Below are 56,603 nucleotides of genomic sequence, written 5' to 3'. Positions count from 1 at the left end.
CGCGATCGCTGCTCATTTCGCTGCCGTTTGCGGCAAAGAACAGCAGTGCCGGCGGGCCGAACAAGCGATAGCGGTCGAGCAGGCTGCGTTGCTCGACATTGCTTTCGGTGATGTCGAAACGCAGCAGCTTGAAGGCGCCCAACTGCGCCTGCACCTGCGGTGCGCTGAGCACCTCATGTTCTATCACCTTGCAGCTGATGCACCAGTCGGCGTACCAGTCGAGCAGCACCGGTTGGCCGGCGGCCGAGGCGGCCGCCAGGGCTGCGTCGAGCGCCGCCGGAGTGGTGATGGTCTGCCAGGCGTCGGCGCTGACTGCGCCTGCAGCAGCGGCTGGAGCCGCGCTGGGCAGTGGCCGCAATGGGTCACCCTGGCCGCTGAGGGCGCCGTACCAGCACGCCAGGGCGTACACCAGCAAGGCTAGGCCGGCCAATTGCGCGAGGCGCTCGCGTGGCGTTTTCACCACCAGCTCAAGGGCGCCGAGGAACAGCGCTACGCCCGCCGCCAGCAGGCCGATCAAGAGCAAGGTCAGCGGCCCGGGCAAAACACGGCTGAGCAGGCCGATAGCCAGACCCAGCAACAGCACGCCGATGGCATTCTTGACGGTGTTCAGCCATGGCCCACTCTTCGGCAGCCAGGCCGCGCCGCCGGTGCCGATCAGCAGCAATGGCGCGCCCATGCCCAGGCCCAGTGCGAACAGTTTCAGCGCGCCGCCCAAAGCGTCACCACTGGCGCTGATGTACAGCAGGGCGCCGGCCAGCGGCGCCGACACACAGGGTGAAACCAGCAGGCTGGAGAGCACGCCGAGCACCGCGGCACCGAGCAGCGAGCCGCCCTGGGTGCGATTGGCCACGCGGTCCAGGCGATTACTCAGGGCTTGTGGGAGCTTCAGCTCGAACAGGCCGAACATGGCCAGGGCAAACAGCACGAAGAACAGCGCAAACGGCACCAGCACCCAGGCCGATTGCAGCCGCGCCTGCAGGTTCAGCCCCGCGCCAAACACGCCCATCAGCGCGCCGAGGGTGGCGAAGCACACCGCCATCGGCAGCACATAGGCCAGCGACAGGCTGAAACCACGCCAGCCGCCGACCTGACCGCGCAAGACCACACCCGACAGGATCGGCAGCATCGGCAGTACGCAGGGGGTGAAGGTCAGGCCGACACCGGCGAGGAAGAACAGCAGCAACGCTTGCCAGTCCCAGCCGGGCGCGCTGCTTGGCGAGCTGGCTGTACCAGCCGCATCGATGGCAATCCTTGCGGTTTCCGGCGGATAGCACAGGCCTTTGTCGGCACAGCCCTGGTAGCCCACCAGCAGGGTAAAGCCGCGGCTGTCAGCGGCAGGTCGCGGCACGACGATATCGAGCACGCCGTGATACACCTCGACATCACCAAAAAACTCGTCGTGCTTGGCCTCGCCGGGCGGAATCTGCGCCGTGCCCAGAGCTACATCGGCAGGCTCGCTGCGGAACTGGAAGCGGTGGCGATAGAGGTAGTAACCGTCGCTGGCGACGAAACGCAGGGTGATGTTCTGCGCATCACTGCTGACCAGGCTCAACTTGAACGCTTCATGCACCGGCAGGAAGTCGCTGTTGTTACTCAGGGCAGAGGCACCGAGCGTGGCACTGGGGCGGTTGTCGAGCAGGCCAGCGGCGAAAGCCGGGCTGGCCAGCAGCAGAAACAGCAGGAAAAACAGGCGGCGCATGGCGGACTCGCGAGGTCGAACGTGGGCGCATGATAGCGGACTTGGCGGGCATTGGGGGCGCCCGCCCGGCCTGCTCAGAGGCGGAATGCAGCCACTGCAGTGTTCAGCTCACCGCCCAGCTTGAGCAATTGCTCGCCTTGTTCACGGCCTTCGCCGATGCGCTGCAGGTTGTCTTCGCCAAGTTGGTGAATGCGCTCGCTGTGGTCGCGGATGTCGCTCACGGCGCCGGTTTGTTGCGCCGTCACATCGGCGATACGCCCAGCGGTGTCGGCGATGGTGCGGATTGCCGTGACGATGTCATCCAGAGCGCCATCTGCCGTCTGCGCCTGGCTGGCAGTGGCCTCGGCATGCTCGAGCTGGGTGCGCATGCCATTCACCGAGTCGCGCGCGGCCAGTTGCAGGCGGTCGATCAGTGCCTGGATTTCGCCGGTAGCGCCAGTTGTGCGTTGCGCCAGCGAGCGCACCTCATCGGCGACCACGGCAAAGCCGCGGCCCATCTCGCCGGCGCGAGCCGCTTCGATTGCGGCGTTGAGCGCCAGCAGGTTGGTCTGTTCGGCAATCGAGCGAATCACCGTGAGCACACCGCCGATGGTCGCCGACTCCTGTGCCAGTTGTTCGATCATCTGCGCATTGCCCTGGACTTCATCAACCAGCGTACGCAGCCCAGACAGGCTCTGGCCGATCACCCGCTGACCGTGCTCGACGGCACTGCCGGCCTCGCGACTGGCCTGGGCCGCAGCGCTGGCATCGCCTGCCACTTGCTGAATGGTCGCTTCCAGCTCGCCCAGGGCATCGCGGATCTGCGCCGTGTCACCGGCCTGGCGTTCGGCGCCTTGGTGCAGGCCGCTGCTCATGCCGGCCAGAGCATGACTGCTGCCGGCAACCTGCTCGGCGTTGGCGCGCAAGGTCGCCACAAGTTGCACCAGATACTGGCGCAGGTGGTTGAGCGAATCTTCGATGTCGTGCAGTTCGCGGTTGGTCTTGCCCAAGGAAATGGGCTGGGCAAAATCGCCCTCGGCCCAGCGTGACAGTGCTGGTGCAAGGCTGCCGAGGGTTCCCGCCAGGCGCCGCTGGAGGCTGTCGATGAGCAGCGCGATGAACAGAATCAAGACGATCATCACGCCCTGAATGATGCGCACCTCGGCGGCGATGCTGGCGTGTTGCGCGCGTACCTGCGGCTCCAGCCCGGCAAGCACTTGCTGCACCGCCTCGAGCCGCTCGCGGGTGCTGTTGGCCAGGGTTGCGCGCTGATCGATCTGTTCGCGCGTGCGCTGCAGTTCGGCGCGATAGCGGCTGAGCAGGCTCTGCAGATCGCGCTTGAGGGCCACGGCGACGTCTTCGCGCTGCTCGCTAGCCTGGCTTTGCAGGCCCATCAGCGCGGCGAAGTCGTCAGCGCCGGACTCGGCCGCGCGGGTCACGCCCAGTAGCGGCAATGCTGCAATCTGCTCGGCCTGAACACGTACCTGCTGCAATTCGCGTTCGACTTCTTCAGCCAGCTCGGCGCGACCACTGCTGACCAGCTTGTCGCGGGCCAGCGATAAACGGCCCAAATGCACCGCTGCGTCCAGCAGGGGCGCCAGGTAGCGCTGGGCCTGCTCGCTGGCGCTACCTTGGGCGTAGCCAGCCAGCTGTTCGAGAGTGCCGCCCAGTTCGCGCTCAGCCTGCAGCAGCAAGGCTTGCGGATCACCCGCCAGCTTGCCGGCGGCCAGTAGCTGATTGCCGGTGAATGCCTGCAACTCGGCGAGGCTGGGGCGCAGTTGCTCGGCCAGAGCTTCGGGCCAGTCAGCAAGCGCTGCCTGCAACTGCTGGTTGCCCTGCACAGCGGCGGCGTGGCGTACGGCGTCGCCGCTGGCCAGGTAGGCCTGGGTATCGCGCTCGATATGGTTCTGAAACTGCTGCGACAAGCCCAGATAGCGTTCCATCAGCAGATAGGGACGCTCCAGTGCTCGTTGTGACCACCACAGGGTTGCGCCCAGGGCAATGCACACGGCAACGAGCAACAGGGTGTTGAAATTGGTCAACCACTTCAGGCGCATGGCGCAGGCTTCCGGCAGCGTGGAGAGAGGTAGGTGCCTGAAGTTATTGCGATTTCATGACGGGGTGATGACGGAGGAGGGTGCTGCGCTGGAGAATTGTGGCCTTTTGCCTTGATCGGGCCTGGCGCCGTTTACGCGGGGTCTACCCGCACCACGCAGTTGCGCCCGGCATGCTTGGCCCGGTACAGCGCTTCGTCAGCGGCACTGGCCATGCTCAGGGCATCGTGCGCTTGATCCAACTGCACCACGCCGGCGCTGAAGGTGCAGTGCAGGTCGTGGGGTTGGGCGGGATAGATGATCTCGGCAAAGCGCCGGCGGATCTCGTCGAGCACCTTGTAGGCCGCGCTCAGCGGCGTATTGGGCAGCACAATGGCGAATTCCTCACCGCCGTAACGGCCGATGTAATCGGTCTTGCGCAGGCGTTGCTTGAGGAACAATGCCAGGCTCTTGATCACCCGGTCGCCCATGGGGTGGCCGTGGCGGTCGTTGATCTTCTTGAAGTGGTCGATGTCGAGCATGGCAAAGCTCAGCGGCTGCTGTTCGCGGCGGGCGCGCAAGCGGCAGTCTTCCAGCAATTGCAGGATATGCGTGTGGTTGTACAGACCGGTCAGGCTGTCGCGGACCATCCTCGCCTTGAGATGACGCGCGCGCACGGCGCGGTTGCGTACCGTGGTCAGCAGCTGGCGTGAACGCACCGGCTTGGTCAGAAAATCATCACCGCCTTCGCTCATGGCATCGAGCTGCTTGTTCAGGTCGTCCTCGGCCGACAGGTAGATGATCGGCACGCTGACATAGCGGTCATTGTGGCGGATCACCTTGGCCAGCTCCGGCCCGGTACAGTCGGGCATATAGAGGTCGAGGATGATCAGGTCGGGCTGGAAGTCAGCCAGCTCGGCCATGGCGCGGATCGGCTCGGTCAGGCTGCGAGTGATCATCCCGGCGCTGTTGAGCACGCGCTCGGTATGCAGTGCCTGGGTGCGCGAGTCATCGATGATCAGTACTCGAAATGGGTCGTACTGAGTGGCGTTGGTCAGCATCTCGACCTTTTCCAGCAGGCTCGATGCTTCCAGCGTACCGGTCATGAACGCCTGGCCACCGGCGCGCACGGCGGCCAGGCGCGTCGGCGTGTCGGTTTCGTGCAGGCTGAAGAACAGCAGCGGCACAGCCTGATCCAGCCCCAGCTGGGCCTGCGCCGCCAGCAGCAGGCCACAGCCCGGGCCGCTGAAGTCGACGTCCATGACTATCGCCGCCGGCAAGCGCTCGCGCATCGCCGCGCAGAACACCTCGGCAGTGGCCAGTGCGTGCACCCCCAGGCCAAAGAATTCCAGCTGCTGCGCCAGGCGTTCGGCGCGGTCATGATCCTGCAGCAGGATATACACCGGTTTGCGCAACGGCGGCAGCGGCACGTCGTCGACGTAATCGCTGCTGCGCTTGGCGCGCTCTTGGCTGGGCTGTGGTGACTGGATCATGGCTGACTACTTATTATGGGGGAATGCAGCTTCGATGATGGCTGTATGCTAGCACCACTTCTGCAAGCTGCGCGTGTACCAGGTCAACATTGCGTCTGGTCCTGTTATTCAGTTGCCGACCACCCGGTCGCTTATGCGCAAGCCGGTGTCTGCTTTATAGTGGGTCGATGTGGGCTTGCCGTGGCACCCTGGCCGTAGCCTGAGGTCCAAGCTCTGAACCGTCGTGACTGATTAAGGACAATGCCATGCTGGACTGGAAAAACCGTGAGGCCACTGCCGAGCCTCGTGAGCGGCCCGACTCCCGTCGCGCCGCCGCCCGTAGCTACCTTGGCGGCCTCTGGAGCCGCGCTCTTGGGGTTGTGATCGGGCTGTACCTGCTGGTCTGTATCGGCCTTGGCTGGTACTGGAGCCAGGAGCCTGACCTGTTCCCGGTGCAGCAGAATGCCCAGGCCAGCGCCGAGCGCAGCGGGCAGAAGATGGTCATTGGTTACACCACCGTCGAGACGCTGAAAACCGTTGCCGCCACCCTGCTCGACAAGCCGGGCGGTTATATTTCCAACGACCGCTTCCCGCCTGGGCTATGGATGGACAACATGCCGAGCTGGGAATATGGCGTGCTGGTGCAGGTGCGCGACTTGTCGCGGGCACTGCGCAAGGACTTCGCCCGTTCGCAGTCGCAGTCGACCGAAGACGCCGACCTGGCCAAGGCCGAGCCGCGCTTCAACTTCGACAACAAGAGCTGGATTCTGCCTTCGAGCGAGTCCGAGTTCTCTGAAGGCATCAAGTCGCTCGAGCGTTATCAGACGCGTCTGGCCGCAGGCGACAAGGGCGCGATCTTCTATACCCGTGCCGATAACCTGAACAACTGGCTGGGTGACGTAGCCACCCGTCTGGGTTCGCTGTCGCAGCGGCTGTCGGCCAGTGTCGGCCGGGTCAAGCTGAACAGCACCTTGAAGACTGAAACCGTGGTGGCTGGCCAGGTGCCGCAGCTTGATGAAGAGCTGGTGGAAACACCATGGATGCAGATCGACAACGTCTTCTATGAAGCACGCGGTCAGGCCTGGGCGCTGTCGCACCTGTTGCGCGCCATTGAAGTGGACTTCGCCGACGTCCTGGCCAAAAAGAACGCCACGGTTAGCGTGCGCCAGATCATTCGTGAGCTGGAAGCTTCGCAGGAAGCGCTGTGGAGCCCAATGGTGCTCAACGGTAGCGGCTTCGGCATGTGGGCCAACCACTCGCTGGTGATGGCCAACTACATCTCCCGCGCCAACGCCGCAGTGATCGACCTGCGTCAGCTGCTGTCGCAAGGCTGAGCATGACCATCACCCCAGCCGAGGCTGTCCACCGGGCGGCCTCGGACCTCGAACTGATCGCCTGGGTCGACGAGCATGATCAACTGCTCGGCGCCATGCCGCGTGCACAGCTGCGTGAGGCAGGGCTGATTGGCCGCTGCACATTCATTCTGCTGTTCAACAGCGCCGGCTTGCTCTGCATCAACCGCCGCTCCCTGAGCAAGGCGGTCTACCCGGGGTACTGGGACGTGGCCGCTGGCGGCATGGTGGCGACCGATGAGAGCTATGCCGAATCGGCGGCCCGCGAGCTGGCCGAGGAACTCGGGGTGACCGGCGTCGAGCTGCGCTTTCATGAGCGGTTCTATTTTGACCAGCCGGGCAATCGGCTCTGGTGCGGCGTGTTTTCGTCGGTCTGGGACGGGCCGCTAAGCTTGCAGCCGGAGGAGGTCAGCGAGGCGCGCTTCGTCAGCCTGGCGCAGGTCGACGATGAGCGTCAGCGCTTGCCTTATTGCCCGGATTCGCTGGTTGCGCTGCAGCGCTATCAGGCAGGCTTGAGCTAGTCAGCGGCCAGGAGTCTGCGTCAGGTCGTAAAACCTGCGCAAAATGGCGCAATCCAGTACTTAGCAAGCGGCGCAATTATCGTTACACTGCGCGCCCTTTTCGGGCTGTCGCAGCTTTTGCGTCAGTAGCGCCGCCCCTGCCAGAGTGGGGCTTCGCGGTCGGCTCCAGGCAACGGAATCGACCAGTTTTTGTCCTCAGCAAGAGGAACAAAAGTGGCCAAGAAAGCTTCTTCCTTTTCCGCCTTGAGCGGTCTCGTTTATTCCACCGATGCCGGTCGGCACTGCCCCGACTGTGGCCAGCCGGCGGACGCCTGTATCTGCAAGCAGCAAGCCATCCCCGAAGGTGACGGTATTGCCCGTGTGCGCCGCGAAAGCAAAGGCCGCGGCGGCAAGACGGTGACCACCATCAGCGGTGTGCCGTTGGCGCTCCAACCCTTGAAAGAGCTGGCTGCCAGCCTCAAGCGGCGTTGTGGCACCGGTGGCGCCTTGAAAGACGGCGTTATCGAGATCCAGGGCGACCACGTCGAGCTGTTGCTGGCAGAGCTGACCAAGCAAGGCTTCAAGGCGAAAAAGTCCGGTGGTTGAATCACCAGGCGATTTTTTCCGCCGAGCTTTCTAAACTCGATTCCGTAACCAGGGTCTACCCCTGGCATGGACGAATCGTCATTTTTCGCTTTTACACTGCCGTCGCCTTGTCGCCAAGGCAGTGTCTTCGACTTATCTACAGGGGACTTGAATGTCCGTACGACGCACACGCAAAGACGATGGTAGCCAGTGGACCGTGGCCGACAGCCGCAGTGTTTATGGCATCCGCCATTGGGGCGCTGGTTATTTCGCCATCAATGAAGCCGGGCGCGTCGAAGTGCGCCCCAACGGCCCCGACAGTGCCCCCATCGACCTCTTCGAACAGGTTGACGAGCTGCGTCAGAGTGGCCTTTCGCTGCCATTGCTGGTGCGTTTCCCGGACATCCTGCAAGACCGCGTCCGCCAGTTGACCGGCGCTTTCGACGCCAACATCGCGCGCCTGGAATACCAGAGCGAGTACACCGCTCTGTACCCGATCAAGGTCAACCAGCAGGAAGCGGTTGTCGAGAACATCATCGCCACCCAGAACGTATCGATCGGCCTTGAAGCCGGCTCCAAGCCAGAGCTGCTGGCGGTGCTGGCGCTGGCGCCGAAGGGCGGCACCATCGTCTGCAACGGCTACAAGGACCGTGAGTTCATCCGCCTCGCGCTGATGGGCCAGAAGCTTGGTCATAACGTATTCATCGTTATCGAAAAGGAGTCCGAGGTCGCGCTGGTGATCGAAGAGGCTGCCGAGCTCAAGGTCAAGCCACAGGTCGGCTTGCGCGTACGCCTGTCGTCGCTGGCATCGAGCAAGTGGGCCGACACCGGCGGTGAGAAGTCCAAGTTCGGTCTGTCGGCGGCGCAGTTGCTGTCAGTGGTCGAGCGCTTCCGCGCTGCCGGACTGGACCAGGGCATCCGCCTGCTGCACTTCCATATGGGTTCGCAGATCGCCAACCTGGCCGACTACCAGCATGGCTTCAAGGAAGCGATCCGTTATTACGGCGAGCTGCGTTCACTGGGCTTGCCGGTCGATCATATCGACGTTGGCGGTGGCCTTGGGGTCGACTACGACGGCACCCACTCGCGCAATGCCAGCTCGATCAACTATGACATCGACGACTACGCCGCCGTCGTGGTGGGAATGCTCAAGGAGTTCTGCGATGCGCAGGGCCTGCCGCATCCGCACATCTTTTCCGAAAGCGGCCGTGCCCTGACCGCGCACCACGCGATGCTGGTGGTGCAGGTGACCGACGTCGAGAAGCACAACGACGAAGTGCCGACCATCGACAACAAGGAAGCCCTGCCCGAGACCGTGCAATGGCTGGTCGACCTGCTCGGCCCAACCGATATCGAGATGGTCACCGAGACCTACTGGCGTGCCACCCACTACATGGGTGACGTGGCGGCGCAGTATGCCGACGGTAAACTCACCCTGTCGGAAAAGGCCCTCGCCGAGCAGTGCTACTTCGCCGTGTGCCGCCGCTTGCACAACTCGCTCAAGGCCCGTCAGCGCTCGCACCGCCAGGTGCTCGACGAACTCAACGACAAGCTCGCCGACAAGTACATCTGCAACTTCTCGGTGTTCCAGAGCCTGCCGGATACCTGGGCGATTGGCCAGGTACTGCCGATCCTGCCGCTGCACCGCCTGGACGAAGAGCCGCTGCGCCGCGCCGTGCTGCAGGACCTGACCTGCGACTCGGACGGCAAGATCAACCAGTACGTCGACGAGCAAAGCATCGAAACCAGCCTGCCGGTGCATGGTATCAACGAGGGTGAGGACTACCTGCTGGGGATCTTCCTGGTCGGTGCCTATCAGGAAATCCTCGGTGACATGCACAACCTGTTCGGTGACACCGACTCGGTGAACATCTACCAGAACGCCGACGGCAGCGCCTACCACGCCGGTATCGAGACCCATGACACCATCGAAGACATGCTGCGCTACGTGCACTTGTCGCCGGAGGAGTTGATGACTCACTACCGCGACAAGGTCGCCAGCGCCAAGATCACCGCCCGCGAACGCACCCAGTACCTGGATGCGCTGCGGTTGGGCTTGACCCGGTCTTCGTACCTGTCGTCGTGATGTGTAAAAGGGGCTGCTAGCAGCCTTTGCTGCACCTGAGACTTTGGGGTCGCAGAGCGGCCCCAGCTTTACTCGGCCAGCGCCCCAGTGGATATGGCCATCCTCGAACTGGCCGTTGAAAAGATCGCCCTAAATCACCCCAACCACCGCCCCTCTCGCTGCATCCGCCAGCCAACCCACCCCAGCGTCACCCCGCGCAACGCCATGAACCCAAGAAACGCCAGCCATAACCCATGATTGCCATACCCGCTGGCCATCCACGCCAACGGCGCCGCCAGCAGCAAGCTCAGCAGCATCGCATTGCGCATCTCACGCGCGCGGGTCGCGCCGATGAACAGGCCGTCGAGCAAGTAGCTCCACACGGCAATCAGCGGCAGCACTGCCAGGTACGGCAGGTACGGATAGGCCGCCTCGCGTACGCTGGCGATGTCGGTTTGCAGGTTGATGAACAAGTGCCCGCCGAGCAGAAACACCCCGGCAAAACCAATACTGACAAGCAGTGACCAGCCACCGGCGACCACCAGCGAGCGCCGCAGGGTCTGCCGGTCGCGGGCGCCGATGGCGTGACCGCACAGCGCTTCAACCGCATGGGCCAGGCCGTCGAGGGCATAGGCAGTCAGCAACAGGCCATTGAGCAGCAGGGCATTGGCCGCCACCGTCGCTTCACCGAGGCGTGCGCCTTGCACCGTAAGCAGCAGGAATACCAACTGCAACGCCAAGCTGCGCAGGAAGATATCGCGGTTGACCGAAAGCAGCGGCCGCCAGGCCTGCCAGCGGCGCAGCGCCGCCCAGGCGAGCTGCCCAGGATAGCGGCGTAACGCCGGTCGGGTCAGAGCCAGGCCGAGCAGGGCGGCGCTCCATTCGGAAATCACCGAAGCCCGCGCCGAGCCAATCACGCCCCAGTCCAGGCCCAGCACGAACCACAGATTGAGCACGATGTTGAGCAGGTTGGTGGTCAGCAGGATCGCCAACGGCGCGCGCGCGTTCTGCGTGCCGAGAAACCAGCCGACCAGGGCGTAACTGGCCAAGGCTGCCGGCAAGCCAAGCAATCGAGTGTGGAAGAAATCTTCGGTGGATTGATGCAGCGCCGCACTTGGGTTGATTACCTGCAACGCCAGTTGGCTGAAGGGCAGTGCCAACACCCCGATCAGCGCGGCAAAACCCAGCGCCAGCAGCAATCCCTGCACCAGCACTTGGCGTAGCGCCGCGCCATCGTTGCGCCCGGCGGCCTGGGCGGCGAAGCCCGTGGAGCCCATGCGCAGGAAGCCCATCAAACCCACCATGAAGGTGAACAAGGTCGCGCCCACGGCCACCGCGCCGAGCTGATGCGCATGCGGCAGGTGGCCAATCACCGTGCTGTCGACCAATGCAACCAACGGCACCGAGATGTTTGAGAGGATCATCGGTGCGGCCAGCGCCCAGACCTTGCGGTGGGTCAGGCGGTGGCGCCAGTCGGCGGACAGCGGGGGCATACGGACTCCTGTTGCGATCAAAGCTGAGATTGGCGTGGCGCCGCCGAGGCTATTCTAGCGAGCTGCCCGGCCGCCCGTGCGAACAAGCTCGCAGTTACCACTCGACAGCAGGTAAGCCGCTGGCCGTTGCGCTATAGTTGCAGCCCTCAAGAACACGCTGCCCAAGAGTCTTCTCTCCATGTTCAACAAAGGATTGTTGCTGGCCTGCGCGCTGGCATTGCTCAGTGCCTGTGATTCCTCGTCGAAGGACACCGCTGCCCCTGTCGAAAAGCCTGCAGCAACTGCCCCGGCCGAAGCCAAGGCCGCCAAACGGGAAGACCCGGCAGTGCTCGCCAAGCGCTACGCAGGCCGCGAGCTGACCGTGCTCGATGTCTCGGAAACCCAGCTCGACGGCGCCAGCGCGCTGTCGATCAGTTTCTCGGCGCCGCTCGATGCCAAGCAGGACTTCGCCAGCAAGGTGCACCTGGTCGACACCGTCAAAGGCAAGGTGGACGGCGCCTGGGAGCTTTCCGACAACCAGATGGAATTGCGCCTGCGCCACCTTGAACCGCAGCGCAAGCTGGTGCTGACCCTGGACAAGGGCCTGCTCGCGGTGAATGGCAACAGCCTCGCGGCCGAGTCGGTCAGCCGCCTGGAAACCCGCGACATGCAGGCCACCATCGGCTTTGCCAGCCGTGGCTCGTTGCTGCCGACGCGCCTGGCCGAAGGCCTGCCGGTGATTGCCTTGAACGTCGACAAGGTCGATGTCGAGTTCTTCCGCATCAAGCCGGAGATGCTCTCGACCTTTTTGGCCAATTGGGGCCGCAACAGCAGCCTGTACTATTACCAGTCCAAAGAAACTCTGGACATGGCCGAGTTGGTCTACGGCGGGCGCTTCGACCTCAACCCTGCCCGCAACACCCGCGAGACGGTGTTGCTGCCGATTGCCGGGATCAAGCCACTGCAGGAGCCAGGCGTATACCTGGCGGTGATGCGTGCATCTGGCACCTATGACTATTCCCAGCCAGCAACCCTGTTCACCCTGAGTGATATCGGCGTCTCGGCGCACCGTTACCGTGACCGCCTGGATGTGTTCGCCCAGGCACTGGAAGGCGGCAAGGCGCTCAGTGGCGTCAACCTCGAACTGCACGACGACAAGGGCAAGCTGCTGGCTCAGGCCAAGACCGACAGTGATGGCCATGCCCAGCTGCCGATCACCGACAAGGCCGATACCCTGATCGCCACCCAGGGCGTGCACACCACTCTATTGCGGCTCAACACCGCCGCCCTCGACCTGGCCGAGTTCGACATCACCGGGCCGCAGGCCAACCCGCTGCAGTTCTTCGTGTTCGGCCCGCGTGACCTCTATCGCCCGGGCGAGACCGTGCTGCTCAATGGCCTGTTGCGTGATCAGGATGGCAAGCCGGTCAAGGCGCAGCCAGTCAGCGTCGAGGTGCGCCGGCCGGATGAGCAGGTCAGCCGCAAGTTCGTCTGGGAGGCCGATGCCAATGGCCTCTATCAATATCAGCTGCAGCTGGCGAGCGAGGCACCGACCGGTCGCTGGCAGTTGCTGCTCGATCTCGGCGGTGGCCGTAAGCAGGTTTTCGAGATCCTCGTCGAAGACTTCCTGCCCGAGCGTCTGGCGCTTGAACTCAAGGGCAGCGCCACGCCGCTGAGCCCTGAGCAGACCGCGCAGATCAAAGTCAATGGCCGCTACCTGTATGGCGCCCCGGCAGCGGGCAACCGCCTCAGTGGCCAGGCCTACGTGCGGCCGCTGCGTGAAGCAGTGCCGGCGTTGCCCGGCTACCAGTTCGGGTCGATCACCGAAACCGAGCTGAGTCAGGATCTGGAGCTGGACGAAGTCACCCTCGACCAGGCCGGCAAGGCCACCATCGACATCGAAAGCCGCTGGAGCGAGGCCCGTTCGCCGCTGCAGTTGAGTGTGCAGGCCAGCCTGCAGGAGTCCGGCGGCCGACCGATTACCCGCCGCCTTGAGCAACCGATCTGGCCGGCCGAGCGCCTGCCTGGCCTGCGCGGTTTGTTCGACGGTGAAGAAACCGATGGCGATGGCCCGGTCGAATTCGAAGTGCTGGTAGCCGACCGCAACGGTGCCAAGCTGGCCGCCGACGACCTCAAGGTGCGGCTGATCCGTGAGCGCCGCGACTACTACTGGAACTACTCGCAGAGCGACGGCTGGAGCTACAACTACAACGAGAAGTACCTGACCCAGAGCGAAGAGACCGTCAGCGTCAAAGCCGGCTCCACCGCCAAGCTGAACTTCCAGGTCGAGTGGGGCCCTTACCGGGTCGAGGTTGAAGACCCGCAGACCGGGCTGGTGTCCAGTGCACGCTTCTGGGCCGGTTACCGCGCTCAGGACAACGCCGAAGGCGGCGCGGTGCGCCCGGATCAGGTCAAACTCGCCCTGGACAAACCGTCCTATGCCGACGGCGCCACGGCCAAGGTGACGGTCACGCCGCCTGCAGCCGGCAGCGGCTACCTAATGATCGAATCCAGCGATGGGCCGCTGTGGTGGCAGGAAATCGACGTGCCCGCCGAAGGCAAGACCTTCGACGTGCAGTTGGACAAGAAGTGGGCGCGGCACGACCTGTACATCAGTGCGCTGGTGATTCGCCCAGGTGAGCGCAAGGCCAACGCCACGCCAAAACGGGCGGTCGGCGTGCTCCATATGCCACTGGATCGGACCGAGCGCAAGCTGGCCCTGACCCTGCAGACGCCTGAGAAGATGCGCCCCAAGCAGCCTTTGACGGTCAAGTTCAAGGCTACCGCTGCCGACGGCAGCGTGCCTAAACAGGTGCATGTGCTGCTCAGCGCAGTGGATGTCGGCATCCTCAATATCACCGACTTCAAGACCCCTGATCCTTTCGCCAGCCTGTTCGGGCGCAAGGCCTATGGCGCTGACCAACTGGATATCTATGGCCAGTTGATCGAAGCCGGGCAGGGCCGTCTGGCCAGCCTGGCCTTTGGTGGTGACGCCGCGCTGGCCAAGGGCGGCAAGCGGCCCAATACCACGGTGACCATCGTTGCCCAGCAGAGCCTGCCGGTGACCCTCAACGACAAGGGCGAGGGCGAAGCAACGGTTGATATCCCCGACTTCAACGGTGAACTGCGGATCATGGCCCAGGCCTGGAGCGACGAGCAGTTCGGCATGGCCGAAGGCAAGACCGTGGTCGCCGCGCCGCTGATCGCCGAGCTGTCGGCACCGCGCTTCCTCGCCGGTGGTGACCGCACCAGCCTGGCGCTGGATCTGGCCAACCTGTCCGGGCGCGCCCAGCAGCTGACGGTCGAACTCAGCGGCGAAGGCCAGTTGAGCCTGGCGGCCGGCAGTCAGCAGAATGTTGCCCTGGCCGAGGGCCAGCGCAAGACTCTGATGATCCCGGTGCAGGCCTTGGGCGGTCTCGGCCAGGGCACCCTGCGCGTGCGCGTCAACGGCCTGCAACTGCCGGGTGAAGCCGCCAGCAGCTTTGAGCGTGAGTGGAAACTGGGCGTGCGTCCGGCTTATCCGGCGATGCTCAAACACTACCGCGTGGCACTCAAGGATCAGCCGTGGAGCCTGCCGGAGAGCGATCTGGCTGAGTTCGAGCCGGCCGGTCTTGAGGCCAGCCTGGCCCTGTCGAGCCGGCCGCCGCTGAACCTGGCCGAGCAGATCCGTGCGCTCGAGGCCTATCCCTATGGTTGCCTGGAACAGACCACCAGCGGCCTGTACCCGTCGCTCTATGCCGATGCCGAAAGTCTCAAGCGCCTCGGCATCAAGGGCGAGCCTGCCGATGTGCGCAAGCGCAAGATCGAGATGGGCATCGAGCATCTGTTGGGCATGCAACGCTACAACGGTGGCTTTGGCCTGTGGAGCTCCGACAGTGAAGAAGAATACTGGCTGACTGCCTACGTCACCGACTTCCTCCTGCGTGCTCGCGAGCAGGGCTATGGCGTGCCGGCCGAAGCGCTGAAAAAGGCCAACGAGCGGCTGCTGCGGTACTTGCAGGAGCGCAATCTGATCGAGGTCAACTACAGCGACAACGCCGAGCACACCCGCTTTGCCGTGCAAGCCTACGCCGCCTTGGTACTGGCGCGCAGTCAGCAGGCGCCGCTGGGTGCCCTGCGCGCAGTGTTCGAGCGCCGGAGCGATGCCCGTTCCGGTCTGCCGCTGGTGCAGTTGGCCGTGGCACTGGACAAGATGGGCGACAAGCCACGTGCTCAGCAAGCGCTGCAAGCGGGCCTGGCGATCAGCCGCGGCAAGGGCTGGATGGCCGACTACGGCAGTGCAGTGCGTGACCAGGCGTTGATCCTCGCCTTGCTCCAGGAAAACAACCTGGCCACCAATCAGGTCGATCAGCGCCTGTTTGCCTTGTCTGACGAACTGGCCGCCAACCGCTGGTTGTCGACCCAGGAGCGCAATGCGCTGTTCCTCGCGGGCCGCGGCCTGCTGGGTAAACCTGAAGGCAAGTGGCAGGCGCGGCTGGACAGCGCCGGCGAGGTGCGCGAGTTCAACAACGTCGAATCGGGGATGAAGCTCGAAGGGCCGTTACTGGCATCGCCGCTGACCTTGCAGAACCAGGGGAGCGACACCCTTTATCAGCAACTGACCCTGTCCGGTTACCCGCGCCAAGCGCCGCCGGCCAGCAGTAACGGTATGGAGATCCGCCGCGAGTACCTGGGCATGAACGGTCAGCCGCTGGATCTGCGCAATCTGCGTAGCGGTGAGCTGGTGCTGGTGCACCTGGCCTTGCGTGCCTCGACCCAAGTGCCGGACGCACTGGTGGTTGACCTGCTGCCGGCGGGGCTTGAGCTGGAAAACCAGAACCTGGCGCAGAGCGCAGCCAGCCTGGACAACGCCAGCAGTGCGGTGAAGGAATGGCGCGAGTCGATGCAGAACGCCAGCGTGGTGCATCAGGAGTACCGTGATGACCGCTATGTCGCTGCCCTGAAACTGGACAGCTACGGCACCACCCACCTGTTGTACCTGGCCCGCGCCGTGACCCCGGGTACCTACCGGGTGCCGCCGCCGCAGGTTGAGTCGATGTATCGACCTAATCTGCAGGCGGTGGGTGAGAGTCAGGGGGATATGACGGTTAAGGGGCGCTGAGGCGGGATTCTTGCCTCGTTCGAGATCGCCGGGGCCGCTGCGCGGCCCTTTCGCGACACAGACCGCGTAACGCCCGAGCGACGCGGTCATCTGTAGGAGCGGCCTTGCGTCGCGAAAGGAGGGCGCAGCCCTCCCGGCAATCTCCAGTCAATGAATGATCCAGCTCATGACCCACAAGCCGAGGATCAGCCAGATGATCCCGGCGATGATCGAGGCGCGCATGAACGCGCGGATTGCCGAGTACAACAGCAGCAAACCGACGATCAAGGCGAGGATGCTGACCAGCGAGGTATCCATGCCCAGCGTGCGCGCCAGCCCGTCGATGAAATTGCCGCCGGCATTGGCCAGCAGATTGAACAGCCCGCTCAAGCCATCGACAATGAAGCGGATCACCGCCCCCAGTGCCTGCCCCAGCCATTCAAAAAAACCTTCTACATGCATAGTCGCGTCCTGATGATCATTCCAAGGCTTTGGCCATTACCTGGCCAGGTCGGTTCCCCATGCCAAGCTTAATACGCCCGCCCCGTCGTGCGCTGCGTGTATTGCAAACCAGTATTGCCGGTGCACTGCTGCTGGTCGGCCTGCTGTGGCTGGCCGATCGCATCTGGCCGCTGCCGATGCCGGCCGACGACCTTGCCCGGGTAGTCCTGGCCGAGGACGGTACGCCGCTCTGGCGCTTTGCCGATGCCGATGGCGTATGGCGTTATCCGGTCAGCCCCGATGAAGTGTCGCCGCTGTACCTGCAAGCGCTGCTGACCTACGAGGACCGCTGGTTCTATAGCCATCCCGGGGTCAACCCGCTGGCCCTGGCGCGGGCTGCCTGGCTCAACCTTAGCGGCGGCCGCGTGGTGTCCGGCGGCAGCACCCTGTCGATGCAGGTAGCGCGCCTGCTCGATCCGCATGAGCGGACCCTGGCCGGCAAGTCGCGGCAACTGTGGCGCACCTTACAGCTGGAATGGCACCTGTCGAAGCAGCAGATCCTGCAGATCTACCTGAACCGTGCGCCCTTTGGCGGCACCCTGCAAGGCGTGGCGGCGGCCAGTTGGGCTTATCTGGGCAAGTCGCCAAAACAGCTCACCCCAGCCGAAGCGGCCTTGCTTGCGGTGCTGCCCCAGGCCCCCAGCCGGCTGCGCCCGGACCGTCATCCGCAGCGTGCGCAGCAGGCCCGCGACAAGGTCTTGCAGCGCCTTGGCGAGTACCAGGTATGGTCAGCCCAGCAAGTCGCCGAGGCCCGTGAGGAGCCGCTGCTGCTCGCCCCGCGCCAGGAGCCGGCACTGGCGCCGCTGCTGGCCCGGAGGCTGAACACGGCGAACAGCCCGCCGCTGATCCGCACCACCCTGGATGCCTCGCTGCAGCGCCGGCTCGAAGACTTGCTGCTGGGCTGGCGCGCACGCCTGCCCGAGCGCACCTCGGCGGCGATCCTGGTGGTCGAGACACAAACCATGGCCACCCGCGCCTACATCGGCTCGATCGACATCGGCGATGCCCGCCGCTTTGGTCATGTCGATATGGTGCACGCCCTGCGCTCGCCCGGCTCGACCCTGAAACCGTTCCTGTATGGCATGGCCCTGGACGACGGCCTGATCCATTCCGAATCCCTTCTGCAGGATGTGCCGCGGCGCTATGGCGACTACAGGCCGGGCAACTTCTCGATGGGTTTCAGCGGCCCGGTGTCAGCCAGCTCGGCGCTGGCGTTGTCGCTCAACCTGCCCGCCGTGCAACTGCTCGAAGCCTACGGCCCCAAACGCTTTGCCGCGCAGATGCGCATGGGCGGTATGCCGTTGATACTGCCGCCACTGGCCGAGCCCAACCTGTCGCTGATCCTCGGTGGCGCCGGCAGCCGGCTGGAAGATCTGGTCGGCGGTTATGCAGCCCTGGCCCGTGCCGGGCAGAGTGCCCAGGTGCGCCTGCAGCCACAGGATCCGCTGCTCGAACGGCGGCTGTTGTCGCCCGGTGCGGCGTGGATCATCCGGCGGATTCTCAGCGGCCAGGCACGGCCCGACCGCGATCCTCACGCCGAACTGGTGCAGCGCCCGCAACTGGCCTGGAAGACCGGCACCAGCTATGGCTTTCGGGATGCCTGGTCGGTCGGGGTCGGCCCGCGCTACCTGATCGGGGTGTGGATAGGCCGCCCGGATGGCACCCCGGTGCCTGGCCAGTTCGGCCTGGCCTCGGCGGCGCCGCTGATGCTGCAAGTGCACGACCTGCTGAGCAACCGCGACAGCCAGCGCGGTATTCGCCCACCGGTGGAGCAGGTGCCGGCGTCGGTCGGGGTAGCCGCGATTTGCTGGCCGCTCGGCCAGCCCATGCCGCGCCAGGACGACAACTGCCGGCGCCAGCGCTTCGCCTGGACCCTCGACGGCACCACGCCGCCGACCTTGCAGGCGGCAGACCAGCCGCTCGGCCTGGGCCTGCGCGACACGGTCTGGCTCAACCCGCAGGGGTTGCGCGTGGATGCCAGTTGCCCAGGTGCCGCGGCGCAACAGATCGCGCTCTGGCCAGCGCCACTGGAACCTTGGCTGGCGCGGGTCGAACGGCGTGCGGCCCGGCTGCCGACAATTGACCCGAGCTGCCCGCCGCAGGTGCCCGCCAGCGCGCCGCCGCTGTCGATCGTCGGGGTGCGCAACGGCGATAACCTGCGCCGCCCAAGGACCAGCAGCGAGCCGTTGCAATTCTATGTCTCGGCGCTGGGCGGTGGTGGCCAACGCTGGTGGTTCCGCAACGGCCAGCCGCTTGGCGAAACTTCCGGTCAGGACAGCCTGCTGGTGCGCTTTGAGCAGGTCGGGCGGGTCGAACTGAGCGTGCTCGATGAAAGCGGCGAGACGGCGCGGGTGGAGTTTCAGGTGGATGCCGGTGGCTGAGGGCTGATCAGCGTGCCGTACGGGTCATCGAAGGTATATCGGTCGCGGCGCTAGCCGACCGACTGCATGCGTGGCTTGGGGAACAGGTTATCCAGAGTTTCCAGCAGGCGGGCGTGATAGATCGGCTTGCGGAACAGGTCCAGCACATGCAGGCGCAGCAGGTCGCTGACATCGTCCATATCGGCATGCCCGGACATCACGATCACTGGCAGGTGCTGGCGGGCCGTGTGATCGCGCAGGCGTTTGATCAAGGCGATGCCGTTCTCCTCGGGCATGCGCAGGTCGGTGATCACCAGGGCCATGTCCGGGTGCTGGGTGAGCAGCACCAGCGCGGCCTTGACCGAATTGGCGGTATGGCAGGTGAACCCCTCGTTCTCGAGCAACTCGGCCAGCTCCAGCAGGGCCTCTTCCTCATCGTCGACCAGAAGAATCTGTTGACGCAAGGAAGAAGTCAGCATGGAACGCTCCTGGTCGCTTGAGAGTGCGCAGCAGAATTGAGGGTTGGGCCACTCAACGGGTAATCGCAGTCTGGATGGTCGTCATCAACGCCGTTACCTGGGTCGATATCGGCGTGACGAACGCCGCCAGCGCTACGGCCACCATCGCCGCGATCACTGCGTACTCGATACCCGAGGCGCCGTCCTTGCTTTCGATAAAGGTTTTGCAGCGGGTATAGATCTTCAACAGCAACATGGCACATCTCCTTGCGCGGTGGGCGCCGGTGGCGGCGCGGCGTGTAGTGATACCCCTTTGCCATCAGAGCATCGTCAAACTGTGCAGACCTGCAAATGTAAGAAGGCGTTAACTACAAAGTATTAGGTTTGAACAGCTGCGCTAAATCCCTGTTTTTGTTCAGCGTCAATTTGTCGGCTGCAAATTTCCCCCCGCATTCATGGCGAAATAGCTGCTCTGCGCTACCGTGCAATAGCGAAATAGTTACTTTTGGCCATCATGGTTTTCCAGGGACAGGGGAGCGTTAATGAGCAGTCGCTTGACCATGATCCTCGCCGGTCTGTTCCTGCTGGCAGCACTGCTCGCCGGCTATTGGGGGCTGATGCTGAGCCGCCCGGCCGAGCCTGTCGCCGCACCGCCAGTGGTCGAGACCAGTGCGCCGCCAGTTGCTGCTCCGGCGCCCGTAGCCGTGCCGGAGCCTACGCGTTTCCCCATCGTGATCATGGCTCGGCAGGTCCCGGCCAATACCCCACTCAGCGCTGAAGATGTGCTGATCGAGCGTTTGCAGGTAGTCCCTGCTGGCGCCTTCAGCCAGCTCGACCAAGTGCTCGGGCGCAGCAGCACGCGACCCTTGCCGCAGGGCTTGTGGCTGGATGAACAAAGCTTTCAGAGCGGTGGCCCGCTGGCGCGGATGATCCGTCGACATGAGCGCGCCGTCGCGTTGGCGGTAGACGATGTGATCGGCGCGGCAGGGCAGTTGCGCCCGGGCGATTACGTCGATGTGCTGCTGTTTCTGCGCGAAGAAAACAACAACCCACAGGCGTCGGCGCAAGTCGTGCTGCCCGCGCTGCGGGTGCTCAGCGTCGGTGACCAGACCGGCCTGGCCAATGACGGCCGACCTGCGCAAAGCGCCGATGAGCAGCAGGCGCGGCGCGATGCGCTGGGCACGGGTGGCACGCGCACCGTGGCCCTGGCCGTGCCCGAGGCGCTGGCCAGTCGGCTGATGCTCGCCGCTCAGGCCGGCACCTTGCGCCTGGCAGTGCGCAGTGCCGATGAGCAGCTGCTGGCCGGCTACTGGGCCGAGCGCCAGGCCGAGTCACAGTTGCAAAGCGCCAACCGCGAGCTGTTCCGGTTCAGTCAGTTGTCGCAGGTGCCGCCAGCCAAGGCCGCGCCCAGCGGCGCTGTGGCCGGCATGCAGATTATTCGTGGTGCCCACAACCAAGCGCCAGCAGACACCCCCTGACCCAGCAAGGATGCAGCCATGCGTAGTTCCTCGCGGTTATTCACTCCGTTGTGCCTGGCGTTGACGCTGCTCGGCGCCGCGCCTTGTGCACAAGCGGCTGACAAAGGCTGTGCCGCGGTGGCCGAGTTGCCCTCGGTGATCGAGATGGACCAAGGCCTGCAGCAGGAGCTGCGTCTGCCGCTGGCCATCAGCCGGGTGGCCGTCGGCGAACCCAAGGTGGCCGACGTGCAGGCCAGCGGCCCGCGCGCGGTATTGCTGACGGCGCTGGCGCCTGGCAGTACCAGCCTGATGCTGTGGACTGCCTGCGCGGCGGCGCCGCACCGAGCGATGTTGTTCGTCAAAGGCAGTGCCTCGGTGGACATGGCGCTGCCCTCGCAGGATGAGCAACTGCCGATCCAGGTACAGGCCGACATCCGCTTTGTCGAAGTGCATCGCAGCAAATACAAGGAAGCCGGTGCGCGGTTGTTCTTCAGTGGATCGAACAACAGCCTGATCGGCTCGCCAGGCAGTGTGCCGGGCGTCAATGTCTCGCCCGGCAACGTGCCGGTGGCGCGGCCGCTGATCCCGCTCAACGACAATGTCTTCAACATCGTCTGGGGTGGCGGCAGCAGCCGCTTTCTGGCAGCCATCAGCGCGCTGGAAAACAGCGGGTTCGCCTACACCCTGGCCCGTCCCAGCCTGACCGTGCTCAGCGGCCTGACCGCAAGTTTTCTCGCCGGTGGCGAAATCCCTATCCCGGTGCCGAGCGCCGGCAGCGACAACGTGTCGATCGAGTACAAGGAGTTCGGCGTGCGTCTGGCGCTGACGCCGACGGTGGTCAGCCGTGATCGCATCACCCTCAAAGTGGCACCCGAGGTCAGCGAGCTGGACTACAACAATGCCGTGAATATCGCTGGTACCTTGGTGCCCGGGCTGAGTGTGCGGCGTACCGACACCAGCATTTCGCTGGCCGATGGCGAGAGCTTCATCATCAGCGGGCTGGTCAGCAGTAATACCCGCTCCTCTGTAGACAAGCTGCCAGGGCTCGGCAACCTGCCTGTGCTTGGTGCGTTCTTTCGTCAGTCGGCACTGGTGCGTGAAGAGACCGAACTGCTGATGATCGTCACCCCCCATCTGGTCCAGCCCCTGGCCGCCAACGCCCGACTGCCGGAGCTGCCCGGCGAAAGTCTGCGCAGTTACGACCCCAGCTGGGGACGCTTGTTTTTCATGGAAAACGGCAACTTCGACGGCCGTAGCGGGTTATCACGATGACTGACAGCCTCAATCAGACCTACCTGGCGATCACCCGCAATGAAGAAGACCTGCACTGGTTGCAGGTCGCCTTGGCACCGCTCGGCCAGGTCATCGGCGCCAGCGGCGGCAGCCTCGATGAACTGCTGGCACTGGTCGACGTGACCTTCAGCAACCTGGTGTTCATCGGCCTGGACCGTGAGCAGTTGGTCAACCAGTGCGCGCTGATCGAAGGCGTACTCGAGGCCAAGCCGATGCTGGCCATCGTTGCCCTTGGCGACGGCATGGACAACCAGCTGGTGTTGCACGCCATGCGCGCCGGGGCGCGCGACTTCGTTGCCTACGGCTCGCGCTCGAGTGAAGTTGCCGGGCTGGTGCGGCGCCTCGGCAAACGTCTGCCGGCGGTGTCCAGCAACCCCAGCCTGGGCGGCCTCACTGTGCTCTATGGTGCTCAGCGTGGAGCGGACGGTGCCTTGCTCACCACCCATCTGGCGCGGGTAGTCCAAGACAGCGGCCAGCAGACCCTGCTGCTCGACCTGGGCCTGCCGCGTGGCGACAGCCTGGCGCTGCTCGGGCTGGAAGCCTCGTTCTTTTTTGGCGACGCCTTGCGCCACCTGCGGCGCCTCGACACCTCATTGATCGACAGCGCGTTTAGCCGTGACAACAGCGGTCTGCGCATTCTGGCCTACGCCGACACCGACGAGCCCTTGCGCAATACCAGCGCCGCCGAGCTGTACATGCTGCTCAGCGCCTTGCGCCAGCACTTTCAGCATATCGTCGTCAACCTGACCGGGCAGGCCGACAGCGAAGCCCTGCGCACCATCATCAGCCACTGCGACAAGCTGATCGTGTATACCGACCAGAACATCCTCGACTGCCGGCGCAACCTGGAAGTGCTCGATCAATGGCGCGACCGCGGCATCAAGCTGGAGCACGCCAGCCTGCTGGTCGACTGCTACCTGCGCAACCTGGCGCCGGATGCCGATGCCCTGGCCAAGCGCTATGGCTTGCCGCTGCTCAAGGTACTGCCGTACAGCCCGGAGCTGCGCCTGAATGCCAAGAATCAGGGCTTGAGCCTGTTCGAGCTGGCCCCGCGCGAGGCCCTCACGCAAGCCTTGCACAGCCTTGGCGAGCGCCTGGCGCATCGCTCCGAGAGCCTTGAGCGACCGTCCCTGACCTGGCTGCGCCGCCTGTGGTGGAGCAAATGAGCGGCGACGAACTGTTCGGCGGGCCACGCCATGCTGCAGCTGAACCGCAGGCGCTCAAGCGCGCACTGCACCGGCATGTGATCGACAGCATCGAAGACAGCGGCCGCAGCCTGCTCGAAGGCGCCCGACCGGCGCTGACCCATTTCGTCTACGAGCAGGTCGGCGACTATGTCGCGCGCCTGCGCCTGGCCCTTTCGCGTTATGAAATGGAGCGCATGGCCGAGGAACTGGTCGATGAGCTGACCGGATATGGCCCGCTGGAGGTACTGCTGCGCGACCCCAGCGTGACCGAAATTCTGGTCAACGGGCCGCACCGGGTATTTGTCGAACGCGCCGGTTTGCTGCAATTGACCGACCTGCGCTTCATCGATGCGCAGCATGTCGAGCGGGTCATGCAGCGCATTCTTGCGCCACTCGGGCGGCGCCTGGATGAATCATCGCCAATGGTTGATGCGCGCCTGCCGGATGGCAGTCGGGTCAACGCGATTATCCCGCCGGTGGCGTTGGACGGGCCGTGCCTGTCGATTCGCAAGTTTCGCAGCGACATGCTCAAGGGCGCCGACCTGCTTGCCACTCGGGCCATTGACCAGGCCATCTTCGACTTCCTCGAACGGGCGGTGGGCCGGCGCTGCAATATCCTCGTCAGCGGCGGTACCGGTACCGGCAAGACCACCCTGCTGAATATCCTCAGCCAGATGATCGCCCCGCAGGAGCGTCTGGTGACCATCGAGGATGTGGCCGAACTGCAATTGCATCACCCCCATGTGGTGCGCCTGGAGACGCGCCCGCCGAATGTCGAAGGGCATGGCGAGATCAAGTCCAGCGAGCTGATCCGCAACGCCCTGCGCATGCGCCCGGACCGCATCCTGCTTGGCGAGATCCGGGGCGGCGAAGTGCTCGACGTGCTGACCGCGATGAACACCGGGCATGACGGCTCGATGAGCACGGTGCACGCCAACACCGCCCAGGACGCCTTGCTGCGGCTGGAGACGCTGGTCGGCCTGAGTGGTCGGCAGATTGCCGAGAAGACCCTGCGCCAGATGATCTGCGCCGCGCTCGACGTGGTCATCCAGCTGACCCGCCTGGCCGATGGCCGGCGCTGTGTCAGCGAGGTGCTGGAAGTGGTCGGGGTGCGCGACGACGTCTACGTCACCAACACCCTGTTCCGCCTCGACCGGCGCGGCGGCGATGTGTTCTTGCGCGATGCGCCGAACCCCGCCGGGGCCAAGCTGCGCAACGACGGTGTGCTGTGAGCGGGGCGCTGCTGCTGGCCCTGTCGCCCCTGCTGCTGGGGGTGGCACTGCTGCTGTTGCGCCAGGGCCTGTACAAGCGCGGCGAAGAGCGCACGTTGCTGCGCCTGGGCCGCGCTTTTAGCCTTGTGCGCAGCGGCAAGGCCCGCCGCGACTGGTTTGATCCGCTGCTGCAACGCGCAGGTTTCGACACCGCGCAGTTCAACCCCAAGCCGTGGCTGCTGGGCTGGCTGGCCGGGGTGATCGTCGCGCAACTGGCAGCGGGCTGGACGGCGGCACTGATGCTTGCGCTGAGTGTGCCTGTGCTGGGTCGGCTGTACCTGAGCTGGCGTTATCGGCGCCGGGTGCGTTTGATCATCGAGCAACTGCCCGGCCTGCTCGACTACAGCGTGCGCAGCCTGAAGGCCGGCCGCACGCTCAATGACGCTGTGCTCGGCGGTATCGATGGTACGCGCGAGCCGTTGCAGTCGGCCATGCAGCGGGTACGCCGCAATGTGCGCCTGGGGGTGAGCCTGGACGTTGCCGTGAGCGAGCTGGCCGAGCTGTACGACCAGGCCGAGCTGCGCCTGTTTGCCATGGGCCTGCGCATCAATCAGCAGTACGGCGGCAATGCCAGCGAGCTGATGGAAAACCTGATCAAGTTGATTCGCGAGCGTGAGCAGGGTGCACGCCAGCTCAAGGCAATGACCGGCGAAACCCGCGTGACGGCATGCATTCTCGGCGCGCTGCCGCTGACCATGGTCGGCTATTTCTTGGTCGGTAATCCCAGTTACCTGCTGGGCATGTGGCGCGACAGTCAGGGCCAGATGCTGTTGTTGCTGGCATTTGCCCTGCAGTTGCTCGGCTGCCTGGTGTTGTGGCGCATGATGAGGAGCCTGTGAGCGCGGCCTGGCTGCTGTGCGCGCTGTGCCTGTTGGCCGGCTGCGGGCTGCTGGCTGCGCAGTTGCTGCGCCGGCTGCGCACGCGCTTGCTGATTGCCCGGCGCTTGCAGGGCCAGTTGGCACGGCAAGAGCGTTTTGGTGACTGGCTGCAATGGCTGGGTAGCACTGGCCTGGGCCGGCGCCTGCAAAAGCTCGATGGCGAAACCCAGACCTTGCTCGATCGCCTGGGCTGGCGCCGCAGCCGCCAGCGCGCACTGTTTGCGGCGGTGCAACTGGGTCTGCCGCTGCTGGCGGTGGTGTTGGCGCTGCTGCTTCAGCATGGCGTGGACGGGGTTTGGGCTGGCCACTGGCTGGTGCTGCCGCTGTGCGCGTTGGGCATGGGTTATCTGCTGCCCAAGCGATTCCTGGCGGTGGCCGCCGCGCGTCGTCAGCAGCGGATCGCCCATGAAATCAGCTTGCTGATCCCGTTGCTGCGCATCCTCTTCGAGACCGGGCTGACCGTCGAGCAGGCGCTACGGGTGTTGAGCCAGGAAGGCCGCACGCTGGTGCCGCAGATCAGCGAAGAGTTGCGCCTGATTCTGCAACGGGTCGACTCCGGCCTGACCTTGGCTGGCGAGCTGGAGAAAACCGCCAACCTGCTGGCTGTCGACGAGTTCAGCGACACCTGCGTGATTCTGCGCCAACTGCTGGTACAGGGCAGCGGTGCGTTGAAGTCACTGCTGGCACTGAAAAACCTGCTCGATGACCGGCGCCTGACACGCCTGCAAGAGCGTGTATCGAAGATGTCGGCGAAGATGTCGGCAGTGATGATGGTGTTTCTGTTCCCGGCCTTGCTGATCGTGCTGGCGGGGCCGGGTTTGACTGCGTTGGCACGGGCATTGGGCTCGTGAGGGGAGGGCTGATGAAGCGATTGATGGTACTGCTGGGCGTGCTCGCCCTGAGTGGTTGCGCCGGACAGGCGCCTGGCAGCTTGGCACAGATGCTCGGCAGCGGCGGTTGCGCCAAGCCGGACGCTGACCAGCAACTGGCGCTCAACCTTGCCGATGAAATGCTCAATGAAGGCCGCCCGCACGCGAGCCTGGCGCACCTGCAGGAGCTGCCTGACAGCTTTGCCCAGGTGCGCCTGCGCAAAGCCAAGGTGTCGCGCCTGCTTGGTCGCAGCGAAGCCGAGCCGTTGTACCACAGCCTGCTCGGCGGCTGCCTGGCGGCCGAGGGCGAACATGGTCTGGGCCAGTTGGCCTCGGCCCGCGGCGATGATGTGCAGGCGCTGCAGAACCTGCAGCGTGCCGTGCGCCTGGCACCGACCGATGAAAAGGTGCGCAATGACCTGGGCGTGGTGCTGATGAGTCTGGGCCGGCATGAACAGGCCCGCTTCGAGTTTCTCACGGCGCTGGAGCTCAAGGACGACAACCAGCTGCCGGCAGTCAACCTGGTGACCTTGTCGCTGCTGCAGGACAACTGGCAGCAGGCGGCTGATCTGGTCGCCCGGTTGCGCCTCAAGCCGCAGCAGTTCGCCGAGGCCCAGGCGCGGGCCAAGCAATTGCAGGCCATTGCGCGGGCGCCAGTCAGCTGATCGCTAACGCCAGCGGCGCTGGCAACCGGCCTATATGGAGACAGTCGTCATGCTCAAATCGTTGATCCTGCTTGCCTGCATCGCCTTCCCAATTGACGCGTTGGCGGCTGAAACCACCTATCCGCCGCCAGCCGAGACTGCCACCGAAGCACTGCTGCGGGTGCAGTCGAGCAATCAGCAGGCCTCGAGCAGGCCCCAGCAGCAGACTGCTCGCGAACGCGACCAGTCCATGCAGCGCTGGCTGGACAGCTACAAGTATCAGATCCCGGACTTCTTCCGCTGGGAGAAGGTCAGCTCCGAGAAAAACTAGTGGGTGGTGAAGCGCTGATGCAGCGGTGATGCCCGCGGCGTCAGCGCCAGGGCCAGTTGGGTACGGTTATGCATGTGGGTCAGGCGCAGCGCCTGCGACACGTACAGTTTTACCGTGTTTTCGGTGATGCCCAGCTCGCAGGCAATCTGGTAATTGGTCTTGCCCTTGCTCACCAGCTTGGCCACTTCAAGCTGGCGCGGCGAGAGCTTGTCGAACACGGCTGGCAGCTCGCTTTCGCCTTCTGGTGCATCGCCGGCGCGGCGGTGAACGCCTTGGCCGCGGGCTTTTTCCAGGTCCTGATAAAGGTCATCGATCGAGTCGGCCAGGTACTGCAGACGCTCATTCAAGGTGCCCAGCTCGCGGAAGTTGCGCCGCCGCTCAAGCAGGGCCTGTTCCTGCCGGCGCACGCCGGCCAGCAGCTCGTTGAGGTCCATGGGTTTTTGGTAGTAGTCGGCAAAGCCTTCGCGCAGGGCGCGGATGACGTCCTGCTTGTCGGCGCGGCCGGTCAGCATGATTGCCTCGAACATACGCTGGCGTCCGGCCAGCTCCTTCAGGGCGCGCATCAGCTCGATACCATCGCGCTCCGGCATGTGCAGGTCGCTGAGGACCAGGCCAATGCCATCGTCGGCCTGAAAGTGCTCCAGCGCCTCCGCCGTCGAGTGGGCGGCAAAACAGGTGTAGCCTTGATTCTCGAGAAACTCACACAGCTCTTCGACGATTACCGGCTGGTCGTCGACTACCAGCACCTTCACCTCGCTTACCGATTTGCTCACGCTCAACTCCCTGTTCAACATTTGCCGCTCCCATGCCAGACATGCTCACGCTATGGACAGTAGTCCGACCTCGTGATTATGTACAAAGCCTGTACAACTTATGCGACAGCAGGTCGCGCTATTGGATCCATACAGATGCCAAGAGGAAGCCGACCAGCACGTAAGGGGCAAATGGCTGCTTGTCGCCAACCTGTTCGGCGAGGGTCTGCAGGCGTTTTTTCACTTTGGGGTTGAGCAGGCTCCACAACCGCCGACGCGTCAGCAGCCAGAACAACACAGCCACGCCGGCGCCGATGAAGGTGCCGAGTACGTAGTAATGACTGGTGGCCAGAGCCAGGGCGCCCATCAGCTTGACGTCGCCCGCGCCGAAGCGCCCGAGCATATAGCCGGGCAAGGTCAACAGCATGACGATGGCCAGGGCCCAGCCGGCTTCACTGGCATCGGCGCCGATCCAGCTCTGGCCGGTGGCGAACAGCCAGGCCAGGGCGCAGGCAGCCACGCCCAGGGTGAGCGTGTTGGAGATCTGCCGTTCACGGACATCCTGTTCAGTACACAAGGCCAGCCACATCAAGACAACTATGCTGTGCATTGGCAAATCGCCATCCCTATTCGTTGAACACTTCTATGCTCAGAGGCAGGTTTCATAGTCAGGGTAGACGCGAACATGCAAGCAGGCCCGGCGGGACGGCAAAAAGGCGCAGCAGCCATCGAATTTGTCGCTGTATTCATGGTGTTTTTTGCAGTGTTCTATGGGCTGGTCAGCTATGCGCTACCGATGCTCATGCTGCAATCGTTCAATCAGGCCAGCAGCGAGGCGGTACGCCGCTGTGTGGCCCTGGACCCCACCAGTGCCTCGTATGCCAGTGATGTGCAAAACGTTGCCCGTCAGGCCATCGACCAGCAACTGGCGTGGATGCCGGCGGCGCTGGGTTTTCGCTCGGCCACCGATGCCCAGGTCAGCCTGGCGGCGAACAAGCTGCTGACGGTGACCATCGACTATCCCCGTGAGCGCCTGACCGCGTTGGTGCCGGTGCTGCGCTTGCCCTTGATCGGCGAGGTGCCGCGCCTGCCGGCGCGGCTCAAGGCCGAAGCGAGCCTGCAATTATGAGCGGCCTGTTCGATCGTTGGCGCACGGCGGCCGAGCCGGCCGCAGACTATCACCCAGCGATGCCGATCGGCTTGCAGGTCTGGCTGGACGATCAAGCGCGGGTATTGCGCCTGGCCGGCCCGCTGCGCAGCGTGCTCGCTTTGCCCGCGCCGGGCGCTGGGCGACTGCACGATTACCTGCAGCGGCGCAGCTGGCTGGCGATCGAAGGGGCGCCGGCCGATTGGCAAGGGCAGCCACTGGACCTGGATTTTCATGGCGTGCTTGGCCAGCCATTGCACACCCGCGGCTGGCTGCTGCGCCAGAGCGAGGGCTGGATGCTGCAGCTGTTCGATATCGGTGACCTGCTGCACGAACACGCCAGCACGCAGCAGCAACAGGTCGAGCAGCAGCTTGCAGCCGACATCAGCCGTGCCCTGCGCGACTGCAGTGAAGCGCATCTGCAGCAAACCGTCAGCGAACAACTGCAGCGCCTGGCCGAGTACTGGCAAGCGGCCTCGCTGCAGTTGTTACTCTGCGACGATCAACAGTGGCGCAGCTACGCCCGCAGTGACGCAACCTGGCCCTGGCCTGACCCCAGCCGTTTGCAGCCGTGGTTGGCGCAGTTGCCCGCGCAGGGCTTGCTCGATGGCCCTGCGTCTGCCGAGTTGCAGGCGCTGTGTGCCGACCCCGGCCTATGCCTGCTGCCTTATCGGCAAGGGCCGCAGGTGCAAGCCTGGCTGCTGTGCGCAGGCGTCGCCACGCCGCTGCACGGCGAGCCAGCACAGGCCTTGATGCAGGCGCTGCTGCAACCGCTGCTGGGCCACCTGCACCAAGCGCGCAGTGTGCATCAGGCGCGGCATCTGCAGCAGTTGCAGCAGCAGTTGGGCGCGGGTTGGTGGGAGTGGTCGCTGCATGGCCCGCTGCAGCTCGACCCAGGCCTTGCCGCCAGCCTTGAGCTGCCTGCGCAAGTGAGCCTGGAGCAATGGTTGGCGCGGCTGCATCCGGCCGACCGCGAACCGGTGCAGTTGGCGCTTGAGCAAGCCTGGGCGGGCCGCGAGCTGAGCGTTAGCCTACGCCTGCTGGGCACTGAAGCACTGCGGTGGTTGCATTGGGCAGGGCAATTGCAGGGCCGCCAGTTGCGCGGCTTCATCCTCGACGTCAGTGCGCTCAAGGCCCAGGAGCTGCAAACCAGCGCCGCGCGGGCCCGGCTGGAAAACCTGATCGCCAGCTCGCCGGCAGTGATCTATGTGCAGCGCTGCAGCGACGGCGCGCTGCACAGTGAATTCTTCAGCGCCAGCTTGCAGCCCATGCTTGGCTGGGCGGCCGACAGCGAGCAGGCGCGCCAGCCTGGCCTGGCCGTGCACCCGGATGATCATGCGCTGTGGTTGCAACGCACCCGCGACCTGCTGCGCGAGGGCCAGGCCCGCTGCCGCGTGCGCCTGCGCGACAGCCGCGGCGGTTATCACTGGATTCTTGATGAAGCGCGCTTGCTGCGTGATGACCTCGGCCAGCCGCTGGAAGTGGTCGGCCTGTGGCTGGATGTCAGCGAGGCCACCGAAGCGGCTGAGCGCGTGCGCCTGAGCGAAGAGCGCTATCGGGTGCTGGTAGAAGACTCGCCTGCGATGATCTGCCGCTACCGGCCTGACCTGAGCCTGATGTTCGGCAACCGGCCACTGGCCGACTACCTGCAATGCACGCCGGAGCAACTGGTAGGGATGGATCTGGGGCAGTGGTTGTCGCCGGCGCAGCGCGCAGCGTTTGTCGAGCGGCTGCGGCAGCTGACCCCGGAGCAGCCGCTGAGCAGCAGCGAAATCTGTCTGCAGCTGCCCGGCCGCGAGCACGCCTGGTGGATCTGGGCCGACCGCGGCCTGTTCGACGAGCACGGCCAATTGCTGGAAATCCAGGCCGTCGGGCGCGACAACACCGAAGTGCGGCGCAGCCAGCTGCAACTGCTGCAAGGGGCCAAGATGGCGACCTTGGGTGAACTGGCGACCGGCCTGCTGCACGAGATCAATCAGCCGCTCAATGTCATCCGGATGGCCACCGTCAACACCATCAAGCGAGTGGAAAACGGCCTGGCCGAGACCGACTATCTGTTGGAGAAGCTGCGCCGAATCGAGGCGCAGACCGATCGCGTGGCGCGGCTGGTTGACCATATGCGCGTGTTCGGCCGGCGCTCGGAAGTAGAGCGCGAGTGGTTCCCGGCCTGGGCCGCAGTGACCGCTGCGGTGGCGTTGCTCGATGAAGGCCTGCGCGGCAAAGGCGTGAGCGTGCAGGTCAGCGTGCCAGATGAGCAGCCGCAAGTGCTTGGCCATCAAGATCAGCTCGAACAGGTGTTGATCAACCTGCTGGTCAACGCCCGCGATGCATTGCTCGGGCTGGGGCGGCGCGACGCGGCGATCAGCCTGCACCAGAGCCTTGAGCCGGGCAGCGTGGTGCTGTGGGTGCAGGATAATGGCGGCGGCATCGATCCCCAGCTGCATGAGCGCATCTTTGAGCCGTTCTTCACCACCAAGCCTGCCGGCGTCGGTACCGGCCTTGGCCTGTCGGTCAGTCATGGCATCGTCAGCGCCATGGGCGGCAGCCTGCAGGTGAGCAACCAGGGCGACGGTGCCTGTTTCTGTATGCGCCTGCCATGTCACAGCATCAGCTGAGCGCGGCCCCCGGCGCAGGTCAGGTTGGCACCTACGGCCGCGTTGTTGAGGTCGATCCCGAGTACCTTCAGCAGGGCGTTGACCAACGGATCAAGGAGGGGGCTGAGCAGGCTTTTGATCACCGGCTCCAGCAGCAGCTTGACGCCGTCGAGCAGGCCGGCGGTCAGCACCAGAATGTCGCCCAGGCCGCTGTTGCTGGTGGGCTTGTAGGCCTCCAGATGAATCCCCATCAGGGTATCGCTGAGGCTGGCGACCACCAAGGTGTCCGCCAGCGGCAGATACGCCGGCGGCAGGCCGATGTTCGGCGGTTCGCTGCTGGCTTTGAACAGCAACGGCAGGTCCAGCGGGCCGCTGCCGAGGACCTTGCTGTTGACCCGCACACCGATGCCGCCACCGGCATACGGCACCCGGGTGCCGCACGAGGGCGGCAGGATCAGCAGGCGGCTGCAATAGTTGGTACCGATGTCGATCAGCGGCAGCGCCTTGACTGCTGTGGTGCCTTGGGTGAAGAAGGTCTCAGGGGTATCGAATTTGCCGACCGCGATTTTTACCGCTGATTTGCGCGACGCTGTTTTCAGGCTCTTGGGTGAGCAACTGAACGCATCCGCCGCAGTGGGCGTGAGCATCGCGCTGGCCTCGGCCACTTCCAGGCCGATGTCGATGTGCAGCTTGTCTTCGAGCAGTTTGATGTCGCTGACCTTGCACGGTATCCCGAGCGCGCAGCCTACCGATTGCAGCGTGCCGGACAGATTGAGGCTGAGCAGATTGTTGAGGATATTGGTCAACGGCGCCGCCAGGTCGAGCACTGCATTGAGCAGCCCGGCGATGCCACCCAGCAGGGGCAGGTCAAGGGAGATCAGTGCCCGGATCTGCGCAGTGTGGACAGCCAGTTGATCCTTGCTCGGGTCGCCGATTGCCGAGATCTGCTGCGGCTCGATCACCTTGATGCGCACGCGGCCGTTGAGCAGCCCCAGCACGCTGAGCGGCAGATCGGCGGTTACCGCGCTGTCCCTGGCGGCCAGCTGGATCACCCCCTGCACCAGTTGCAGCAACTGGACGTTCGCATCCAGGCCGGCTTGGGCGGTGCCGTTCTGAATGTTCAGCAGTTCGCCCAGATTGAGCAGGGTACCGTTGGCGCTGCCGGCCGCCAGATTGCCCAGGTTGGTCACTACATCCGCTGCAGCGCCGCCTTGCTGCAAGACCTTGGCGGCGGCGTTGAGTAACTGGCTCAGGGTGGCGTCTGCGTTGAGCAGTTGCTGATAGTCGCCGGCATTGACCTTGAGGTCGATGGCCAACTGATCGAGGTATTTGAGCAGGTTGATGTCTGTGTCGGCGATACCCTGCCAGCCGACGAGGCTGAGTTGCGTACTACTCCCAAGCGCACTCAACAGGCCATTGAGCAATCCCGACTGGCGCGAATCGAGATTTACCAGGGTCGTGCGAATGCGCAGCATGGCCTGGGCGGGGAGGGGCTTGGCCGCTACGGCGCTGGCGCGCAAGGTCGAGGTGGCTGGCAGCTGGCCGTTGCGCACCAGCGCGAACACGCCGCCGGCAATGCTGGTAGTGACCGTATGGCTGACATCAACCTTGATCACTTCGGCACGGGCATTGTTGCTGGTAAAGGCGCGCACGCTGTGGGCGCCGGTCTGCAGGTAGCCACAAAGCGCCTGCAGCGGATCCTCCGGCAAGTGGCCGTTGCGGGTCGCCGCAGCGCGGGCAATGGCGCTGGCTTGTGGGCCGCTGCCCGTGCACACGGCGGATTGGCCGGCGGCTTCCAGCGCCGCCATGTCGGCAACCCGCTGCGACTTGCGTTGCTCAAGATAGAGCCGGCCGCTGTCGACTAGCAACAATAGAAACAGCAACGCCAGGCCGAGCGTCATCGCCGCCATCAGGCCGATTGCGCCGCGTTGGCGCAGGGCAGAACGCGTACCCACAGGCACTCCTTTGCCGACCTTCAGCCATGCAGCGTGGCGGCGGTGCCAGGAGTGTAGTCAAGATGATGGCGAGTTGCCTTGATGGCAGCGCGTGGTGCGCCACAGGCGAACCTGTGGCGCTCAGGGCTATTTGGCGCGGCCTGGTGGATACTGGCTGAGGACCTGGTCGACGGTCTTCTGAATCGCCTGGTTACGCTCTTGCGGGCTTGGCGGGTAGCGGTTCATGATCTGCTCGGCGCTGCCGCGCCAGACCAGCTTGTCATCGCGGCCGTCGAACATGTCGACCTGAATGGTCGCGACCTTGTAGTCGACATTGCGCGTTTCGTTGTACATCGGCCCGCCCCAATAGCCACCCCAGTAACCGCCCCAGCCGCCGCCATAGTTGGTGGTGATCTGCTGCTGGCGCTGCTCGACGATCAGGTAGGCGCGCACCTTGAGGTCTGCGCGAGCGTTACCCTGGGCCAGGCGCAAGCCGCGTTGATCGAGCTGCTGCTCGACCGCCTGGCGAATCCGCTGTTCAGTAAGGTCGCTCTTGATCCGTGGATCGTCCGGACGGTATTGCAAGGCCGGCTCCTGCCAGGCCCAGGTGCGATAGCCGGCAAAATCGCGACTGGCGTCGAAATCCTGCTGGACGTTATTGCTCGAACAGGCGCCTAGCAGCAACGCCAGGGACAACACAACGAGACTGCGCAGCATGGTGGTTTCTCCGTTAAGCGTTAACTGGGAGGATAGCCGTTGAGTGCCTTGTGCACGGATTCGCGCAGGGCGCTCTCGCGGTCGCGTGGCGAGTCGTTGTCGGCGCCGCTTTCGGCGCTGGCGCTCCACACTGGCTGACCGTCACGGGCATCGAAAAAGGCGATGTGCACCACCATCACCTCAACCTGGTAGGTGCGCACGATCGGCACGCTGCCGTAGGCGCCGTAGCCGTTGCGGTAGCCGCCATAACCGATGCCACCATACGGTGCGCCACCGTAGTAAGGATCGTAGTCGTAATCGCGGACCTGGCGCAGACGTCGCTCCAGGCGAAGGTCAGCGCTGACCAACAGATCCGCCTGGCCATTGTGCGCCGGACGCAGCCCGTGTTGATCGAGCGCGCCGCTGACGGCATCGGCCAGTTGCGCGGGGTCGGCGTTGGCTGTGCCGCTGGGCAACTGACCATTGCGCCAGCCCCAGCTGCGGTAGCGGCCGTAGTCGCGTGGCGCGCTTGGGTAGGCGCTGCGATCAAAGGTAGTCGCGGCACTGGCCGGGGCGGGCGGGATCGGCTTGCCGCTGGCCACATACGGGTTGCTGCCCTGGCACGCTGCCAGAGCGAAGGGAAGCAGGGCCAGGCAGACAAGACGGTTGAGCATGGTTCCTCCTGGCGCGGTGCAGTCAGAGCGGGCGGCAGACCCAATGCAGGTAGCGGCCCAGGCCGGCGAAGCTTGGGTGGCGGCGGTGAGCCAGCTCCATCTCGAGCAGGTCGAGCAGCTCGGCCTTGTCCTGGAAGTCTTTGGGCATGTAGTCGTGGAACACACGGACGCCGCTTTCAGTTTCGACCGCCCACAGGCCTTCAAGTTGCGCTCGCAGTTCGCGCGGATCAAGTGGCTTCTGCGGGGTCAGGCTTTGCTTCTCGCCGGCCAGGTGATTGCTGCGCAGCTTGCGGAAATGGCCCTTGAGCAGGTTGCGGTAAACCAGTGCATCGCGGTTGTAGAATGCCAGCGACAGCCAGCCACCCGGCGCCGTCAGTTGATGCAGCACCGGCAGAATGGTCTCGGGTTCGGCCAGCCACTCGAGCACGGCATGGCACAGCACCAGGTCATAAGGCTCGGTTAACTGGCCCAGCAGATCTTGCCAGGGGGCCTGGATGAAAGTCGCGGTCTGCCCGGCTTCGGCAAAGCGGGCCCTGGCGCCATCGAGCATCGGTGCCGCCGGCTCGGCGAGGGTCACTTGATGCCCGCGCTCGGCCAGCCACAGCGCCATGTGGCCAAGGCCGGCGCCGATGTCGAGAATACGCAGCGGGCGATCGGGCAAGGCTTCGGCGAGGTCGGCTTGTAGCACAGCCAAGCGGATGGCACCTTTGGCACCGCCGTAGATTTTTTCTGCGAAGCGCGTGGCCAGGTGATCGAAATGACGGTCGTTCATCGAGCGAAGCGCCTTTCGCTGTCGGCCAGCTTGGCCCGCACCACCTGCTCCATGTCCAGCCCTAGCTCGCTGCACAGCAACAGCAGATAGAGGACCACGTCGCCGACCTCTTGGCCGGCATGGGCGAGTTGCTCGGGGGCGAGCTGGCGCGACTGGTCTTCGGTCAGCCACTGGAAGATTTCGACCAGCTCGGCCATTTCCACGCTGGCGGCCATGGCCAGGTTTTTCGGACTGTGAAAGCCGCGCCAGTCGTTGTTGTCGCGGATCTGGTGCAGACGTGTGGTCAGTTCTTGCAAGTTCATCGGGGCTCTCCTAATGGCGCATAGCTTCCGGCCAGCCCCGACGTAAAGCAAGTTTGCCGATCAGTTCGGCGCAATCGGCTGCCAGCGGCCCAGCATGTGCAGCAGGTCAGCGTGGCCATCCAGGCGCAGCTCGCCTTGCGCGCCGGCAGCACTGGCGCTGAGCACTACCTCCGACGGCAAGCGCACCGGCTTGAGAAAATCCACTTCGAACACATAGCCGGCCGCCGGCAGGTGCCCGGACAGCGCAGCCATGGCCATGGCCTTGCTCCACATGCCATGGGCGATCGCCTTGGGGAAGCCGAACAGCTTGGCGGTTGGCGCACTCAGGTGGATCGGGTTGTAGTCGCCACAGACCTTGGCGTAGCGCCGGCCGATATCGCTGTCGGCGTACCAGCGGGTGACCTCGGCCAGCTCCCTGGCGGGCTCGGCCTCGACCGGCTCACTGGCCGCTGCTTCAAGCTTGAGGCCGCGCACCAGCATGCGGCTGGTTTCGCGCCAGAGCAGGCCGAGGCCGTCTTCGGCTTCGGTGATCAATTCGAAGGTGCCGCCCTTGGGGTGAGGCTGCAGGTTGTCGGCATAGACCGCGAAGTGCAGCCCGTCGATGCCGCCGAGCGGGCGCTGTACCTGAATGCTGTTGTGCAGGTGAACCAGACCCAGCAGCGGGAAGGGGAAGTCTGCCGCAGTCAGCAGTTGCAGTTGCAGGGTGAAGGCCATTACATGCGGATAGGTGGCCGGCAAACGGCCGTTGTCGGTGAAGTGACACAGCCGGCGATAGGCCGCGAGATTGTCAGGCTGCACCCGCAACCGGCAGCGCAAGCCGCTGGTGGGTAACTGGTCGCCGCTGATCTTGCGTTTGCTCAAGGCCCGCAAGTACAGGCTGGCGCTGGAATCGGGGCTGTGCAGGTCTTGCCATTGGCGCGTCATGCTCATGCTCCCATCAAGGCCTGGCCACATACCCGCAGGGCCTGGCCGGTGACTGCGCCGGAGCCGGGCTGGCTGAGCCAGGCAACCGCTTCGGCAACGTCTTCCGGGCGCCCGCCCTGGCCCAGCGAACTCAGGCGACGGCCAGCCTCGCGCAGGCCCATCGGCATCGATGCGGTCATGTGCGTTTCAATAAACCCAGGTGCTACGGCATTGATGCTGGCGCCGCGGCTGGCCAGGATAGGTGCCCAGGCCTGGGCCAGACCGATCAGGCCGGCCTTGCTGGCGGCGTAGTTGGACTGGCCGCGGTTGCCGGCGATGCCGCTGACCGAGGCGAGCAGGATGATCCGTGCGTTGTCGCCGAGCGCGCCGGCGTCCAGCAGCGCCTGGGTCAGCACCTGCGGGGCCTTGAGGTTGACTGCCATGACTGCGTCCCAGTAATCCGGGGTCATGTTGGCCAGGGTCTTGTCGCGGGTGATGCCAGCGTTGTGCACGACGATGTCGATACCTTCGGGCAAGCCTGCCAGCAGCTGCTCGGCGGCATCACTGGCACAGATATCCAGCGCCAGTGCGCGGCCACCCAGGCGTGCCGCGAGTGCTTCGAGGTCCTGGCGGGCCTGCGGCACGTCGAGCAGGATCACCTCGGCGCCATCTCGAGCGAGGGTTTGCGCAATGGCCGCGCCGATCCCACGGGCAGCGCCGGTGACCAAGGCGCGGCGCCCGGCCAGCGGGCGGGTCCAGTCCTGTACCTGGCTGGCGCAGCCTTGCAGGCGCAACACCTGGCCAGAAATAAAGGCGCTCTTGGGCGACAGAAAGAAGCGCAATGCGCCTTCCAGCTGCTCGTCGGCCTCTTCGCTGACATACAGCAACTGCGCGGTGGCGCCGTTGCGCAGCTCTTTGCCCAGCGAGCGGCTGAAGCCTTCCAGCGCGCGTTGGGCGACGCTGGCCAGCGGATCGCTGAGGCTCTCCGGAGCGCGCCCTAGGATGACGACATGGGCACTTGGCGCCAGGCTGCGCAGCAGCGGCTGGAAAAACTCGCGCAACTGGCAGAGCTGATCGCTGTCGGACAAATGGCTGGCGTCGAACACCACAGCCTTGAGCTTGGGCCCCAGGCCCGCTACCCAAGGCTGCGCTTGCAGCCCATCGCCGGCAAAGCTGTAGAGTTCGTCGGTGAGCCGAGCGGCAATGGTTTCGACCCGATTGGCCAGCGGCCCGCCGCCCAACACCAGCGCGCCCTCGACCGGGCGCAGGCGGCCAGCGCTCCAACGCTCCAGCGGTGCTGGTTGCGGCAGGCCGAGGGCGTCGACCAGGCGACGGCCCAGGTTGGAGTTGGCGAAGCCGAGGTAGCGGTCAGTCATTGCGGGTCTCCCGTAAGGCAAGCATGCAAGTGTGGACCAAGTTTATGTAACGGTCGTTCGACCGGGTTAAAAACACCTAGTCTGTACGGATCAAATTGTTTCAGGAGGAATAACCGCATGCGTTCATCTCGCCGGGTCGCAATTCTGGGCGGCAATCGAATCCCGTTCGCCCGCTCCAATGGCGCCTACGCCAAGGCCAGCAACCAGGCGATGCTAACCGCTGCCCTCGAAGGCCTGCTTGAGCGCTACCGTCTGCACGGGCTGCGCCTGGGTGAAGTAGTCGCCGGGGCGGTGCTCAAGCATTCACGCGACATGAACCTGACCCGCGAATGTGTGCTCGGCTCACGCTTGTCGGCGCAAACTCCGGCCTACGATATTCAGCAGGCCTGTGGTACCGGCCTTGAGGCTGCTTTGTTGGTGGCCAACAAGATTGCCCTTGGGCAGATCGACAGTGGCATTGCCGGTGGCGTCGACACCACCTCGGATGCGCCGATCGCGGTCAGTGAAGGCTTGCGGCGAATTCTCCTGCAGGCCGGGCGTGGCAAAAATCTGGCCGAGCGCCTGAAACCGTTTCTGCAATTGCGCCCGGCCGACCTCAAACCGGCCTTGCCGAGCATTGGCGAGCCGCGTACTGGGTTGTCGATGGGTGAGCATTGCGAGCGCATGGCGCAGACCTGGCAGATCAGCCGCGAGGCCCAGGACGAATTGGCTCTGCACAGCCACCAGAAGCTGGCTGCAGCTTACGCCGAGGGCTGGCACGATGACTTGCTCACGCCCTACCTGGGCTTGAGCCGCGACAACAATCTGCGCCCGGAGCTGAACCTGGACCAGTTGGCCAAATTGAAGCCTGCGTTCGATCGCAGCGGCCTCGGCACGCTCACTGCCGGCAACTCGACGCCGTTGACCGACGGCGCCTCGCTGGTGCTGCTGGGCAGCGAGCAATGGGCAGCCGAGCAAGGCCTGTCGGTGCTGGCCTATGTGGTCGATGGCGAGAGCGCGGCGGTGGACTTCGTCAAAGGTCAGGAAGGCCTGCTGATGGCGCCGGTGTATGCGGTGCCGCGTCTACTGGCGCGCAATGGCCTGAGCTTGCAGGACTTTGACTACTACGAAATCCACGAGGCGTTTGCCGCCCAGGTGCTGTGCACGCTCAAAGCCTGGGAAGATGACGAGTATTGCCGCACGCAGCTGGGGCTGGATGCCGCGCTGGGGCCAATCGACCGCAGCAAGTTGAACGTCAAAGGCAGTTCGCTGGCAGCGGGGCATCCGTTTGCCGCGACCGGCGGCCGGGTGCTGGCCAATATGGCCAAGCTGTTGGCAACGGCCGGCAAGGGCCGCGGCTTGATTTCGATCTGCGCGGCGGGCGGCCAGGGCGTGACCATGATCGTCGAGCGTTGAGCCTGGGCTGGCTGCTCGGGCAAACCTGTTAGGCTTGTCTGATCAGAACAACAAGATCGACGCCATGCCGAGCAACGGACAACTGACTGCCCCGCGCCCCATCCCTACGCTGGAGCGCCTGCCACGCCCCGTCTATGCCCGCGCCGAGAGCCTCGGCGCCGGCTCATGGACCACTCGCCATCGGCATGACTGGGTGCAGTTTTCCTACGCCATCAGTGGAGTCTTGAGCGTCTATACCAGCGACGGCAGCTACTTCGCCCCGCCGCAGTGGGGCGTGTGGATCCCGGCTGACCTCGAGCACGATGTCGCCACCTCGATGCAAGCCGAAATGCGCAGCCTGTATGTGCGCCGCGATGCCTGCCCGTGGGCCAGCGAGCAATGCCGGGTACTTGAGGTCACGCCCCTGGCGCGCGAGCTGATCAAGCAGTTCTGCCTGCTGCCTGCGCATTATCCAGAGGAAGATAGCGCAGAGGCGCGCTTGGTTGCGGTGCTGCTCGATCAGTTACGCGGGCTGCCGGAAGTCGGCTTCAGTTTGCCGCTGCCGCGGCATCCGGGTCTGCTGCGCTTGTGCAACCAGTTGATTGCCGCGCCGGATCAGGCGCAGACCCTGCAAGACTGGGCGCTGCAGTTGGGCTGTTCGGAGAAGACCGTGATGCGCCTGTTGCAGCGCGAGACCGGCCTGAGCTTTCGGATATGGCGTCAGCGCATGCGGCTGCTGTCATCCCTGGCGTTGTTGGAAGCCGGAGAGAGTGTCACCGAAGCGGCGCTGGGCTGTGGCTATGACTCAACCTCAGCTTACATCGCCGCGTTCAAGCAGATGTTCGGCGTGACCCCAGGCGAGCTGCGCCTGCTCTGACGGCGGTTGGCCAAGAGCAGGCGCGGGCCGGCTGATCAGGTACGGAAGCGGCGGACCAGGCTGTCCAGCTCGTTCGACAGGCCGGCCAGGCTCTCCGAGTCCTGCCGCGCGGCCTGGGCCAGTTCTGCCACCAACTGCGCATCACCGTGGATCTGGCTGATGTGCCGGTTGATGTCTTCCGCGACCTGATGCTGCTCTTCGGCGGCGGTGGCGATCTGCGTGTTCATGTCGCGGATCACGTCGACCGACTCACGGATCTGGCCAAAGCTGTCGCGGGCCAGGCCAATCCGGCTGACCGACTGCTGCGAGACATCCAGGCTGGCGTGCATCTGCTGGGCAACTTCAGCGGTGCGACTGGCGAGGTTGCCGAGCAGCCCGTCGATTTCGGCGGTGGAGTCGGCCGTGCGCTTGGCCAGCGCGCGGACTTCGTCGGCTACCACAGCAAAGCCGCGGCCTTGCTCGCCGGCCCGGGCGGCTTCGATGGCAGCGTTGAGGGCGAGCAGGTTGGTCTGCTCGGCAATCGAGCGGATGGTGCCCAGAATCGACTGGATCGCGTTGCTGTCACGCTCCAGTTGCTGGATCGACTGGGCTGATTGCTCGATCTCCTGGCTCAGGCGATCAACGCTCTGCACCGCGGCGTCGATCTGCTGCTGACCTTCGCGCGCCTGCTGCTGGCCGCTGTCGGCCGACTGCGCTGCCTGGCTGCAGGAACGGGCGACTTCGTTGGCGGTGGCGACCATTTCGTGGAAGGCGGTAGACACCATGTCCACTGCTTCGCGCTGACGCCCGGCCGCTTCGGCCATGTCGTTGGAGACGCGCGTCGAGCTGCTGGAGGTGCTGAGAATCTTGCCAGCGGCAGCGCCGATATGCTGGATCAGGCTACGAATCGCGCCGAGGAACTGGTTGAACCAGCCGGCCAGTTGCGCGGTTTCGTCGCGGCCGCGGACTTCCAGGCTGCGGGTCAGGTCGCCTTCGCCTTGGGCGATGTCTTCCAGGCCGCTGCTGACGCTGTTGATCGGGCGCACGATGAGCTTGGCGAACGCGGCACCGACGATTGCGAACAACGCGGCCAGGACCAGCGCAATGGTGCCGATCAGCCAGGTCAGGCGGGTGGTGGTCTGCATCACTTCGCCTTCCTGGATCAGGCCAATGAAGGTCCAACCGAGGGTTTCATCCGGGTAGATGTTGGCCATGTAGCGCTCGCCATTGATCTCGACTTCAACCAAACCCTTGCCGGCCTTGGCCAGCTCGGCGTAGCCGCCGCCAAAGCTGCTCAGTTGCTTGAAGTTGTGGCTGGCGTCGCGTGGGTCGACCATCACGTTTCCGTTGTTTTCCATGAGGATCAGGTAGCCGCTTTCGCCCAGCTTGATCTTCTTGACGATTTCGGTGAGGCCGTTCAGCGAGACGTCGATGTTGACCACACCGCCGGGGTTGCCCAGCTGGTTGGTTACCGTACGCACGGTGCTGACCAGCACGGCATCATCGGCGGCCCAGTAGTAGGCGCCGGTGCGGATGGTCTTGCCGGGGTTGGCCATCGCCAGTTGGTACCAAGGGCGCTGGCGCGGATCGTAATTGACGAACTTCTGCCCGGCCGGCCAGCCGACGTAGCCGCCGTCGGCGACCCCGTAGGAGAGGTAGGCGTAAGCCGGGTGAGCGTCGGCCAGGCGGGTGAAGAAGTCGAGCACCTTGGCGTCTTGCTCGCCCAGGGTGTAGGACGGGTTGGCGCTGGTGTACTTGTTCAGCTCGCTGCCGGTGGCGGCAACCATTGGCTGCGCGGCCATGTAGTTGACGTTCTGGTCGATGCCCTGGAAGAAGATGTTCATCGCATTGCTGACCTGGCGAATCTCTCGGCTGCTGTTGTCGAGAAAATCATCGCGGGCCTCGCCGCGCAGGTTGACCACTACCAGGGTAGCTACGAGGACGATGGGCAAGCCGGCAATCACGGCAAACGCCCAAGTCAGTTTTTGTTTGATGTTCATCCACGCTCCCGGAGTATTTTTTATCGACGCATGAAACAGGCACTTCAGGGCATCGGCAGCGTGGGTGATTTATAGAGGTCAAATCCCTGTATTTATTGGCCGACGTCGCATTTGGCGACGATTCGGTCGTGATTGGGCTAATACGGCATACCAAAACTGGGCAGGGCAGCGTGCTCTTAGCTACAACAGGCTTTGCCGCTGGCCAGATCCTTGAGGATCGGGCAGTCGGGGCGGTCATCGCCGTGGCAATCGGCAACCAGCTGGCTGAGAGTGTCACGCAGGCTGACCAGCTCTTCGATGCGCGTGTTCAGCGCAGCGATGTGCTCGTTGGCCAGGGCTTTGACATCGGCGCTGGCGCGTTCACGGTCTTGCCACAGAGTCAGCAGCCTGGCGACTTCCTCCAGAGAAAAGCCAAGATCGCGTGAGCGCTTGATGAAGGCCAGGCTGTGCAGGTCCTGCTGTTGGTAGAGACGATAGCCGCTGTCGCTGCGTTGCGCCGGTTTGAGTAGGCCGATCGACTCGTAATAACGGATCATCTTGCTGCTCAGCCCGCTGAGGCGGGCAGCCTGGCCGATATTCATGGTGCCTCCTGCTGATCGTTGTCGGGTTTCCAGGTTTTCAGCCACAGCGCATTGCTCACCACGCTGACGCTCGACAGGGCCATGGCCGCGCCTGCCAGAACCGGGTTGAGCAGGCCAAACGCGGCCAACGGGATGCCGACCAGGTTGTAGATGAAGGCCCAGAACAGGTTCTGGCGGATCTTGGCGTAGGTCTTGCGGCTGATTTCCAGGGCTGCCGGCACCAGCCGCGGGTCACCGCGCATCAGAGTAATGCCGGCGGCCTGCATGGCGACATCGGTGCCACCGCCCATGGCGATACCGATGTCGGCCGCGGCCAGGGCCGGGGCGTCGTTGATGCCGTCACCGACCATGGCCACCACGCCGTCGCGTTTGAGCACGGCCACGGTAGCGGCTTTGTCGGCCGGGAGTACTTCGGCGTAGACATCCTCGATGCCCAGCGCGTCGGCAACCACCTTGGCACTGCCGCGGTTGTCGCCGGTCAGCAGGTGGCTGCTGACGCCACGTGCGCGCAGACTGCGCACGGCCTCTGCGGCACCGGGCTTGAGGCTGTCGCCAAAGGCCAGCAGGCCGAGCACCTGCGGCTGCGGCGCCCGTTCGATCAGCCATGACAAGGTGCGGCCTTCGGCTTCCCAAGCGTGCGCTTTGCCTGCAAGCTCGCCGGGTTGCAGCTGGCTGTCTTCAAGCAAACGCCGGTTGCCGAGGGCCAACTGGCGTTGCTCGACCACGCCGGCGATGCCGCGCCCGGTCAGTGACTGGCTGTCGCTGACGGACGGCACGTCCAGGTCGTGTTCGCTGCAGGCGCTGAGTACCGCTTTGGCCAGCGGGTGCTCACTGCCCTGTTGCAGTGCCCCGGCCAGACGCAACAGTTGCGCTTCATCGGCAACTGCGGCCAGGCTGTGAACAATGCGCGGGCTGCCTGAGGTCAGCGTACCGGTCTTGTCGAACACCACGCGGTTGACGGCGTGGGCGCGCTCCAGCGCTTCGGCATCCTTGATCAGAATGCCGTGGCGGGCGGCCACGCCAGTGCCGGCCATGATCGCTGCAGGCGTCGCCAGGCCAAGCGCACATGGGCAGGCAATTACCAGTACGGCGACGGCGTTGATCAAGGCGGTTTCCAGCGGTGCGCCATACCACCACCAGCCGAGCAGGGTAATCAGAGCGATCACCAGCACCGCCGGGACGAACACCTGGCTGACCCGGTCGACCAGTTTCTGAATCGGCGCCTTGGCCGCCTGGGCATCCTCGACCAGGCGAATGATCCTCGCGAGTACCGTTTCGGTGCCGAGTGCCAGGGTGCGCACCAGCAGTTGGCCTTCGCCATTGATGGCGCCGCCGGTGACCGGGTCGCCGGGGTGCTTGGGTACCGGCAGGCTCTCGCCGCTGATCAGCGCCTCGTCGGCGTGGCTGCTGCCTTCGATGACTTCGCCGTCGACCGGGAAGCGCTCGCCGGGTTTGACCCGGACCAGGTCGTGCAGGCGCAGTTGGCTGATCGGCACATCCTCCTCACGCCCATCGAGCACGCGCAGGGCGCGCTCCGGGCGCAGCGCCTCGAGGGCGCGGATGGCGCTGGCGGTCTGGCGTTTGGCGCGGCTTTCGAGGTATTTGCCGAGCAGCACCAGGGCGATGACCACTGCCGAGGCCTCGAAGTACAGGTGCGGCTCTACCCCTAGCGGAGCATTGGCCCATTGATACAGGCTCAGGCCGTAACCGGCACTGGTGCCGAGCGCAACCAGCAGGTCCATGTTGCCGGCGGCTGCGCGCACGGCTTTCCAGGCCGCTCTGTAAAAACGTGCACCGAGGATGAACTGCACCGGCGTAGCCAAGGCAAACTGCGCCCAAGCCGGCAGCATCCAGTGCACGCCGAACGGCTGCAGGAGCATCGGCAACACCAGTGGCAGCGCCAGCAGCACCGCAGCGGTCACGGCCAGGCGCTCATTGCGCAAATGGCGCTGGGCATCATCAGGGTCAGGAGCAGCGGCATCCGGCATGGATGCCTCGTAGCCGGCCTGACGTACAGCCTCGACCAGCGCAGGCAGGGCTTGCGCTGGAGCTTCGACACGGGCGGTCTCGGTTGCCAGGTTGACGCTCACCTGCGCCGCGCCGGGCACCTTGCGCAGGGCGCGCTCGACACGCCCGGCGCAGCTGGCGCAGGTCATGCCGCTGATGGGCAAGTCAAAAACAGTAGATGCAGACATGGCTGGCCTCCTTGGACAGGCCTGCACCATCAACCCTGCCACAGGGGCAAGGTCAATAGTCCAGGCTGGCTCGGGTCAGGTGCAGGCCGCTGTGGTCCATGGCGATGCGATACTTGTTGATCTGTCCGGCCTGCAGGGTCAGGCGCTGATTGTGCTGGTTCTCCAGGCCAGGGTTGCAACCGGGGGCTTGCCCCGGTAACAGGCGCAAGCGGATATCCACCGGGCCGGGCGGCAGGTTGAACGAGGTCGATTGTTCCTGGAACACGCGCCCGGACAGCTGGTCATTGAGGTACACGCCGATCTCGCAGGTGGTCGCCACCTCGAGCCGCTCGCGCGAAATAATCAGCACGCTATAGTCCGAGTTGCCAGCGGCGCTGGCCGCAGGCACCACGGTCAAAGCGGCGAGCAAGCCGACAAGGCTCAGTGCTGGCCTGATCATGAACAATCTCCTGCTTCATAAACCGTCAAAGGCGCAGCTTGGCTGAGCCAGGCGCGGATTGCCAGTCCGGCCGATGACGGCATAACTTGACCTTGACCCGATGGCAAGCTTGAAACTGTGGCAAACCCACGAAGGAGACTGACCAATGCAAGTATTCAATGTACAAGGCATGACCTGTGGCCACTGTGTCAAAGCAGTGACTGCGGCAGTACAGGGGCAGGATGCCAAGGCCGAGGTGAAGGTGGATCTGGCTACCAGGCAAGTGACTGTCGACAGCCAGTTGTCCAGCGAGCAGATCCTTGCCGCCATTCGTGAGGAAGGCTACGAGGCGCAATCGGCCTGACGACGCTGGAGTGTTGCGGTGGCGGTGATCGAGCATGCTGCTGAATGTCACCGGTGCCGCTTCTGGGCAGGGAATTGTCACAAAGGTTTTCGCCAGAATCCGCCTTTGCAGTTAGACTTGGCAGCTTGCTTAGCCTGCTAATGGATTCCTGATGAACCTGCGTTACGTGCTGATTCTCGGCGCCTTGAGTGCGTTCGGGCCGCTGGCGATCGACTTTTACCTGCCAGCATTCCCGGCCATGGCTCAGGCCTTTCTGACCGACGAAAAACACATCCAGACTACCCTGGCTGCGTACTTCCTTGGCCTGTCGCTGGGCCAGTTGGCCTACGGCCCGGTAGCCGATCGCTTTGGTCGGCGCATCCCGCTGCTGTTCGGGGTGACCTTGTTCACCCTGGCCTCACTGGCCTGCGCTTATGCGCCCAATCTGGATACATTGATTGTCGCGCGCTTCGTCCAGGCCTTGGGTGGCTGCGCGGGGATGGTGCTGTCACGGGCGATTGTCAGCGACAAGTGCGACCCGGTTGCCTCGGCCAAGGTCTTCTCGCAATTGATGCTGGTGATGGGCCTGGCGCCGATTCTTGCGCCAATGCTTGGTGGCGTATTGGTCAACCTGGCTGGCTGGCAGTCGATCTTCCTGGCCTTGAGCCTGTTCAGCGCAGGCTGCCTGCTGGCGATCAGCTTCGGCTTGCCCGAGAGCATGCCGGCGGATATGCCGCGCCAGCCTCTGTCAGGGGCGTTTCGCCAATACCTGCGGCTGTTTGCTGACCGAGTGTTTATCGGCCACGCGTTGACTGGCGGCACCGCCATTGCCGGCATGTTTGCCTACATCGCCGGCTCGCCGTTCGTGTTCATCAAGCTGTACGGGGTACCGGCAGAGCATTACGGCTGGCTGTTCGGTGCCAACGCAGCGGGTTTCATTCTGATTGCACAGGTCAATGCACGCTTGTTGGCCAAGCGCGGCCCGGCAGTATTGCTGGGGCGAGCAGTGTGGTTGTACCTGGCGGCGGCGCTGACCCTGCTCGGCGTGACGGCGCTGCGGCCGACGCAATTGTGGCCCCTGTTGTTGCCGTTGTTCGTGTGCATCGCCAGCCTGGGCTGCATCATCCCCAACGCCTCGGCGTTGGCCATGAGCGGTCAGGGCAACCGCGCAGGCAGCGCGTCGGCATTGATGGGCTGCCTGCAGTTCAGCGTTGCCGCTGGCTCGGCGGCGCTGGTCAGCTTGCTGCATGATGGCAGTGCGGTACCAATGGCCATGGTGATCAGCCTGTGCGGGGCTCTGGTGGTCAGTGTCGCGACGCTGACTCGGCGCTTGCAGGCCAGGCGTCAAGGCTGAACGAGTGAGGGGCCTGCAGGCGCTTCTGCAGTGTTGCGACAAAGGCCCGCGCTTCACTCTCACTGCGAAAGCTCACCACGTGCTGGTCGAGCCGAACCTGCCACGGGCAGTTGGGGTGACGGTCAGATCTACTGACGACGATCTTCATCGCATACCTCCACAGAACAGGTGCCGATTCAGTCTAGCGCTACTGCCCCCAGGCGCCACCAATCCTTGGCTCGCTCCGGACTGACGGTAGCCTGTGGACCTTTCCCACAAGCCCTGTCTAGTTGTGCTGAGGCGCAATCCCAGTGGATCCTTCGCTTCTGTTTGCCATATTTGCGGAAAGGCGATGTCGGCAGCGTCTGAGGATATTTCTCTTTTCATCTCGCGTTAAAAGCGCTTGTGGCCTTGGCCAGACAGGCTCGCGCCTGCTGGGTGGTTCTGGCCGGCCAGGTCTGCCCTGCTGGGGAATGCGTCGAGGGTCGCCCCACCCACCGCCTTGTCCCGTCTGTAGAGGAACCGGGAAGCGCTATCGCGGGACTTTGCCCGGCTTATACTGGCCCCAGCAGCCAGCGCCAGCGAGAGGACTTCCCTGCCAGGGAATGCTATGCCAAGACCGTAAGCAGGTCGGCGCGCTGGCGTGTTTGGCCAATGGACCCAGACATGATTCAGCAGGGAGTTACCTTATGAAAGCAGTCAGCAGTATCAGCCAGATCGCCAGCCTGATGGCCGATCCCAAGCGCAGCGCCATGTTGTGGGCGTTGATCGATGGCACGCCCCGCCCTGCCGACGAGCTGGCGGTGATGACCGGCGTGAGTTCGTCTTCAGCGTGTGCGCATTTGTCCCTGCTCTCCTCGGCAGGCTTGCTGCGGCTGGAAGCCCGTGGCCGCAAACGCTATTTCCGTCTGGCGACGCCTGCTGTGGGGGCGGCGATCGAGGCGTTGGCCAGCCTGCATCTGAATGAGTTGCGCCCGCGGGTAACTCAGGTTAAACCGCTGCAGGTGCCGCTGTCGATGCGCCGTGCGCGCCTGTGCAATGGGCATATGGGCGGTGAGCTGGCGGCTGAATTGCTGCAACGAATGGTCACTGCCGGCTGGCTGGAGGGGTACGACGGTGAGCTGCGGGTAAGTTTTGCAGGTCGCACGCAGTTGGCCAATGTCGGCGTATACATCGAGGCCTTGGCACAGCGGCCACTGAGCAACTGTGTGATCTGTCACTGCAATGAGTGGAGCGATCAGGGGCCGCATCTGGGCGGAAGCCTGGGGCAGGCCTTGCTGACGTTGTTCCTGCAGTCGGGCTGGCTGCAGGAACAGGACGGTGCGCGCGGGCTGCAGATATCACCGCTGGGTATCCAGCAGATCAATCGTATCGCTCGCGCAGAGCCGTCCTTGCTGGTGGGTTGAGCTGCCGGCAACCGTTGCCGGTCAGGCCAGGCGAGCGTCCAGGCTGTTCTGCGCCAGGCGCCGAGCTTGATCTTCGGTCATGCCCAGGTGGGTGTGTAGCGCGTGGAAGTTCTCGGTGACATAACCGCCGAAGTAGGCCGGGTCGTCGGAGTTGACCGTGACTTTGACGCCACGCTCGAGCATCTCGAGGATGTTGTGCTGGCCCATGTGTTCGAATACACAGAGTTTGGTATTGGATAGCGGGCACACCGTCAGCGGGATCTGCTCATCGATGATGCGCTGCATCAGCCGCTCATCTTCGATGGCGCGTACACCATGGTCGATGCGCTTGATCTTGAGCAGGTCGAGGGCTTCCCATATGTACTCGGGCGGGCCTTCTTCGCCGGCGTGGGCTACTGCGTCAAAGCCTTCGCTGCGGGCGCGCTCGAATACGCGCTGGAACTTGCTCGGCGGATGGCCTTTCTCCGAGCTGTCGAGGCCCACGGCAATGAATGCATCGCGGAACGGCAGCGCCTGGTCGAGGGTTTTTTGCGCTTCTTCTTCGCTGAGGTGGCGCAGGAAGCTGAGGATCAGCCCGCTGCTGATGCCCAGTTGCTCACGGCCATCCTTTAGTGCTTTGCTCAGGCCGGCCATGACCACTTCGAAGGGGATGCCACGGTCAGTGTGGGTCTGCGGGTCGAAGAACGGTTCGGTGTGAATAACGTTCTGCGCCTTGCAGCGTTGCAGGTAGGCCCAGGTCAGGTCGTAGAAGTCCTGCTCGGTACGCAGGACATCGGCGCCCTGGTAATAGAGGTCGAGAAACTCCTGCAGGTTGTTGAAGGCATAGGCGCCGCGCAGGGTTTCTACATCCGCCCAGGGCAGGGCGATCTTGTTGCGTTCGGCCAGGGCGAACAGCAGCTCGGGCTCGAGCGAGCCTTCCAGGTGCATGTGCAGTTCCGCCTTGGGCAAGGCGTTCAGCCAGTCGTACATGTGTGTGATCTCGATCAGGAACGGTTGTCGCCATTCTACAGGGCCAGGCCGGGCAATGCGCCCGGCCTGGCCTGCGCATATCAACCGGCGATCAGCTGCGCTGCGGCCTGGCGGTGGTCGGCGATCAGGCCTTTGACGTCGAGGCCTTCGATTTGGCCGTCAATCACGCGCCATTTGCCGCCGATCATGACCCGATCGGCACGGTCGGCGCCGCACAGCAGCAGTGCCGACAGCGGATCATGGCTGCCAGAGAAGCGCAGCTCGTCGAGCTTGAACAGGGCCAGGTCAGCCTGTTTGCCAACCGCCAGCTGGCCAATGTCGCTGCGCCCCAGCAAGTGCGCCGAGCCACGGGTGGCCCAGCCCAGGGCGCGCTCCGGGGTGATCTGTTCGGCGCCATACCGCAGCCGTTGCAGATACAGCGCCTGACGCGCTTCGAGGATCATGTTCGAGGCATCGTTGGAGGCCGAACCATCGACGCCGAGGCCAACCGTGGCGCCGGCAGCTTCCAGATCCACCGTGGGTGCAATCCCCGAAGCAAGACGCATATTCGAGCTTGGGCAATGGCAGATGCTGGTACCGGCAGCGCCGAGGCGGGCGATTTCGTCGGGGTTGAAGTGGATGCCGTGCGCCAGCCAGGTGCGCGGGCCCAGCCAGCCGACGCTGTCCAGGTAATCCACGGTACGCAGGCCAAAGCGCTGCAGGCAGAACTCCTCTTCATCAAGGGTTTCGGCCAGGTGGGTGTGCAGGCGCACGTCCAGCTCTGCGGCCAATTCGGCACTGGCGCGCATGATTTCCGGTGTTACCGAGAACGGTGAGCAGGGCGCCAGGGCGATCTGGATCTGCGCGCCTTCGCCACGTTCGTGGTAGCTGTGGATAAGTCGCTGGCTGTCGGCCAGGATCACCTCGCCCTGTTGCACGGTCTGCTGCGGTGGCAGGCCCCCGTCGTCTTCGCCCAGGCTCATCGAGCCGCGGGTCAGCATGGCGCGCATGCCCAGCCCGCGGACTGCTTCGACCTGTACATCAATGGCGTTGTCCAGGCCCTGCGGGAACAGGTAGTGGTGGTCGGCGGCGGTGGTGCAGCCCGACAGCAGCAGCTCGGCCAAGGCCACTTTACTGGCCAGCTCGAGCTTGGCCGGAGTCAGGCGTGCCCAGACCGGATATAAAGTCTTCAGCCAGGGGAACAGCGGCTGATTGACCACCGGCGCCCAGGCGCGGGTCAGGGTTTGATAGAAGTGATGATGGGTGTTGATCAGACCAGGCAGGATCACGTGCTCGCGGGCGTCGAACACCTGTGAGCAAGGGATGCTAGGGCTTTCGCCCAGGGCCAGCAGTTGCACGATTTTGCCGTCTTCGATAACCAGCCCGCCGCGCGCGTCGCTGTCGTTGGCGGTGAAGATGGCAAGGGGGGATTTCAACCAGGTACGGGTCGCAGGCATGGTGCCGGCTCCTCTGAAAGTGGGTTCAGGTAAGCCAGCTCAGTTTTGCCCTGTCTGCTGATCCAGGTTCGCCGCGGGTGCGAGGCGTCGAGTCTACTGCCTCGCCCCGCAGCTTTCAATTCACCAGACCAATGGTTCGCCCTTGTAATTGATGAAGCGCAGGCCGCCATTGCCGCTGTGCGCCTTGATCTGCTTGAGCATGCCGCTGGTACTGGTGAACACGTCGATTTCAGCGTTTTCTCCGCCCATTGCAGTTTTCACCCAGCCCGGGTGCATGGCCAGCACGGCGAGGTCGGGGCGCTGCAGTTCGCCGACGTAGCTGTTGATCATCGAGTTCAAGGCGGCCTTGCTGGCCTTGTACAACGGAATCTCGCCGCCATCAGGGATGCTCACGCTACCCAGTACCGAACTCATGAAGGCCAGCACGCCGCTGCCTTCGCGCAGTTGCCCGGCCAGGCGGCGGGCGATTCGGATCGGCGCCACGGCATTGGTCATGAACAAGGCGCCGATCTGCTCTTCGCTGACCGCTTCCAGATCCTGCGGCAGTGGCCCCATGACGCCAGCGTTGACGAACAGCAGATCCAGCGTCTCGCCGTGCAGGCGCTGCTTGAGGCTGTCGAGTTGGGCGGTGTTGTTGATCTCGAGCGTCTCGATGTGCACGCCGACAATGCTGCCTAGGTCGCCCGGGTTGGCCTTGTCGCGTACGGTGGCGATTACCTTCCAGCCATCTTCGTGCAGGCGCTGCACCAGGCCAAGGCCCAAGCCTCGTGAGGCGCCAATGATCAGGGCGGTCTTGGTTGCGGTCATTCCTGTACTCCTTCAGAGGTAGCGCGTGCCGGGCAGCCATCACCAGAGCTGCCAGCGTAGTCGCTGCAGTTTGCCAGCGTGTGGCAGCCGATGCACGGTTGTGCAAAAAATGATCAGCAGGCTGCGGGCCTTGCGCCGTCAGGGCCGCAGCCAGTGGCTAACGGTTTATCCACAGGCTGCTCCACAGTATTTGTGCGCAAGCGGGCGGGCCAGGTTTTGCCTGCCGGCGGCCGCATTGTGATTGCAGGCTGGGGATAACTTACTGTAATGCGGAGCTTTTCAGCGCTGTGACGAAACTGTGATCAAAATATGATCAATGCTCTACGCGCCTTGCAGTTCGTGGCCTGGGTCGGACTGCCCCAAGCTTATCCACAGGCAGGCGCACAGTAGTTGTGAGTAATGTTTCAGCGTTACGCGCTGAGGACAATTCTGCCGCGGCTCAGGTCGGCCAGTTGCTGCTGCAGTGCCGGCAGATGGCTGGGCCCGATAGCCAGCCGCAGATCTACACCATTGGCAGTGAACTGTTCATCCAGGACCAGCCCGTCAACGTCAGCCAGACGCAGTTTGACCAAGGCCAATTCGCTGAAACTGCAGCTGCAGGTGTATTCGCTGCGCTGCACCAACAGACGCTTGGGCGCCTGTTGCAGGCATTTGTTGGCGCCGCCGCCATAGGCGCGGGCGAGGCCGCCGGTGCCTAACTGGATACCGCCGTACCAGCGGATCACCAGTAGCACCACCTGATCGCAGTCCTGCGCCTCGATCGCGGCGAGGATCGGCCGGCCGGCGGTGCCGCCGGGTTCGCCGTCGTCATTGCTGCGGTATTGCCCGCCGATTTTCCAGGCCCAGCAGTTGTGGGTGGCGGCGAGGTCGCTGTGGCGCTCGATGAAACTCTGCGCTTCGGCAGGGCTGTTGATCGGGCCGGCGAGGGTGATGAAGCGGCTCTTGCGGATCTCTTCGCGAAACTCGCAGAGGTCGAGCAGGGTAGATGGCATAAGTCCGGGTCAGGCGGGCAGTTGGATGCCGCAACCTTTGAGAATGATGTGGATAAGATTGTTACTGGCGTCTTCCATGTCCTGCTTGGTCAGGCGGCTGCGGCCGGTAACCTGGCAGATCTGAGTGGCGAAGTCGGCGTAGTGCTGGGTGCTGCCCCAGAGCAGGAAGATCAAGTGCACCGGGTCGACCGGATCCATCTTGCCGGCGTCGATCCAGGCCTGGAACACAGCGGCACGGCCGCGGAACCACTCACGGTAATCGGCGCTGAAGTATTCGGTCAGACACTGACCACCGCTGATCACTTCCATGGCGAAGATCCGTGAGGCCTGCGGGTTGCGCCGCGAAAACTCCATCTTGGTGCGCAGGTACTGGCTCAGCGCCTGGCCAGGGTCATCATCAACGCTCAGGGCGTTGAAGGTGCTGTCCCACAGCTCGATGATGTTGCTCAGCACGGCGATATACAGGCCGAGCTTGTTGGTGAAGTAGTAGTGCAGGTTGGCCTTGGGCAAGCCGGCCTTGAGCGCGATGGTATTCATGCTGGTGCCCTTGAAACCGTGGCGGGCAAACTCGTCTTCGGCGGCCTGGATGATCGCCTGCTCGTTCTTTTGGCGAATGCGGCCGGCGGGCTTGCCCGAGGCGGAGAGGCGATGCGCTGGGACTTCTAGGGTCATGGACGGTTCCGAACGGGCTGAGGCAACGGGATTGTCCGACAGATTACCTGCCTGTGCCGAAGTGACAAGCCTTTAGCGTGTGGCAGCAAGGCTTTCAAGGAAGCTTTCCAGTACCAGGTTTGGCCGCCGGCCTTTGCGTGTCACCCAATTCAGGCTCAGGTCGTAATGGCGCTGCGCAGGTTTCAGGGCCCGCAGGCGGCCTTGTTGTACCCAGGTGCTGGCGTAATGATCGGGCAGGTAGCCGATGTAACGCCCGGTCAGGATCAAGAACGCCATGCCCTCGCGGTCGGACGCACTCGCCGTGCAGTGCAGCGCCTGATAGTGCGCCTGGATTTCACCGGGCAGGCGGAAGGTCGGCGCGATCGCATCCTGACTGTTGAGCCGCTCATCGTCGATCTTGTGGTCGTCGGCATAGAACAGCGGGTGGCCAACGGCGCAGTAGAGCAACGAACGCTCGCTGTACAGCGGCTGGTACTCCAGGCCCGACAGCGGGCTGGCCTGCGGCACCACGCCAACATGCAGGCTGCCATCGAGCACGCCTTGTTCGACCTGGCTGGGGGCGATCATGCGGATCTGGATGCGCACGTCCGGGCCGCGGTCCTTGAGCTCGGCCAGGGCATGGGTGATGCGCATGTGCGGCAGTGTCACCAGGTTGTCGGTCAGGCCGATATTAAGCTCGCCGCGCAGGTGTTGGTGCAAGCCGTTGACCTCGGTACGAAAGGTCTCGATGGCGCTCAGCAGTTGCAGCGCCGAGTGGTACACGTCGCGGCCTTCTTCGGTCAGCGAAAAACCGGCGCGGCCGCGTTGGCACAGGCGCAGGCCGAGGCGCTGCTCAAGGTCGCTCATTTGCTGGCTGATCGCCGAGCGGCCGATGCCCAGCACGTTCTCCGCTGCCGAAAAACCGCCGCACTCGACCACACTGCGGTAGATCTTGAGCAGGCGGATGTCAAAATCGCTGACTTGCGCGAGTGGATCGGGGCGTCGGCTCATTAGTTTAGTCCACTGCTAACTGAAGATTTGAAAAGTAGGCTTTTCCAGACTTTATCTCCGTGCCAATTTAGCTGCAACAACATCCATCGTTGCCTATTCGTTTGCCGAGGAACCGCCCGATGAACATGCCCGAAACCGCGCCTTCCGGTATCGCTAGCCAGCTCAAGCTGGACGCGCACTGGATGCCGTACACCGCCAACCGTAATTTCCAGCGCGATCCGCGCCTGATCGTTGCCGCCGATGGCAACTATCTGGTCGACGACAAGGGCCGGCGCATCTTCGATGCCCTGTCTGGGCTGTGGACTTGCGGTGCCGGGCATACCCGCAAGGAAATCAGCGAAGCGGTCGCGCGCCAGGTTGGCGTGCTCGACTACTCCCCGGCATTCCAGTACGGCCATCCGCTGTCGTTCCAGCTGGCTGAAAAGATTACCCAGCTGACCCCGGGTGATCTGAATCACGTGTTCTTTACCAACTCCGGCTCCGAGTGCGCCGATACCGCACTGAAAATGGTGCGTGCCTACTGGCGCCTGAAAGGCCAGGCGACCAAGACCAAGATGATCGGTCGCGCCCGTGGCTATCATGGGGTGAACATCGCCGGTACCAGCCTGGGTGGCGTCAACGGCAACCGCAAGATGTTCGGTCAGCTGCTCGATGTCGACCACTTGCCGCACACCGTGCTGCCGGTCAACGCCTTCACCAAGGGCTTGCCGGAAGAGGGCGGGATCGCCCTGGCCGACGAGATGCTCAAGCTGATCGAGCTGCACGATGCCTCCAATATCGCTGCGGTGATCGTCGAGCCGCTGGCTGGCTCGGCGGGTGTATTGCCGCCGCCGAAGGGGTACCTCAAGCGCCTGCGTGAAATCTGCACCCAGCACAATATTCTGCTGATCTTCGACGAAGTGATCACCGGTTTCGGCCGCATGGGCGCCATGACCGGTGCCGAAGCGTTCGGCGTCACCCCGGACTTGATGTGCATCGCCAAGCAAGTCACCAACGGCGCCATCCCGCTCGGTGCAGTGGTTGCCAGCAGCGAGATCTACCACACCTTCATGAATCAGCCGACGCCTGAGTACGCTGTGGAATTCCCCCACGGCTACACCTACTCGGCGCACCCGGTGGCGTGCGCTGCCGGCATCGCGGCGCTGGACCTGCTGCAGAAAGAGAACCTGGTGCAGTCGGCCGCTGAGCTGGCGCCGCACTTCGAGAACCTGCTGCACGGCGTCAAAGGCACCAAGAATATCGTCGACATCCGTAACTACGGCCTGGCCGGCGCGATCCAGATCGCGGCACGTGACGGCGATGCCATCGTGCGTCCTTACGAAGTGGCGATGAAGCTGTGGCAAAAAGGCTTCTACGTGCGCTACGGCGGCGACACCCTGCAGTTCGGCCCGACCTTCAACACCCAGCCGCAGGAACTCGACCGCCTGTTCGACGCGGTGGGCGAGACCCTCAACCAGATCGATTGATCTGCCTGATTTTGACGGCAGGCGTGCACAGGCACGCCTGATCCTTCCTTCCTGTTTCTGGAGTTATGCATGAGCATTGTTCAGCACCTGATCAACGGCGAACTGGTTTCCAAGGGCGAGCGCACCGCC

The 56,603-nt window shown here is 64.2% G+C and carries 50 protein-coding genes and 1 pseudogene (2 of these 51 only partly in view); 23 read left to right on the top strand and 28 right to left on the bottom strand.

The annotated features are described in order from the left end of the window. The 3 genes from HU736_RS14575 to HU736_RS14565 form a co-directional block, all read right to left on the bottom strand. Positions 1-1,699, bottom strand: partial view of a protein-disulfide reductase DsbD gene (locus HU736_RS14575; protein WP_186700587.1) — the 5' portion only. It extends 71 nt beyond the left edge of the window; the window shows 1,699 of its 1,770 coding nt (coding positions 1-1,699); the start codon lies at positions 1,697-1,699; its stop codon lies beyond the left edge, outside the window. A gap of 74 nt (positions 1,700-1,773) precedes the next feature. After that, on the bottom strand, positions 1,774-2,553 hold the full coding sequence (locus HU736_RS22235; RefSeq protein ID WP_411563232.1) for a methyl-accepting chemotaxis protein: 780 nt from the start codon (positions 2,551-2,553) through the stop codon (positions 1,774-1,776). Between the two features lie 1,313 nt (positions 2,554-3,866). Next, the gene (locus tag HU736_RS14565) at positions 3,867-5,204 is read right to left on the bottom strand and encodes a GGDEF domain-containing response regulator (protein ID WP_186700584.1); all 1,338 of its coding nucleotides are present in this window, start codon (positions 5,202-5,204) and stop codon (positions 3,867-3,869) included. Between the two features lie 245 nt (positions 5,205-5,449). Between HU736_RS14565 and HU736_RS14560 the strand changes: the two genes are divergently transcribed. From HU736_RS14560 to speA, 4 genes are all read left to right on the top strand, one after another. Next, positions 5,450-6,517 carry a DUF2333 family protein gene (locus HU736_RS14560; RefSeq protein WP_103435911.1) on the top strand — a complete coding sequence of 356 codons (1,068 nt, stop codon included), beginning with the start codon at positions 5,450-5,452 and terminating at the stop codon, positions 6,515-6,517. 2 nt (positions 6,518-6,519) lie between these two features. Beyond that, the gene (locus tag HU736_RS14555) at positions 6,520-7,056 is read left to right on the top strand and encodes an NUDIX hydrolase (protein WP_186700583.1); all 537 of its coding nucleotides are present in this window, start codon (positions 6,520-6,522) and stop codon (positions 7,054-7,056) included. 213 nt (positions 7,057-7,269) lie between these two features. Beyond that, complete coding sequence (locus HU736_RS14550) at positions 7,270-7,641, top strand: translation initiation factor Sui1 (protein WP_186700582.1); 372 nt, start codon at positions 7,270-7,272, stop codon at positions 7,639-7,641. A gap of 151 nt (positions 7,642-7,792) precedes the next feature. Continuing rightward, positions 7,793-9,706: an arginine decarboxylase gene (gene speA / locus HU736_RS14545; protein ID WP_101316098.1), complete on the top strand. Its 1,914-nt coding sequence runs from the start codon at positions 7,793-7,795 to the stop codon at positions 9,704-9,706. Between the two features lie 134 nt (positions 9,707-9,840). On the opposite strand, the gene HU736_RS14540 is transcribed toward speA, so the two are convergent. Beyond that, positions 9,841-11,178, bottom strand: coding sequence for an MATE family efflux transporter (locus tag HU736_RS14540; protein WP_186700581.1), 1,338 nt, complete (start codon positions 11,176-11,178; stop codon positions 9,841-9,843). Positions 11,179-11,356: 178 nt separating this feature from the next. Here HU736_RS14540 and HU736_RS14535 point away from each other — a divergent pair, with 178 nt between their 5' ends. Continuing rightward, positions 11,357-16,258 (top strand): alpha-2-macroglobulin family protein, encoded by a 4,902-nt coding sequence (locus HU736_RS14535; protein WP_186700580.1) that lies wholly within the window; start codon positions 11,357-11,359, stop codon positions 16,256-16,258. 147 nt (positions 16,259-16,405) lie between these two features. Here the strand turns inward: HU736_RS14535 and HU736_RS14530 are convergent, their stop codons facing one another. Further along, positions 16,406-16,699, bottom strand: coding sequence for a hypothetical protein (locus HU736_RS14530; protein ID WP_186700579.1), 294 nt, complete (start codon positions 16,697-16,699; stop codon positions 16,406-16,408). 59 nt (positions 16,700-16,758) lie between these two features. Between HU736_RS14530 and pbpC the strand changes: the two genes are divergently transcribed. Next, positions 16,759-19,119, top strand: coding sequence for a peptidoglycan glycosyltransferase PbpC (gene pbpC, locus HU736_RS14525; RefSeq protein ID WP_186700578.1), 2,361 nt, complete (start codon positions 16,759-16,761; stop codon positions 19,117-19,119). Positions 19,120-19,169: 50 nt separating this feature from the next. On the opposite strand, the gene HU736_RS14520 is transcribed toward pbpC, so the two are convergent. Beyond that, positions 19,170-19,577 carry a response regulator gene (locus HU736_RS14520; RefSeq protein ID WP_101316108.1) on the bottom strand — a complete coding sequence of 136 codons (408 nt, stop codon included), beginning with the start codon at positions 19,575-19,577 and terminating at the stop codon, positions 19,170-19,172. A gap of 52 nt (positions 19,578-19,629) precedes the next feature. Next, positions 19,630-19,812, bottom strand: coding sequence for a Flp family type IVb pilin (locus tag HU736_RS14515; protein WP_101316110.1), 183 nt, complete (start codon positions 19,810-19,812; stop codon positions 19,630-19,632). 286 nt (positions 19,813-20,098) lie between these two features. Here HU736_RS14515 and cpaB point away from each other — a divergent pair, with 286 nt between their 5' ends. From cpaB to HU736_RS14475, 8 genes are read left to right on the top strand one after another with little or no spacing between them, the layout of a single operon-like run. Then, on the top strand, positions 20,099-21,034 hold the full coding sequence (gene cpaB / locus HU736_RS14510; RefSeq protein WP_103435917.1) for a Flp pilus assembly protein CpaB: 936 nt from the start codon (positions 20,099-20,101) through the stop codon (positions 21,032-21,034). An 18-nt stretch (positions 21,035-21,052) separates the two neighbouring features. Further along, positions 21,053-22,285, top strand: coding sequence for a type II and III secretion system protein family protein (locus HU736_RS14505; protein WP_186700575.1), 1,233 nt, complete (start codon positions 21,053-21,055; stop codon positions 22,283-22,285). Continuing rightward, on the top strand, positions 22,282-23,472 hold the full coding sequence (locus HU736_RS14500) for a CpaE/TadZ family protein (protein ID WP_186700573.1): 1,191 nt from the start codon (positions 22,282-22,284) through the stop codon (positions 23,470-23,472). The genes HU736_RS14505 and HU736_RS14500 overlap by 4 nt, the downstream gene beginning before the upstream one ends. Next, entirely contained in the window at positions 23,469-24,725 is a 1,257-nt protein-coding gene (locus HU736_RS14495) for a TadA family conjugal transfer-associated ATPase (protein WP_186700571.1), read from the top strand. Before HU736_RS14500 ends, HU736_RS14495 begins: the two co-directional genes overlap by 4 nt. Next, positions 24,722-25,603: a type II secretion system F family protein gene (locus HU736_RS14490; RefSeq protein WP_103435921.1), complete on the top strand. Its 882-nt coding sequence runs from the start codon at positions 24,722-24,724 to the stop codon at positions 25,601-25,603. The genes HU736_RS14495 and HU736_RS14490 overlap by 4 nt, the downstream gene beginning before the upstream one ends. Then, positions 25,600-26,493 carry a type II secretion system F family protein gene (locus HU736_RS14485; protein WP_186700569.1) on the top strand — a complete coding sequence of 298 codons (894 nt, stop codon included), beginning with the start codon at positions 25,600-25,602 and terminating at the stop codon, positions 26,491-26,493. Before HU736_RS14490 ends, HU736_RS14485 begins: the two co-directional genes overlap by 4 nt. An 11-nt stretch (positions 26,494-26,504) precedes the next feature. Next, positions 26,505-27,176, top strand: a complete 672-nt coding sequence (locus tag HU736_RS14480) for a tetratricopeptide repeat protein (protein ID WP_186700568.1) — start codon at positions 26,505-26,507, stop codon at positions 27,174-27,176. Between the two features lie 49 nt (positions 27,177-27,225). Beyond that, positions 27,226-27,486, top strand: coding sequence for a DUF3613 domain-containing protein (locus tag HU736_RS14475; protein WP_101316124.1), 261 nt, complete (start codon positions 27,226-27,228; stop codon positions 27,484-27,486). Here HU736_RS14475 and HU736_RS14470 read toward each other — a convergent pair. Next, positions 27,483-28,280, bottom strand: a complete 798-nt coding sequence (locus HU736_RS14470; RefSeq protein WP_186700567.1) for a response regulator transcription factor — start codon at positions 28,278-28,280, stop codon at positions 27,483-27,485. The genes HU736_RS14475 and HU736_RS14470 overlap by 4 nt on opposite strands. A 97-nt stretch (positions 28,281-28,377) precedes the next feature. Next, positions 28,378-28,848 (bottom strand): A24 family peptidase, encoded by a 471-nt coding sequence (locus HU736_RS14465; protein WP_186700566.1) that lies wholly within the window; start codon positions 28,846-28,848, stop codon positions 28,378-28,380. 75 nt (positions 28,849-28,923) lie between these two features. Between HU736_RS14465 and HU736_RS14460 the strand changes: the two genes are divergently transcribed. Together HU736_RS14460 and HU736_RS14455 are read left to right on the top strand one after the other, a co-directional pair. Further along, on the top strand, positions 28,924-29,367 hold the full coding sequence (locus HU736_RS14460) for a TadE/TadG family type IV pilus assembly protein (protein WP_103435925.1): 444 nt from the start codon (positions 28,924-28,926) through the stop codon (positions 29,365-29,367). After that, on the top strand, positions 29,364-32,000 hold the full coding sequence (locus HU736_RS14455; RefSeq protein WP_186700565.1) for a PAS domain-containing sensor histidine kinase: 2,637 nt from the start codon (positions 29,364-29,366) through the stop codon (positions 31,998-32,000). The genes HU736_RS14460 and HU736_RS14455 overlap by 4 nt, the downstream gene beginning before the upstream one ends. On the opposite strand, the gene HU736_RS14450 is transcribed toward HU736_RS14455, so the two are convergent. From HU736_RS14450 to HU736_RS14420, 7 genes are all read right to left on the bottom strand, one after another. After that, positions 31,985-33,934: a pilus assembly protein TadG-related protein gene (locus HU736_RS14450; protein WP_367615295.1), complete on the bottom strand. Its 1,950-nt coding sequence runs from the start codon at positions 33,932-33,934 to the stop codon at positions 31,985-31,987. The genes HU736_RS14455 and HU736_RS14450 overlap by 16 nt on opposite strands. Before the next feature lie 126 nt (positions 33,935-34,060). Beyond that, positions 34,061-34,630 carry a DUF4136 domain-containing protein gene (locus tag HU736_RS14445; RefSeq protein WP_186700564.1) on the bottom strand — a complete coding sequence of 190 codons (570 nt, stop codon included), beginning with the start codon at positions 34,628-34,630 and terminating at the stop codon, positions 34,061-34,063. 20 nt (positions 34,631-34,650) lie between these two features. Next, complete coding sequence (locus HU736_RS14440) at positions 34,651-35,283, bottom strand: DUF4136 domain-containing protein (RefSeq protein WP_150571464.1); 633 nt, start codon at positions 35,281-35,283, stop codon at positions 34,651-34,653. A gap of 22 nt (positions 35,284-35,305) precedes the next feature. Then, complete coding sequence (locus HU736_RS14435; RefSeq protein ID WP_150571465.1) at positions 35,306-36,055, bottom strand: methyltransferase domain-containing protein; 750 nt, start codon at positions 36,053-36,055, stop codon at positions 35,306-35,308. Beyond that, complete coding sequence (locus HU736_RS14430; protein ID WP_103435930.1) at positions 36,052-36,357, bottom strand: MazG-like family protein; 306 nt, start codon at positions 36,355-36,357, stop codon at positions 36,052-36,054. The genes HU736_RS14435 and HU736_RS14430 overlap by 4 nt, the downstream gene beginning before the upstream one ends. Before the next feature lie 60 nt (positions 36,358-36,417). Beyond that, on the bottom strand, positions 36,418-37,281 hold the full coding sequence (locus HU736_RS14425; protein ID WP_186700562.1) for a MaoC family dehydratase: 864 nt from the start codon (positions 37,279-37,281) through the stop codon (positions 36,418-36,420). Positions 37,282-37,283: 2 nt separating this feature from the next. Continuing rightward, on the bottom strand, positions 37,284-38,636 hold the full coding sequence (locus HU736_RS14420; RefSeq protein ID WP_186700560.1) for a 3-oxoacyl-ACP reductase: 1,353 nt from the start codon (positions 38,634-38,636) through the stop codon (positions 37,284-37,286). Positions 38,637-38,753: 117 nt separating this feature from the next. Between HU736_RS14420 and HU736_RS14415 the strand changes: the two genes are divergently transcribed. Both HU736_RS14415 and HU736_RS14410 read left to right on the top strand, forming a co-directional pair. Then, entirely contained in the window at positions 38,754-40,031 is a 1,278-nt protein-coding gene (locus tag HU736_RS14415; RefSeq protein ID WP_186700558.1) for an acetyl-CoA C-acetyltransferase, read from the top strand. Positions 40,032-40,095: 64 nt separating this feature from the next. Further along, positions 40,096-40,887, top strand: coding sequence for an AraC family transcriptional regulator (locus HU736_RS14410; protein WP_103438691.1), 792 nt, complete (start codon positions 40,096-40,098; stop codon positions 40,885-40,887). A gap of 35 nt (positions 40,888-40,922) precedes the next feature. Here the strand turns inward: HU736_RS14410 and HU736_RS22230 are convergent, their stop codons facing one another. The 5 genes and pseudogenes from HU736_RS22230 to HU736_RS14390 form a co-directional block, all read right to left on the bottom strand. Then, positions 40,923-41,651: a methyl-accepting chemotaxis protein gene (locus HU736_RS22230; RefSeq protein ID WP_401181835.1), complete on the bottom strand. Its 729-nt coding sequence runs from the start codon at positions 41,649-41,651 to the stop codon at positions 40,923-40,925. Between the two features lie 129 nt (positions 41,652-41,780). Further along, positions 41,781-42,710: pseudogene (locus HU736_RS22225) on the bottom strand (cache domain-containing protein); the annotation flags it as partial. Between the two features lie 332 nt (positions 42,711-43,042). Further along, on the bottom strand, positions 43,043-43,447 hold the full coding sequence (gene cueR / locus HU736_RS14400) for a Cu(I)-responsive transcriptional regulator (RefSeq protein ID WP_101316150.1): 405 nt from the start codon (positions 43,445-43,447) through the stop codon (positions 43,043-43,045). Beyond that, entirely contained in the window at positions 43,444-45,672 is a 2,229-nt protein-coding gene (locus HU736_RS14395; protein WP_437180459.1) for a heavy metal translocating P-type ATPase, read from the bottom strand. The genes cueR and HU736_RS14395 overlap by 4 nt, the downstream gene beginning before the upstream one ends. A gap of 22 nt (positions 45,673-45,694) precedes the next feature. Beyond that, positions 45,695-46,081: a hypothetical protein gene (locus HU736_RS14390; RefSeq protein WP_186700552.1), complete on the bottom strand. Its 387-nt coding sequence runs from the start codon at positions 46,079-46,081 to the stop codon at positions 45,695-45,697. 145 nt (positions 46,082-46,226) lie between these two features. Here HU736_RS14390 and HU736_RS14385 point away from each other — a divergent pair, with 145 nt between their 5' ends. Together HU736_RS14385 and HU736_RS14380 are read left to right on the top strand one after the other, a co-directional pair. Next, entirely contained in the window at positions 46,227-46,424 is a 198-nt protein-coding gene (locus HU736_RS14385; RefSeq protein WP_186700550.1) for a heavy-metal-associated domain-containing protein, read from the top strand. Between the two features lie 151 nt (positions 46,425-46,575). Continuing rightward, positions 46,576-47,757 (top strand): multidrug effflux MFS transporter, encoded by a 1,182-nt coding sequence (locus tag HU736_RS14380; protein ID WP_186700548.1) that lies wholly within the window; start codon positions 46,576-46,578, stop codon positions 47,755-47,757. Here HU736_RS14380 and HU736_RS21880 read toward each other — a convergent pair. After that, positions 47,708-47,905 carry a hypothetical protein gene (locus HU736_RS21880; RefSeq protein WP_103435938.1) on the bottom strand — a complete coding sequence of 66 codons (198 nt, stop codon included), beginning with the start codon at positions 47,903-47,905 and terminating at the stop codon, positions 47,708-47,710. The genes HU736_RS14380 and HU736_RS21880 overlap by 50 nt on opposite strands. Positions 47,906-48,425: 520 nt before the next feature. Between HU736_RS21880 and HU736_RS14375 the strand changes: the two genes are divergently transcribed. Continuing rightward, positions 48,426-49,142, top strand: coding sequence for an ArsR/SmtB family transcription factor (locus HU736_RS14375; protein ID WP_103435939.1), 717 nt, complete (start codon positions 48,426-48,428; stop codon positions 49,140-49,142). A gap of 21 nt (positions 49,143-49,163) precedes the next feature. Here HU736_RS14375 and HU736_RS14370 read toward each other — a convergent pair whose 3' ends face one another. From HU736_RS14370 to HU736_RS14345, 6 genes are all read right to left on the bottom strand, one after another. Beyond that, positions 49,164-50,111 carry an adenosine deaminase gene (locus tag HU736_RS14370; protein WP_103435940.1) on the bottom strand — a complete coding sequence of 316 codons (948 nt, stop codon included), beginning with the start codon at positions 50,109-50,111 and terminating at the stop codon, positions 49,164-49,166. A gap of 80 nt (positions 50,112-50,191) precedes the next feature. Next, a complete protein-coding gene (locus HU736_RS14365) occupies positions 50,192-51,547 on the bottom strand; it encodes an 8-oxoguanine deaminase (RefSeq protein ID WP_186700546.1) in 1,356 nt (451 codons plus the stop codon). 120 nt (positions 51,548-51,667) lie between these two features. Beyond that, positions 51,668-52,354, bottom strand: coding sequence for an SDR family oxidoreductase (locus tag HU736_RS14360; protein WP_103435941.1), 687 nt, complete (start codon positions 52,352-52,354; stop codon positions 51,668-51,670). A gap of 410 nt (positions 52,355-52,764) precedes the next feature. Further along, on the bottom strand, positions 52,765-53,346 hold the full coding sequence (locus HU736_RS14355) for an IMPACT family protein (protein ID WP_186700544.1): 582 nt from the start codon (positions 53,344-53,346) through the stop codon (positions 52,765-52,767). A 9-nt stretch (positions 53,347-53,355) separates the two neighbouring features. Then, positions 53,356-54,018: a TetR/AcrR family transcriptional regulator gene (locus HU736_RS14350; RefSeq protein ID WP_103435943.1), complete on the bottom strand. Its 663-nt coding sequence runs from the start codon at positions 54,016-54,018 to the stop codon at positions 53,356-53,358. A gap of 72 nt (positions 54,019-54,090) precedes the next feature. Further along, positions 54,091-55,008 (bottom strand): LysR family transcriptional regulator, encoded by a 918-nt coding sequence (locus tag HU736_RS14345; protein WP_103435944.1) that lies wholly within the window; start codon positions 55,006-55,008, stop codon positions 54,091-54,093. 119 nt (positions 55,009-55,127) lie between these two features. Between HU736_RS14345 and aptA the strand changes: the two genes are divergently transcribed. Then, positions 55,128-56,474: an omega-aminotransferase AptA gene (aptA, locus tag HU736_RS14340; protein ID WP_103435945.1), complete on the top strand. Its 1,347-nt coding sequence runs from the start codon at positions 55,128-55,130 to the stop codon at positions 56,472-56,474. A gap of 69 nt (positions 56,475-56,543) precedes the next feature. Next, a protein-coding gene (locus tag HU736_RS14335) for a CoA-acylating methylmalonate-semialdehyde dehydrogenase (protein ID WP_103435946.1) crosses the window boundary here: on the top strand, positions 56,544-56,603 show its 5' end (the start). Its footprint extends 1,434 nt past the window's final position; only the first 60 of its 1,494 coding nucleotides appear in the window; the start codon lies at positions 56,544-56,546; its stop codon lies beyond the right edge, outside the window.

It is taken from the genome of Pseudomonas shirazensis, assembly GCF_014268785.2.
GTDB classification, from domain to species: domain Bacteria; phylum Pseudomonadota; class Gammaproteobacteria; order Pseudomonadales; family Pseudomonadaceae; genus Aquipseudomonas; species Aquipseudomonas shirazensis.
This window is presented reverse-complemented; position numbering and strand designations above follow the sequence as displayed.

Coding starts and splice junctions, on each gene's coding strand:
- HU736_RS14415 (WP_186700558.1), top strand. CDS start 38,754: ATGCGTTCATCTCGCCGGGTCGCAATTCTGGGCGGCAATCGAATCCCG.
- HU736_RS14360 (WP_103435941.1), bottom strand. CDS start 52,354: ATGACCGCAACCAAGACCGCCCTGATCATTGGCGCCTCACGAGGCTTG.
- HU736_RS14565 (WP_186700584.1), bottom strand. CDS start 5,204: ATGATCCAGTCACCACAGCCCAGCCAAGAGCGCGCCAAGCGCAGCAGC.
- HU736_RS14560 (WP_103435911.1), top strand. CDS start 5,450: ATGCTGGACTGGAAAAACCGTGAGGCCACTGCCGAGCCTCGTGAGCGG.
- HU736_RS14555 (WP_186700583.1), top strand. CDS start 6,520: ATGACCATCACCCCAGCCGAGGCTGTCCACCGGGCGGCCTCGGACCTC.
- HU736_RS14540 (WP_186700581.1), bottom strand. CDS start 11,178: ATGCCCCCGCTGTCCGCCGACTGGCGCCACCGCCTGACCCACCGCAAG.
- HU736_RS14380 (WP_186700548.1), top strand. CDS start 46,576: ATGAACCTGCGTTACGTGCTGATTCTCGGCGCCTTGAGTGCGTTCGGG.
- HU736_RS14390 (WP_186700552.1), bottom strand. CDS start 46,081: ATGATCAGGCCAGCACTGAGCCTTGTCGGCTTGCTCGCCGCTTTGACC.
- HU736_RS14470 (WP_186700567.1), bottom strand. CDS start 28,280: ATGTTGAACAGGGAGTTGAGCGTGAGCAAATCGGTAAGCGAGGTGAAG.
- HU736_RS14370 (WP_103435940.1), bottom strand. CDS start 50,111: ATGTACGACTGGCTGAACGCCTTGCCCAAGGCGGAACTGCACATGCAC.
- aptA (WP_103435945.1), top strand. CDS start 55,128: ATGAACATGCCCGAAACCGCGCCTTCCGGTATCGCTAGCCAGCTCAAG.
- HU736_RS14505 (WP_186700575.1), top strand. CDS start 21,053: ATGCGTAGTTCCTCGCGGTTATTCACTCCGTTGTGCCTGGCGTTGACG.
- HU736_RS14475 (WP_101316124.1), top strand. CDS start 27,226: ATGCTCAAATCGTTGATCCTGCTTGCCTGCATCGCCTTCCCAATTGAC.
- speA (WP_101316098.1), top strand. CDS start 7,793: ATGTCCGTACGACGCACACGCAAAGACGATGGTAGCCAGTGGACCGTG.
- HU736_RS14345 (WP_103435944.1), bottom strand. CDS start 55,008: ATGAGCCGACGCCCCGATCCACTCGCGCAAGTCAGCGATTTTGACATC.
- HU736_RS14440 (WP_150571464.1), bottom strand. CDS start 35,283: ATGCTCAACCGTCTTGTCTGCCTGGCCCTGCTTCCCTTCGCTCTGGCA.
- HU736_RS22230 (WP_401181835.1), bottom strand. CDS start 41,651: ATGGTGTCTACCGCCTTCCACGAAATGGTCGCCACCGCCAACGAAGTC.
- HU736_RS22235 (WP_411563232.1), bottom strand. CDS start 2,553: ATGAGCAGCGGCCTGCACCAAGGCGCCGAACGCCAGGCCGGTGACACG.
- HU736_RS14425 (WP_186700562.1), bottom strand. CDS start 37,281: ATGACGCGCCAATGGCAAGACCTGCACAGCCCCGATTCCAGCGCCAGC.
- HU736_RS14455 (WP_186700565.1), top strand. CDS start 29,364: ATGAGCGGCCTGTTCGATCGTTGGCGCACGGCGGCCGAGCCGGCCGCA.
- pbpC (WP_186700578.1), top strand. CDS start 16,759: ATGCCAAGCTTAATACGCCCGCCCCGTCGTGCGCTGCGTGTATTGCAA.
- HU736_RS14375 (WP_103435939.1), top strand. CDS start 48,426: ATGAAAGCAGTCAGCAGTATCAGCCAGATCGCCAGCCTGATGGCCGAT.
- HU736_RS14385 (WP_186700550.1), top strand. CDS start 46,227: ATGCAAGTATTCAATGTACAAGGCATGACCTGTGGCCACTGTGTCAAA.
- HU736_RS14350 (WP_103435943.1), bottom strand. CDS start 54,018: ATGACCCTAGAAGTCCCAGCGCATCGCCTCTCCGCCTCGGGCAAGCCC.
- HU736_RS14445 (WP_186700564.1), bottom strand. CDS start 34,630: ATGCTGCGCAGTCTCGTTGTGTTGTCCCTGGCGTTGCTGCTAGGCGCC.
- HU736_RS14355 (WP_186700544.1), bottom strand. CDS start 53,346: ATGCCATCTACCCTGCTCGACCTCTGCGAGTTTCGCGAAGAGATCCGC.
- HU736_RS14535 (WP_186700580.1), top strand. CDS start 11,357: ATGTTCAACAAAGGATTGTTGCTGGCCTGCGCGCTGGCATTGCTCAGT.
- HU736_RS14465 (WP_186700566.1), bottom strand. CDS start 28,848: ATGCACAGCATAGTTGTCTTGATGTGGCTGGCCTTGTGTACTGAACAG.
- HU736_RS14435 (WP_150571465.1), bottom strand. CDS start 36,055: ATGAACGACCGTCATTTCGATCACCTGGCCACGCGCTTCGCAGAAAAA.
- HU736_RS14420 (WP_186700560.1), bottom strand. CDS start 38,636: ATGACTGACCGCTACCTCGGCTTCGCCAACTCCAACCTGGGCCGTCGC.
- HU736_RS14495 (WP_186700571.1), top strand. CDS start 23,469: ATGAGCGGCGACGAACTGTTCGGCGGGCCACGCCATGCTGCAGCTGAA.
- HU736_RS14520 (WP_101316108.1), bottom strand. CDS start 19,577: ATGCTGACTTCTTCCTTGCGTCAACAGATTCTTCTGGTCGACGATGAG.
- HU736_RS14515 (WP_101316110.1), bottom strand. CDS start 19,812: ATGTTGCTGTTGAAGATCTATACCCGCTGCAAAACCTTTATCGAAAGC.
- HU736_RS14365 (WP_186700546.1), bottom strand. CDS start 51,547: ATGCCTGCGACCCGTACCTGGTTGAAATCCCCCCTTGCCATCTTCACC.
- HU736_RS14480 (WP_186700568.1), top strand. CDS start 26,505: ATGAAGCGATTGATGGTACTGCTGGGCGTGCTCGCCCTGAGTGGTTGC.
- HU736_RS14460 (WP_103435925.1), top strand. CDS start 28,924: ATGCAAGCAGGCCCGGCGGGACGGCAAAAAGGCGCAGCAGCCATCGAA.
- HU736_RS14530 (WP_186700579.1), bottom strand. CDS start 16,699: ATGCATGTAGAAGGTTTTTTTGAATGGCTGGGGCAGGCACTGGGGGCG.
- HU736_RS14410 (WP_103438691.1), top strand. CDS start 40,096: ATGCCGAGCAACGGACAACTGACTGCCCCGCGCCCCATCCCTACGCTG.
- HU736_RS21880 (WP_103435938.1), bottom strand. CDS start 47,905: ATGAAGATCGTCGTCAGTAGATCTGACCGTCACCCCAACTGCCCGTGG.
- HU736_RS14500 (WP_186700573.1), top strand. CDS start 22,282: ATGACTGACAGCCTCAATCAGACCTACCTGGCGATCACCCGCAATGAA.
- cueR (WP_101316150.1), bottom strand. CDS start 43,447: ATGAATATCGGCCAGGCTGCCCGCCTCAGCGGGCTGAGCAGCAAGATG.
- HU736_RS14395 (WP_437180459.1), bottom strand. CDS start 45,672: ATGGTGCAGGCCTGTCCAAGGAGGCCAGCCATGTCTGCATCTACTGTT.
- cpaB (WP_103435917.1), top strand. CDS start 20,099: ATGAGCAGTCGCTTGACCATGATCCTCGCCGGTCTGTTCCTGCTGGCA.
- HU736_RS14430 (WP_103435930.1), bottom strand. CDS start 36,357: ATGAACTTGCAAGAACTGACCACACGTCTGCACCAGATCCGCGACAAC.